Genomic DNA, 57671 nt, shown 5'->3' on the forward strand with positions numbered 1-57671 from the left:
GATCTGGCATGATCGGGAGACCTCCATACTTCGCCGGCGCCCGGCGGCCTGCCCTCCGGTGAGTAAATGCGGAACCATTCCTTGAACTCTTCACCCTTCAATTGATCCACATACCTGTCATAATAGCGCCGCCATTCCCGGGCAAGATCAGGTGCAACCGGATATCCTTCGTCAGCATAGGCAATAGCAGGCTTGAGAAGCTCGGAGAACGGGAGTTTTCCGAACTTTCTCGATAATTCAGCCCATGATGCCGGAATTCCGGGTACGGTTACAGGCAGCCAACCGACAGCGGGCATGCGTTCATGTCCAAGCGCTTTTACCGCGTCGATCGATATTCCTGCAGGCGCAAACCCGCTTGAATTGAGCCCATGCAGCCTGCCATTCATGTATATAATGGCAAACGCATCTCCGCCTAAACCATTGGAGGTCGGTTCCACTACGATCATACAAGCCGCTGTCGCAATCGCTGCATCGACGGCGTTCCCGCCTTTTTTCAATATATCAAGGCCTGCCTGGGCTGCCAGCGATTGTGAGGTTGCTACCATTCCATGCTTTCCGTACAATGTGACCCGCTTAGACGGATAGGGGTGGTGCATCGCATCAAACTTCATTATGGAGCTCTCCCGAGGCTGCAGCCTCCCCTTTTTGCTTCAGCATGCTGACATAGTCATCCATAATGACGGTTTTGCCCGTATTTCTTGACTCTTCCGCCGCAAATACGATGAGATGGCTTCTGGCGGACTCCATACCGGAGGTCATTCCCTCGATTTGTTTATCCTCTACCTGCCGAATGAAGCCTTGCATGATCATCGTATCCGCTCCGCCGTGCCCGCCCTCGACCTCAGCAGGGCGAACCGTTTCCTTTCTGCCGTTAAAATAAATAATTTCAATTTCGTTTTTCCCGGAGTGGCCTCTAAGTTCGCCTTTGGTTCCCATAATTTTGAAAGAGCGGCTGACATCGTGGGTGAATGCCGTCATTGTGAATGCAACCGTCACTTCGTTGTCAAACAACAAATTGACAACCTGGTGGTCAACAACATCGTTATCGCATCTGTACACGCAACGTCCGTAAGGACCTTCCTGGAGCGCTTTCAAGCGCGCTTCCATGCTGTTAGTCAAACTGACGACTCTCGCCGGCCATGTATCCTTATCGGTCAGATACAATTTCAATGCGGAATAATCGCATTCATGTTCAACCCGGCAACCGTCCGTGCATCTCGCCGTGGACCCCTCCGGCGCGTTCTCTTCTTTGAAATAAGAGAGCGATCCGTAAGAGGACACGCTTTTCACATGACCGCCGATCAACCATTGAAGCATATCCATATCATGGCAGCATTTTTGCAGCAGCATCGGACTCGATTCGACCGAATTTCTCCAGTTCCCTCTGACAAAGCTGTGCGCCTGATGCCAGTAGCCTACGTTTTCAGTCCATTGCACCGTCATCGTTCTGCCGATCCTGCCCTCGTCCACCAGCTTCTTGACCGCGCTGAAAAAGGTCGAATATCTTGATATGTGACATACCGTCATGATGCGCTGCCGCCGCTTCGCTTCTTCCGCCATTTGAATCGCCTCCCACGGATCAGGAGACATCGGCTTTTCAAGCAGGATGTGGTATCCGGCTTCAAGCGCTTTCATAGTCGGGTGGAAATGATCTCTGTCCTGCGTGCAAATAAGAAGTGTATCGCAAATTTGCGGTTGGGCCAGCAGAGCTTCCCAGGAAGCGAATTGCATATTTTCAGGAATATTATGTTCGGCGGCAAAACGTTTTCTGCGTTCTTCATTTGGTTCCGCCACCGCCACAAACTGGATTTCCAGTGGTCTTCTGAGCGCGTAGGAAGCATAGGCGAACATACCTCTGCTGCCCGCACCAAGCAAGGCTGCTTTAATCATGCTCTATCATCCTCCATTTTTTGGGATGGTCAATTTTTATTTATGCCGATTTTTTTTGTAAGTTAATTGACTTTTCTGAAAATATTAATGATCTCAATTCCCATGCTTATATACGCCGGCGTTTGACCGATAGACTTCACGGCCGACAACAAACGTCGATACAATATTCAATTCATGGTCCATGACAAGGAAATCGGCGTCTTTCCCGCTTTCCAACGTGCCTTTTCGGTGATCCATACGGATTTGACGGGCGGGGACACGGGTTAAGGAAGGCAATATTTGTTCCATAGGCAAACCGGTGTATGATATGACATTTTTCAACGCTTGAATCATCGTGAGCGAGCTTCCTGCCAGACTCGTGCCGTCTTTTAAATAGATCTGGCCGGCGGTCATGACGACCTCGCCGTATTCGCCATCCGGCAATCCGCAGCAGGTTACCGCATCCGTAATCATACACACGTTCATGGGAGATTTGACGTCAAACAACAATTTTACCGCCGCAGGGTGTACGTGAATACCATCCGCGATCAGCTCGGTTGTCAGCTCCGGACACATCAATCCCGCGCCAGCCAGACCCGGCTCCCGGTGATGGAAAGGTCTCATGCCGTTAAAATGGTGTGTCGTATGGTTCACGCCCTGACCAATGAATGCCACAGTCTGTTCATAAGTCGCATCCGAATGGCCTGCGGATACTGTGACTCCACGCTCCAGAAAATGCCGGACGGCTTCCTTCCCGCCCTCCACTTCAGGCGCCAGCGTGACAAGCCTGATCAGCTGATTGGCGGACCCTATATAATGCTCGATTTCCCAAACGGCAGGATTACGGATTTCATCTTTGCTTTGCGCCCCTCTTCTTTTCACGTTCAGGAAAGGCCCCTCCAGATGAATACCGAGGATTTCGGCTCCCGACACGCCCCTTCGCACCGCTTCGGCAGAACACTGCAGTGCCTTTGTAAGTCTTTCATTCGCTGCCGTTGTGGTCGTCGCAAGGAAGGAAGTCGTTCCATGGCGGGCGTGAAATTTGCTGATCCCGTCCAGATCCTCGTACGTTCCCCCCATCACATGAAAGCCATTGCCTCCATGAATATGCACATCGATAAACCCCGGTACAATCTTTAACCCTTCAGCATCAAAAATACGTACATTTTCTCCGTAACTCAATTCAGGCCCTCCTGTGGCGCTGATCCTCCCTTCCCCATCGATCAGCATTCTCCCCTGCTTAATGACACCCTCGGGTGTGTACAGTTCGGCATTTATCCATACCACAAGCGAATTATCCATTACAGATACTCCTCCTTTCTTTACTCGCCGCTCCGGCTCCGTGCATAATGAACGCCGCCGTACAAACCGGCGGAATCCCCAAGGGCAGCGATAGTGATCGGGGGCTTAATGTTAAACTTATACTTTGCGTTAATCGTTTCTCTTATGGGCCTGAGCAGCAATTCACCAGCCGCAGATGCTCCGCCGCCGATAATAATCGTTTCCGGATTTAACAGATAAATCGCAGTCATTAATTTGTTGCCGAGGGTTGTTCCAACGAACCGAAAGATGTCAACGGCTGCTGAATCTCCGGAGGCTGCGGCCTGGTATACATCAATTGCGGTAATTTTACGATTTAACGAATGAAGCGAGGTATTTCCTTTTTCCGCCGCCTCCGCGCCCAAACGGGCAATTCCCGTGGCCGATGCTATCGTTTCAAGGCATCCGTACCCGCCGCAATTACAGCGTTCGTTTTGACCCGGGACAGGATCATGGCCAAGCTCGCCTGCAAACCAATCGTTTCCTCCCAGCATTTTGCCTTCTACCATAATACCTGCCGCCAATCCTGTGCCAAGTGTCACACCGATGACGCTTCTGCTGCCTTTGGCGGCCCCCGCCATAATTTCTCCCAGCGTGTAGATACGCACGTCATTATCGATCCGCACGGGGGCGCCAAGCCTTTCTGACATTTCCGCAGCGATAGGAACATTGAACCAGGCCAGATTTGACGCAGCCAGGGCGATACCGTTCACCGGATCGACCCTGCCGGGCACTCCCATGCCCGCCCCGGCCAATCTGGCTCCATAATCGGCATCTCGAATCAACCGGAGAATCTCCCCGGCAAGTTCGTCCATGAATGCTTTCGGATTGTCCGTCTTGTTCGGAAAATGCGGCAGCGAGGTCCGAAACGATTTTCTTGCCTGCAATTTCAGATCCTGGTCGAACAAGCCGATGACCGTGTTGGTGCCGCCGATATCTACTCCGATATACACATCCCTCATAACGCCACTGCCTTTCCCGGTAGAATATGGGCGTAACAAGCAGGTCAACATTCCATCATGCGTTTTCATTGCAAGGCCGCAAACGGGAAGCATTTACTCCAATCGATTCAGAAACACACCAGGCCTTCAATGATTATTTAAGATTGGGGATATAAGGCTTATCGGCCTCATACAGCTCATCAAACATGCTCTTGATTTCGGATGGCGAACAAACCGCCGCAGTAAGCGGATCGATCAGCAAAGCATGATAGGCCATTTCCCTGCTGTTCTTCAGTACCGCATCCACCGCCAAATCGAAGAAAGCCATGTTGCTGCGGCATAAAGCAGCCAGATGCTCGGGCAGTCTGCCGAAGACGGCGGGCTGGACGCCGTTCCGGTCGACCAGGCAGGCGACCTCGACGATCCCGTCTGTTGGCAAATTCTCAATAAGCGAACGGTTCAACACGTTTCCGTAAATGACTTTCGGCTCGTGTTTCAGTATCGCTTCGATAATTACAGCTGCATATTCGTGGCTGGAGGTGAGGGACATCTCTTCCTTTCCTTCCACCTTGTTAAAGATCGCTTCGTCGGATTTGCGCCGCCATTCCGGCCAATTATTGGCGTAAAAGCCGGTCTCGCCAAGATAGCGTTCTCCACAATGCCGATCAATCAATTCCTGACGTTTACGGTAATACGGCAAGTATTCGGAGAAATGTCCGCTCGATTCCGAAACAAAGGCCCCTCCGTATTTCATGAAATCCAATCTTACGGGATCCTTGGCCAGAAATTCCGGCTTCTCCGCCCGCTCCTTCAAATCAGGGTACAGGTCCCTTCCGTCCCGGCTTAACTCCACGAACCAGGACATGTGATTGATGCCCCCAGCCCTCCACTTCAGCTCCTCATACGGTACCTCCAGATAATCCGCCAGTTGCCTTGACGTATGCTGGATGGAATGGCACAATCCGACAACCGGAATATTAGCAGCTTTAACAGTGGACAAAGTGACGGCAGACATCGGGTTCGTATAATTTAAAATTAGCGCCTCAGGACAAAGTTCCTCGATATCCTTCAGGATATCGAGCCAGGCCGGAACCGTCCGTAAAATCTTGAACAATCCTCCCGGTCCCATCGTATCTCCGATGCACTGCTTGACACCGTATTTCAACGGAATTTCAAACTCGTTGCGGACGGTCCGCAGACCGGCAACCTCAATCTGGTTAATGACAAATCTGCTGCCGGAAATAACCTCTCTGCGGTTAACGGAAGCAGTCACCTTGAACCTCTTCCCCATTAACTGAACGGCCCTTTCCGTAAGCTTCCGGGCCATCTCCAACCGCTTTGCATCAACATCAACCAGTGCAATTTCACCGTCGTCGAGGCCTTCAATATTCAGAATGTCGATAACCAGCTTTTCTGTAAAAAAACTGCCCGCTCCTATAATCGACAGCTTGACCATATTCCATCACCCTTCCCTGTCTTATTCCATCCATTGACTTGTAATTAACTCCCTGGCTTGCCGGACGTCCAGCATTCCTCCGGTACCTCCGATCCCTTGAGTGGAGAGTGCACCGCATGCATTGCCGAAGATCAACTGCTCGCGAGGCGGCTTTCCCTCCAGAAAACTGAAAATAATTCCGGCATTGAACGAGTCCCCGGCTCCCGTCATATCGACAGCCGCAACATCAAAGCCAGGCACATGGTGCCATTCTCCTTCCGGCGTCAGCATTCGCGCTCCCTGCCTGCCGCACTTGACCACGACGCTCCCGTACCGTATCGGGATCGCTTCATCCAGTTCAGCCAGATCGGAGCAGTCATAGATGTGAAGCACTTCTTCTTTGCTCGGAAGGAACAGATCCGTCACGCACAGCAGCTCGTTGATAAGCGGCCGCTTCCACTGCTCCTGCGGATCCCATCCGGTGTCGAAGCTCGTCGTGATGCCGCGCTCCTTCGCTTTCGCGAATAAGGCTGCCCATTCCCGCTGCATGCCAAGCTGCAGATATAAGGAGCCGAAATGCAGATGATCGGCCTGTTCAAATATGGAATCGGGCACCAGCGTCATCTCCAGCTTGCAGATGGATCCCATGAATGTAAGCAGGGCGCGATCCGTTGGTGTAGAGAGGGAAATGGTCACCCCTGTTTTCTCCTGCGGATCGATTCTCACAAACTCCGTATTTACGCCAAAATACTTCAGACGCTCGATGCAATACATACCGAAATCGTCATTTCCAACTACGGATACGAAATAAACGTTCAATCCCAGCTGGGCCAATCTGCATGCCGTAATGGCCGACGACGAGCCAAGCGTAAGCGAGAAATCATCCACGAATTTTTCCTTGTTCGGCTCCGGCTGAACAGAGCTGCCGGATATAATGGCATCCACATTCAATTCTCCCAATACAAAGACCGTCCTGATCATTTTCCCATCTCCTCGCAAACAGCCCCGCGACACGGATGTTTTCACTTACAACCGGCTGACTGAGACCCTTTCGCAAAGTCTCTCGATATCCTGATAGAGGACATCGCCTGTCGCTTCCGACAATGCGTTGGCCGCTCCGACGGCTGATGCAAAACGCAGCGCATCAGAATCGCTTGCTCCCCTCTGCCAGGCAACGACCAGACCGGCAACGAAGGAGTCGCCGCTGCCGACGGGATTCACGGCTTTGACCTCCGGAGGCATCGCCTTGAATAGGCAGCCGTCGAGCACCGCCGTGCACCCATCCGCACCCAGGGAAACAATCGTATGCCGGACGCCTCTCCTCTGCAGGTCATGTGCCAATGACGCCAGCGCCTCCTTCGAGAAACGTTCCGCTCCGGTAAGCTGCAGAAATTCCTCTTCGTTCGGTTTAATCGCATAAGGACCGGCAAGTATACCCGCTTTCAGTGCCGCTCCGCTCGAATCGAGTACGACCCGCGCACCCCGGGATGCGGCAATGCCAATCAGTTGACCATAATAGTCGGGCGGACACTGGCCGGGGAGGCTTCCCGATACCACCAACCACGTGTCCGGCGTACAAAGCTGCCCGACTCGATCCAGGAGTGCTGACATTTCGTCTTCCGTCACCTCGGGCCCGGGTTCCAGTACTTCTGTAGATGAGCCGTCGGATTGATCGATCATATTCAGGCAGATCCTGGTCTCTCCGGCTATCGGGGTGAAGCAGCAGGAAATACCGTCCTGCTCGAGTCTTCGCCTGATCCATTCGCCGTTCCATCCTCCCAGAAATCCCGTCGCCACGACGTCCTCACCCAATTGACGGATGACCCGGGCCACATTCAGCCCTTTGCCCCCCGCACTGGCATGCGCGGAAACGGCACGCTGGATGCGGCCGTGCGTCAGCTGCGGAACATACAATCTCCTGTCTACCGCCGGGTTTAACGTTACGGTAACTAGCATGCCTGTTCACCTTCCCGCTCTGCCGTCAGATCCGCATAACCGGATTTTTTCCTTTACAAACAGCTTTGTCGCTTCCTTGGCAGGCTTCATGTACTGCCGGGGGTCGTTTTCACCCGGATCTCTGTCCAATACAGCCTTGATCGCTTTGGTAAACACAATCCGAAGCTCGGTTGCAATATTCATTTTAGCCATTCCCAACTGGATGCATCTGCGCACCTGATCGTCCGGGATGCCGGATCCGCCATGAAGAACGAGCGGCGCATCAATGCTTTCGGCAATCGCGCTGATCCGGTTAAAATCGATATTCGGCGTTCCTTTATACAGGCCGTGCGCTGTTCCAATAGCCGGAGCGATCGTATGAACGCTCGTCTGTTCCACGAATCGCACGCATTCCTCGGGGTCTGCCAGCATTGCCTCGTCCTCCCCGACAGAAATATGGTCTTCCACTCCGCCGATTTTGCCGAGCTCCGCCTCCACATTAATGCCGACAGCATCCGCCAATTCCACAACCTTGCGCGTCTGCCGCACATTCTCCTCGAATGGATGCATGGAAGCATCGATCATCACGGAGGTATAACCCGCTCTCACACATCTGGCTATTATGCCGAAGTCGCTGCAGTGATCCAGATGAAGGACGATCGGTACCGCGGAAAGCTCTGCGGCAGTCCTCGCGGCGGCAGCGATATATTCCGCCCCGAGATGCTTGACGGTTCCAGTGGTCGATTGCAGGATGACCGGCGAATTCAGCTCTTCGGCTGCTTCCGTCACGGCCTGGAGCATTTCCAGCGTATGAACGTTAAAGGCCGGTATGCAGTACCCTTCCCCCCGCGCTTTGCGGAGAAGGGCTGTCGATGATACGAGCGGCACGGATCAACTCCCCTTTCGTTTAGAGAATGACAACCTGCGTCAGATTTTTGGGATAATCCGGATTGAGTCCGAGTTTTATGGCTGTAAATGTTCCGTAGTATTGAAGAAAGGGCAGATACAGGATGATGCGGGACTCGTCGGATACATCCGGCAAACCGATCTCCAGCACTTGATCCGCGAATGCCGTATCTGTCCCTGCAGATGCGGTCACAAGGATGATATAGGCACCGTAATCCTTCATTTCAGCGGCAACCTTCAATTCCTGTTCCCGTGCCCGCTCGGACAACAGCAGGATCACGCAGGTTCCTTGATCCACAATCGCCTTCGGTCCGTGCCGGAACTCCAGCGTCCCAAAGCTTTCCGTCCATACGTTTGCCATCTCTTTCAGCTTGAGGCAGCCCTCCTGGGCAATTCCTGACAAGGCTCCCATGCCGAGAATTAACGTTTTATTGAATGTTTGTGATTGAATGATATCTGACGCCAGCCGCTTCGCCTTGTCGACGACACCACTGACCTCACTGACTGTCCGTTCCAATTCTTTCCCATAAAGCGGCTGTCCCGAAGCGGCGGCGATCGCGGATTGCATTGCCATTACCATGCTGCTTAATGATTTGGTCATGACCGTACTCTGCTCCTTGCCTTTATCGGAGACAAGGCAGGATGCCATCCGTGCCATACCGCTGTCCTGATAACAGGTCACACCCGCCGTAACCCAGCCGGCTATCGACTGTGCCTCTTGCAAAGCCTGCAATACCTCTGTCGATTCACCTGAACGGGAAACGCCGAATACAATAGCAGATTTTCCTTCCACCGCCGATTGATCCCTCACTAGCAGCAATTCCGAGGACGGGAGGCTGCTGGCAGGCCGCTTCAGCCATGCCCGATAAACAGCCGCCATCGCTTGGGCCTGATAATACGAGGAACCAGACCCGATGAAAATGGCCTGTTCCACATCTGCTTGAAGATAACGCACCACCCAGTCGCGGGATTGAAGAGCAGCGTGGTATGCCGTTTCGACGGCATCCGACTGCTCGCCGATTTCCTTGTACGTCAAGGTATCCCCTGCCCGCAGCAACGATTCCGTCACCTGCTGGTCTTGCGTTACTTTCTTCGATTCCATGACTTCACCTCCAAGTAATGTCTGATGACAGTAAGTTCAAACGATCATCAAAGTCAATATATCACCTATTTATGAATGTGTAAATCGTTTTATACGTATTTTTTTATCAATTTGATCGTTTTTATTTATATTTTAGATCTTAACGGACAAAAAAAGTTCGTCGCGAAAAAATAAATTTTATAAAACTCTTGCCATTGTGGTAGGATGTATAGTGATGTGTGTTTTGCGTATTTTTCAGATGGGGGTATCATATGGGCAAAATAGATGCAAGACGTAGCTGGATAATGGAACAGTTAAAGGATAAGGGCTCGATCCAGGTCGGCGAAGTCGTGAAGCAATTTTCCGTTTCCGAAGTGACAGTGCGCCGCGACCTCGAGGTGCTGGAAAATGAAAAAAAATGTATCCGCACACTTGGTGGAGCTGTGTTGGAAATTATGAAAATGGAAACTCCATTCTTCAAAAAATTGGAGATCAACACGGAAGAAAAAAAACAAATCGCCGAAAAAGCGCTGAGTCTTATTCGGGATCATGATATCATCGGCTTGACTGGCGGCACGACGAATTACTTCATCGCAAAGCGTCTGGGCCAATTTGAAGGCCTGACCATCGTAACGAACGCGATTAATATCGCCTACGAGCTGATCGGAATTCAGGGGCTGCGGCTAATTGTGACAGGTGGAACAATTAATACACAAAGCTACGAGTTATCGGGACCGTTAGCCGATGGCACGCTGAACCGGCTCATCATTCAAAAAACGTTTGTGGGAGTCGATGGCGTGTCTCTTACAAGAGGGATTACCACATTCAACGAAATGGAGGCGGAAACGAACCGGGTCATGATGCAAAAATCACTGCAAAACTATATCGTGGCCGACCACACCAAATTTAATAACAACTCGATCTTTGTCATCAACGATTTTACCAATGTAAACGGTATAATAACGGACGACGGGGTAGCGCCCGAAATCGCCCGCCACTATCGGGAAGCGGGCATTCACTTTATTTAATCACCTTAACGATTGGACGTCCCTGTCTTACCGGAAATATCGTCCGATTAACCAGAAGCACCGTTAAACTTGCATATTCATGCCTGTTTGATGGTGCCATTTTTTTTATAGGATGGTTATTCCTATCCTGAATTCAGAAACATTATCAAAGACCGGCAGCAATCAAGTGCGTTATAATTACAATTAAAAAGGAGGTGTCAGCCATCATACTCCGGCTTGCCTCGACGGTTGACGATTCCCGTATGCCGCTCGCTATTGTGGATTGCGGAACACAGAAAATAATGCAGACCGAGTCATTTTGCTGGCCATTTCATCAAATCGTGTGCTGTTCCCAGGGAGAAGGCATCGTAAACATTAACAGGCTCCCCTGCCGGCTTATATCTGGCACCGTCTTCTATATAAAGCCGAATGTGGAACACGAATACGTTGCTTCCGAACAGGGATATCATGTTTCCTGGATATCCTTCAACGGTTTCCTGATGGACAGCCTCCCTGCGCTGTACGGGCTTCCGCCTCACAACAGCAATACCGCAATTCAGGACAGGAATTACCCGGATATCCATCTGCGGGTGATGTCCATTCTGGAATATATTGATTCCCCGTTTATATTAGAGCGGTCTTCCGTTGCCCTGTATGGAATCGTTGTGGAGTTCTTCCTGCAGTTCAAGCATAAGCAGCTTCTCAATGACTGCAGTCGGAACCGGTTGATTGACAAGGCAGCAGCAGCGTTCAAAGCAGCCGTATACGACAATGTGGAAATCGCTAAATTCGCCGAAGAACTGGGAGTGTCCAGGCAGCATCTAAGCCGCTTGTTCCGTCGGAGATTCCAGATGACAGCAAAAGAATACTATATGCGGCTCAAGGTGCTTCAGAGCAAAATGGATATTCTTCAATATCCGAATGACAGCATTAAGGATATTGCCCTGCGGCTGGGCTTTGTCAATGCAAGTCACTTTACCAAGGTATTTCACAGTCTGGTCGGCGCTTCGCCGACTGCTTTTCGGCAGACTTACCTTAACCGGCGGCTTCTCGGCGATACGGATCATTACAAGGTGGATGTAATTGGTGATATGGAGGACTGAAAGGCCCCAAGGGACCTCAGCGCTTTATCCTGATTGGCATCGCATTTTCTCCTCAGCTTATAGAACGAAGGGACGGCATAAGGCCGCCCCTTCTCTATCAGACACTGTCGCGTTGTCCAAAAAACTGCGGCAAATACGCACGATGCGCCTCCAGCAGTTCTTCTCCCAATTGATCCGCCATTCTCTCATCCTCCACCGATCCGTCAAGCAGCAAGGCCTGTTTGAAAGCATTAGAGCTGCCCGTCAGTGCCGCCTCAACCGTCATGTCCACTACGGCGATTCGCTTCTGCAGCAAGTCTGCCAGCGCAGCGGGGAAATCCGGCAGAGTTACCGGTAAAAAGCCCCGTCCAGCTGCCAGGGCCGGGAGTTCCAGCACGGCGTGATCAGGCAGACCCGGTACCGCGCCGCAATTGGGCAAATTTACGGAAAACAGCTTGCGCTGGTCCAGGTAAAGGGAACGCAAAATGTCCAGCAGCTGCTCATGCTCGCCTTCAGACCGGTTGAATAGCTTATTGTCTATCGGCACTATTCCCTGTGCCTGTTCCGTCATCTCCCGATAGACTTCGTCGCCCTGAGCGATAACGCCTTCAAAAGAAATAGCATCTACGCCCAGTGTCCCGCCGTAATAGGAGCCTCGGGGAAAGGCAGCCGGAAAAAACTCCGCAATATGGCGGTCCAGAACAGCAGGAACGGCCCCATATTTTAAATACAGAGACCATGTAAAAGGATTGTCGGCGATTTCAGGCACATGATGCTCCTTTCCACCACTCTCCTTTAATGCTTTGCCGCCCGTCTGGCCTTGAGCCAGTTTGTTGAGGCCTTCTTTGCTTTTGGCAGTCAATTCGGGATGCAAATCTTCCCCGCCTGCCCTCAGGTCATATAGAAACGTCAAGTGATTCAGTCCCGCTCCAAGCGAACGGATTGTCCCGGGCTCGCGCCCAAGCAAGCGTCCGATGTGATGCTCCACATGAAGCACACCATGGCATAAACCGATTACGGGAATGTCAAGTTCGCTGCGTATCGCCTGACAAACCGGAGTCATCGGATTGGAATAATTGAAGAAATAAGCATCCGGGCACAATTTCTTGATATCCTCGGCAATTTGTATCATTGCAGGAATCATCCGCAGGGCACGGGAAATGCCTCCGGGCATCGTCGTATCTCCGACCGGCTGATAAATTCCATATTTACGGGGAATAAAGACATCCTTCTCCCATGCTCTTCGGCCGCCAACGGCTATTGTCGTTACAACAACATCGGCTCCCTTAAGCACATCCCGCCGGTCGCTTGCGGAATGAACGGGAATATCAGCCTCTTTGGCCGCTATCATCCGGGATACGAGGCCCGTTATAGCTTTTAGAGCAGCCGGATCCGTATCAACCAAAGCGACCTCCCATGTGCCCATTCCCTCCGTCATAATAAGATCGGCCACAAGGCCCTGAGTGAAGACAGCACTGCCCGCGCCGATCAGCACCATTTTTTTTCTGTTCATCTGCTCGCTCCTATCTTATTCGCAGTATCGCATCATCGTCATTTCATCCCCGTGAGTGTTATGCCTTTAATAAACTGCTTCTGGAAACACAGAAACAGAATGATGATAGGTGCCATAATAATCAGTGCCATAAACATCGTTCCGGCATAATCAGTGGCGTTCATGTTGCCGAAATATTGCAGTCCGAGTGAAAGTGTCATTTTCTTCTGTTTATTTAATATGATCAGTGGCCATAAATAATCATTCCAGTACTGAATGAACAGAAATACAGACAGAGCGGACAGAATCGGTAATATCTGCGGAATAATAATGCGGAAGAAGGTCCGGTATTCGCCTGCTCCGTCGATTCTTGCCGCTTCCATCACTTCCGTGGGAACGACCTCGATGAACTGTCTGCTTAGAAATATACCGAATGGACTGACAATCGCCGGCAAAATCAACGCCCAAATGCTGTTGAGCAAATTGAGCTCCTTCATTAGAAGAAAGACGGGAATCATCGTGACCTGAAAAGGAACCATCATCCCCGACAGGAACAGCAAGAAGATGGCGGTTTTCGCCTTAAATTGAAATTTTGCGAACAAATAACCGGCAATCGCGCTGGTGCTGACGGCAAGAGCAGTAATCGAGACTGTAACGATCAGGCTGTTCCTGAACCAGTACAAGACCATGCTGCCCTTTTCAAGCACGCTTCGGAAACCATCTGAACTCCATTGATGCGGTATAATCGAAAACCCGGATATAATTTCGGTATTGCTCTTGAAGGCCAGCGACAGCATCCAGACGAATGGCAGCAGCATGATGGCGGATAATACCCCCATTACACAAACGGTCAGCGTCCCCCGTGCATTGAATCTTGTATTTTTCCGGTTCATCGTATCACCCTCAATATTCCCAGCGGCTTTTGCCGACTTTTAGTTGGATAATGGTCACGACGAGCATAATCGCAAACAATACGACAGCCATCGCGGAAGCGCTGGACATGTCATAATATTTAAAGGCCGTATCATAAATTTCCAGGGAAATCAGCCTTGTCTTATTCTCCGGTCCGCCTCCGGTCATGATTTGAAATCGCGTAAACTCCTGAAAATAGGAAAACAGCGTCATAATGGTGACGAATAAGGTCGTTCTGCTGAGCAGAGGAAGAGTAATCGTAAAAAAAATACGAATGTTCCCGGCACCTTCCAGTTTCGCCGAGTCGTAGAACATATCCGGAATGGTATTCAGCCCCGCTATGAACAAAATCGTGTTGTAGCCGATGTCCGACCATAATGTCATAATAATCACGGATATCAGAGCTGTTCCCGCACCTGTCAGCCAATACTGTTCATGCCCGCCAAGCAGACCGGCGATTTTGTTGAACAAGCCATTGGGGTAACTGTACATCATCGACCACACGAGCGCCGAACCTACGATTGGAGAAATGACCGGAATAAAAAACACCGAGCGGAACAGTCCCTGGAGACTCCCATTCTTCAGGCTGTTGATTGCCAGCGAAATAAGCAGCGTTATGACAATATTGGCAGGTACGGCAATGGCTACAAACATAAACGTGGTCCCGATCGATTTCAAGAAAAGCGAATCGTGGAATATGCTTCGGAAATTTTCGAGTCCGATAAAATCTGCGGTACCTGCCAGTGGATCGTATTCGCTTAAAGATAAATAAAACCCGTATAGAATAGGAAAAAATGAAAAGACGAGAAACAAGATCAGTATAGGCGTAAGGGTGGTCCACACGAAACGGTTCATTTTTCTTTTCTGCAGACTCGGCCTCTTTTGAAGCTTTACGCCCGGCATCGCATCCGCTCTCAATGGATTCAACTGCTTCCCCCCTGGCAGGTTCATGAAGGAATACGACCGACGAAATGGACATATCCCCTCATCGCCTGTTTATTTTCTTTCCTTGACAATGTTCTTGTTGACGTCGGTTTCCGCTTTTTTCAGTGTGGTTTCCACCGAATCGCCTTTGACGACGGCTACCAATGCGTCGACCAATACCTTTTTGAGATAATCAGTATTCTCGACAGGTCCGATCCATTGCCCGAACTGCATGGCATTCAGGGAAGGCTTGACGAGGGGATTGCTTTGGATGAACTGGTCGGTCAGCTGGTCTTTCGAAGGGGGAAGTGTGCCGGTTTGCGTATTCCAATAATTATTGTTCTCGTTGGTTGTAAGGAATTGAACGAATTTCGAGGCCGCTTCGATATTTTTACTTTTGGCGGAAATCACTTCCCCCCAGCCGGATTCAGCTGCAAAATACGGGGGTTGATCCGTAAATGAAGGCATCGGTACATAATCGAATTTCACAGTATCGCCGTAGGTGGCGATCCCGGATGGTATGACCCATGGACCGTCAAAATCCATAGCTGTCTGGCCTTTAAAAAAATAATCGAAGATCGACAGCTTGCCTCCGAGCAGCTTCGTATCGGTAACCTTGTCTTCCGTGATCAGATTGCGCATTTCGGTAAATGCATGGACTGCCTCCGGGGTGGAAAAATTGATCATATCGTCATCTGTCCAATACGTTGCCCCCTGCTGGAGGATCATGGACAGGAACAGGAACGTGATGGAATCGCTCGATACAAAATCGAAGCCCCGTACCTTAATCTCATTGTTGGCATCATATTCTGTCATTTTCCTGGCGGCATCGACCAGCTCGCTCCAGGTTGCAGGTACCTGAACTCCCGCCTTCTGCATATAGTCTGTATTCACCAGGATTCCGCCGTTTCCGAGGTTAAACTCCTGCGGCACGCCATACAGTTTTCCGTCGACCGTATAGGCTCCGGTTGCCGCCGGATAATAGTTAGCCAACAGATCGCCGCCATTCGGGACTTCAGCCAGTAATCCCGCCTTCGCAAGCGGAGTAACCCATGTGCCGAATACCTGAGCGACATCCGGTGCGGCGTTGCCGATATAGGATGTACGGATTTTTTGAACGTAATCGTCATAGGGGAATACCTCCACTTTGATCGAGATATCGGGATTGGCTTTCTCGAAATCCGCAACAAGCTTCTTGTTCGCGGGTACAAAGGCATCGTTTTGATGCATCCAATAGGTGAGCTGCACGGTTTTTGCCGCAGCTCCCGCGTCGCTCCCTCCCCCGTTAGCCGTCGGGCCGTCATTCGTGCCGGAGCCGGAACCCGCGCATCCCCACACGCACATACAAACCAGCAATACCGTTAAACATCCGCCGATGATACGCTTCATTCTCACAGACCTCCATTTTATAAAAGATGTGAAATAACGCTTACATTTTCAGGAGCATTGCTCGTCATCCTGTCCGCTGCGACTGTCAGTAAATGCTCTAATTGTACATCGGCTTATGGGTCCGCACGCCATCCCGTACAGGGATGATCAAAGCGGAAAAAAAATATCAGATGCTCCGCGCCTCATCGGGATACATGGGCAGACCAATCTCGTTAACCTTTCAGCGAAAAAGTATCCTTACCGCCTCTTGCCGTGACGATGATCAACTATGCACCTCCCCCTTTTTCGATTCGCCAGTCATAATCCAACTCCGCACGTAATTAAAGCTCCAGCTAGTGAATGTGTTTATACGACTAATAATACTCAGTATAATGTTCAAGTCAATTACTTTTTTAATTATTTTTGATCATTTCGATAGTTTTAACGTATCATAATGAACTTTTTGTTATAAAATCAGTTCGGTCAGAGAACGGTTTCTCCGCCCTGGCGTATGAAGTTCCTTTTGGAACAGCAGGCGACAAACAGCTTATTTCCGGATAAGAAGCCGCTTGTTAAAATCAAGCTGAAGATTCGTTTCTATAAGGAGGTTGTACAATGTATGTCTATACGGGAATAAGCGAAGCGCAAAAAATCGGAAAGTATGGTGTGGATGAAAGCGCCCGCCTGATGAAGAGACTGGCCTATATTTATCGACGCTTAATGATGGTTGGGGCTGCGCATATGCCTGCCCGGATGAATTGGCATTTTAAGGCTGGCCTTGCCCGGCACCTGTTCGAGGACTCTCATGCAGCCGGGTTATTTATGAAGCGGGCTTCTGAACTGCGAAGTCCCAATGTTCAGCAGCTGAAGGATCCTGATCCGTGGCTGGCCTTGTTCTTCGACGAGCTGTTAATGGCACGATCCGATTACGAGCTGTGGACAGGCATATACGCCGTCGTAAGGCCGGAGCTCAGCAGGTTGCTGCGGCAGTATGCGCAGGATACCCAACCGCTGGTTGATTATCCTACCCTTCGCGCAATTAAACAGGTGCTTTCTGATCTGGACGAGCAGACGGCATGGGGAGAGGCCATTCGTCCGGCGCTTCTGGAGGATGCCGCCTTTTTCTCCGCGCATCGGGAGACCTATTCCATAATAACGGATGATGAAAGTACGGCTGCGGTGTTCTGCGATGAGCTGCGCAAGCTGCTGGCGCAAGTCGGTGGTTTTGAAGGCCGGGCGTTGAAGCAAGCCGAGAGCGTGCCGGACAGGAAACGTTCGCAGCAGAAGTACAACATGCCCTTGCGGGCTGTCAGAGATCCACGAATGGGCGGGGATACGCTTGGCAGAACAGGCGTGGCGAACCCGCCGACGGAGCCGGAGCTGGCGAGGATCATTGCAAATGTACGCACGCGGCAGGAGGAGCTGGGGGCGGCAGAGCTTTGCGCAGCGACGATGGTGCTGCAAAACAACATGCCATGGTCATTCTATGAGGATCTGGCGCGTCATTGCTGGGATGAAACCAGACACACGTTATTCGGTCAGGCTGTGCTTGACCTGGGAGGATACGACTGGTATTCGATGCCGCAGTTCAAAGGCGACTATGACCCGCATATGATGAAACCGGTAGCCAATTCTTATATTTGGCTGTCGATCGGCATTGAAGGCAGTGCCATGAGAAAAGACGGGATGCCGAAGGAAGCGAGAATGCTGAAAGCGGCAGCGGAGAAAACAGACAACGAAGTCGTGAAGCTTTTTGCGCAATGTGTGGATTTCGACTGGGCCGACGAAGTGACGCATCATCAGTTCGGAAGAAAATGGGCCGAGGAGCTAATGGACGACTATCGCACCTCGGAGCGGATCGCCAACCGTGAAATGGAGCTCAATTTTGCCAGAATGGCCCGCGACACATGCTCGTTCTGGGAAGATAAACCTGACAGTTTCAACAAGCAAATGTTTCTGAGCGATTGGAAAGATCGGCTGCGGCCGGAGCTTTTGAAAGAGTTGGACGAGGAACCCTTCCTTCCATAAATCTCCTGTAAAACGAATAATTTGGCGTTTAAACAAAAACGGACGCCCCGGTAAAATTGGTTTGCGCACGAGGTCGCAGTCGAAATTTCCGATGTCTTACGATAAGAGGATTGGCTTGCCTATACGTACTGACCCGTCAACGCAAAAAGGCTGCCGATATCCGGCAACCTTTTTTTTACTAACCCCACTCTGCTGCGGATTCTATTCCTGCGCGGGAGAGCTGGACTGATCCGCAGCAGCGTTATTCAGCCTGCAGATCTCCACCCCTGCCAGCATCATAATGCCGATGCCATGGTTGTCGTTCACGACCGTACGCAAGTCGTGCATGTAATAGTCAGGGGAGAACGAATACCGCGACCCGCTGCATACCCCGTGCACATTGCCCTGCCGGTCGATCACCCCGCCGGTCAGGCCATTCCAGGCTTTATGGGCGGCAGCCGCATAGACCTCTTTCTCTTCCAGCCAGCCGAAACGCACGCCCCTGGCGAACGCATACGCGAACATCGCGGTACAGGAGGCTTCCTCATAGGCTTCAGGCAAATTAAGCACCTGATGCCATAAGCCCGAATCCGCCTGAAGCGCCGAAATGCCAGCGCACAGCTCGCGGAACATAAGAAGCAGCGCTCCCCGGTCCTGGTGATCGTCGGGAAGCTTCTCCAACAGCTCAGACAGGGAGAACAGGCACCAGCCGTTGCCGCGGCCCCAAGGCACGCGCGTCGCCTTGGCGTATTTAAAGTCGAACACATGCGACATGACGCCTTCCGGCTCCATGAACAGGTAGCTCTTATACAGCAGGAACTGTCTGGCCGCTTCATCCAGCGCTTCGCGCTTGCCGGTTGTTATTGCATAACGCGTCAGGAACGGGGCGCTCATGAACAAGTCGTCCGCCCACATCGTATCGGCCGCGTATTCGCCCGGGCACTGCCGGTAAAACGCTCCATCCGGCCGGCGTTCCAGCTTCCGGAGCATGAAATCGGCGATTACGTCGGCGATGCGGCGGAAGCTGTCCTCTCCCGTCTGCAGATAAGCCTCAAGCATCGACGACCCGAACGAGCCGCAGTTGTCCAGCATTCGGACTAAGACGAGCTGGTGGTTCACGGAAGGAAAACCGTATTCGTCCCTATCCCATATCGAATAGGCATACATTTCCGTACAGCTGCGGATATGGCCAAGTGCGTAATCAGACAAATCCTTCCGGTTAAGCTCGCGGGCGGTCCGCAGCAGCCCATACATCGTTACGCCGAGCGGATAGTCCCAGCGCCCGTAATTGGTGGCGCTGCCCGTCGTCCATTTGTTGCTCAGCATGGCGTTCTCATAATAAGGCCTCACCCTTGTTTGCGGAGCATCGACCAGCCAGTACGAATGACCGGCAGCGCGGCCTTCGGAGTCGACAGCTGGATGAAGACCGGACATCGTGCAAAGCGCCGCCGGATCCGGCTCGACCGCAGGATCGAGCGGTCCGGCATACAGCCATGCGCCTTCGCCTCCGTGGACGACGGCCGGCAGCGCCAGCGGCAGCAGTCTCCCGCCGGCATAAGCGCTGCATTCAAAACCCCAGCCGTCCGGGCCGCTTACGCTGCGCACGAGCAGCCGGTGCGCTCCGGACGCAGCAGACACCTGGACCCGGTAAGTGCCGCCCGACTCCAGCTCGACTACCTTCAAATCGTCCAGCCATATGACGGTCGGCCCCAGGGCATGGCCCTCCAGCATTAGCGACTCCTCCTCAGAAGGCACCTGCAACCGGCTCCAGCCGTAAGCCGCGGCAGGTTGAACGGGAAGTCCGAACAATCGCTCACAGTTCGGCCGCTCCGCTTCCTCCGCTGTCCATCTCGTCCGCGGTTGCCAGCACAGGCCGGTTTCTTCTTCCGCCCGCTTGAAATCAGGAAAACCGTTTTCGCTCCCGAATAACCGGTTTTTCACAGCTTCCGTGAAGACCCAGCCCGCACTCCCGGTCCTGCCCGCAAAGGGAGCCAGCACCTGCATAATGCGCACCTTCGCCTCGTCTGACCCAAAGAGGCAGCCGAAGCCCGCAGCCGTCTTGCGCGCCTCTACCAGGAAGGCGTTCCAGCCCTTGCGCAGCGCAAGCGGCACAATGACCCGCTCGCCCGGCTTCATCTCGTCTACCGCATTGGACCGGTACAGGCGCTCTTCATTGACGTACAGCAGCACAGGACCGAGCGGTTCGATGACACCGTCGAGCGATCGTTCATCGTCACTCCATACCAGCCCGTATGCGTATGCGTAGTCGCCGATAGCCGCTTCGGGCAGCTTGGCGGAAAAATCCATATCGTAAAGCCCATCCTCCGTTTGCAGCATGCCTGATTTGGCAAAAGCGCGCAGCGCGAAGGGCACGGGAGGATTTGCGCCGGCGTAACGGCCTGCCAGCACCTCCAGGATGCGGCGCTCATCGTCGCCGAACCAGTACCGCGCGCTTTCGCGCGCCTCCATATAGGCTGTCATATTCTCATTCCTCTCGTTTGTCGTCATGACTGTTACCGGGCGACAGCCGGATATCGAACGTCTTGTCATACGGCGTCAGCACATTCACGATCAGGGTCTGGCAATCCGTCGGATAACTTGTATTGCTAAGCACCTTGGCCCGGTGCTCGTGCGCCCCTCCATCCACCTCGATCCAATCGTTTCCGGCGGTTAAACGGGACGTACCTTTTTCCCAAAACAGGGTTCCTGTCGCTGCCGACGAAAGACTATCTCCGGATAACACGCCTTCCTTGCCGAACACGAAAGAGATTTGCGTCATTAAAATTTCCGGCTGCTCGCAGTGGATGCGAATGCGCCAGCCTTGTTCAGTTTCCGTTAGCTCAACCTCGACATGATGCTGTTGTTCGTGCGTAACTTCCCGCAAATGATGGGGCAGCAAATACCAGGGACTGACTGGCCCGTGCGCGGTTTCGGGCAAATGCTGCTCCGCAACGGGGCCGTAATACCCCTTCTTCTCGGTCGCCGATAACCGGTAGCCGCGCTCCAGATACTCCATCCGCGTCAGCTTGACGAAGCCCGGCTCAAAGGACGCTGCAATTTGCACGGCAAGCAGCCGAGCCGCCCCATGCCGCAGCGCAAAAAACGAGTTCGTTTCGGTCATGACGGTCGCGCTTGTCGCTCCGCTCCGATGTCTGGCGACGGGAGCGCCGAAGTCGGGATGCAGCCGGCTGTGATAGATTCGGCCGCCGTGTCCTGCCCCCTCCATCCTGCTAAGGTAAAGCTCCCGTGGAAAGCCGCCATTTATGACGACCCGGTAGTTGTCCGGCATCTCTGCAGGCTGGACCGGACAATTGCGAAGAAGCTCCGGGTAACGCAGTAAACCGATCAGTGCGTTATTGGGCAGTCCCCCGGGATGCGTCAGCGCATCGCCCGCAAGCCCGGCTATTGCGGCAAACAACGGATCGCCGTCGCGGTTCGCCATCAGCTTGGCGATTAGAAAATAGGTTCCCATGCTGTATTTGCTGCCAAAATCCTGACGGCCGGAATAATCCGTCACAACTTCGCCGTCGGGATGAATCATATGCGCCATCATCCGTAAATTCTTCCGCACCGGTTCCAGCAGGTCCGGCAGGTTAAATAGCTCCGCCGCATAAAAAAGGACGATATCGCTTACGGCGTTATAAATGCCATTGCTCCGCTCCGTCCACTCCCCGTCTTCCGTGCAGTCGATCCCTTCCGCGAGCCACTGCTCCGCCCTCTCCTTCAGTTCGGGCTGCCCTGTCAGCTTATACATAAATCCGAGAGCAGCGGTAATGACCCAGCGGTGATTCGGAGTGTGGCAGCCTCCCGTAAGCAGGGCCGGAATGGTCCGCTCCAGAAAGGTCCGGATAACCTCCGCCGCTTGGCGTGCAGGCTCCCACGCATGGGCGGCAAGCAGCTCGTAGACCTGTGCCAGGCCGCTCACGACGAATGCGGTATCGGGAGGCGAGTGCATATTCGTCCATGGCGGCGAAATCGTTCCGTCCTCATGCTGGAAACTCAGCATGTACCGGGCACTAAGCTCCAGCCGCAACAACAGCCCGCGATCATGATAGAACCTGGATTGCTCATTAATGAGTGCGGATGCCCAAATAGCCATGACCATCGGCGTTCCGCCGTGACTCGGCCAAGCGATGCCGTTCACGGGATCGGTTACTCCCCCGTAAAACCGGCTTTCGCCGTCGAGCACTTGATGATCCATTCCGTCTTGTACCCAATGGTCATTGATGGAGACCAGCTTATCGTAAATGTTCATTAGTCCTCCCTATCTTTCCTCAGCCATCATTTTCCGCCCTTAGGCGATACTAGAATGCTACAATTTTTAAGAGTATCTGAAATTTCTCCGGACTGCAAGCGCCCCTTGCTTAAGTCCTGCACGCATCCCTGTCTTTACCCCTTCACGGCGCCGAGCATCACGCCGCTTACGAAGTAACGCTGCAGCCACGGGTAAACCAACAGAATCGGCACCGTGGCGAAAATGACGCTGGCCGCCTTCAGACTTTCCGGCACGACGGTCGCCATCTGAGCCCCTTCCATCTGCAGAAGGTCTGATATCATATTGTTCTGGATGAGCTGATAGAGCTTCAGCTGCAGAGGATAAAGCTCCGGGCTGTTGATATACATAAGCGTGTCAGTAAAGCCGTTCCAGCGGCCTACCGCATAGAACAGGCTGAGTGTCGTGATAACCGGGAGCGATAAAGGCAGCATAATACCGAGCAGCGTCCGAAAATGGCTGCTGCCGTCGATTTCAGCGGACTCCTCCAAGCTCTCCGGGATGTTATTGAAGAATGAAACCAGGATGATCAAATAAAAGGGATTGATCAAGCCCGGCAGCACGAGGGCCCAGATCGAATCGAGAAGGTGCAGGTTGCGGACCAGAATATATTCGGGAATGATGCCGCCGCTGAAGAACATCGTGACGACGATGACGAACATGACGGCTTTGCGGCCTCTCAGCTTCTTCTTCGACATCGGATAGCCGATCGCGATCGTCATGAGCATGCACAGCACGGTGGTCAAGCCAGTCAGGAGCACCGTAAATCCCAGCGAGCGAATCATCGTTGCGTCTGAAAACACCTTGGCATAGGCTTCAACGTTGAACTCGACCGGAAGCAGATTCACCTTTCCTGATAGAATCGGCCCTGCCGAGCTCATCGAAATGGCTATTATATGAAGAAATGGAGCCAGACAGATCAAAGTGCTTACGAGTAACACGATAAAGTTGGCGGTGTCGAAAACGCGGTTGGCGGTTTGCTCTCTCATAACGTCCACTCCTTTCAAATTATCGATTGCAGGATGGTTGCTGACTTGCAGTCAATCCTACATTATGCCCTCATCCGTGAGCTTCTTCGAGGTATAGTTAGCCGCAAGCACGAAGATAAGCCCGACGACCGCCTGGAATAAACCGATGACCGTTGCCAGCGTATACTGGCCGGATTGGAGCCCGATCCGGTACACAAACGTGCTGAGCACATCGGAATACTCGCGTACCGCCAAATTGCCGATGACATACGGACGCTCGAAGCCGATGGAAATCATATGGCCCAAATTAATGATGAGCAGCATGACGATCGTCGGCTTCAGGCCGGGGAGCGTAATATGCCAAATGCGCTTCAGCCTGCCTGCGCCATCCATGCCGGCCGCCTCGAACAGCTCCTTATTGATGCCGGTCAGGGCCGCCAGGTAAATAATCGTCCCCCAGCCGGCGCTTTGCCAAACGCCTACGAGCAAATAGGTAATGAGCCAGCTGCTCTTGTCCGTCAGGAACGGAACGGCTTCAAAGCCGATGGATGTAATGACATTATTAATCATGCCGGATTGCGTACCGAACACCTGATATACGATCCCGCCTATAATGACCCAAGAGATAAAATGCGGAATATAGAGAATGGTTTGGGAAAGCTTCTTGAACCACAGCGTGTTCATCTCGTAAAGCATGATGGCCAGAATAAGCGGCGCCGGAAACGATACGAGCAAATCGAGAAAATTGAGCATCAGCGTATTGCGCAGCGTCAAGTAAAAATCGCGCATGCCGAATACTTCCCTGAACGCATCAAAGCCGATCCACTCGCTTCCCGCAATGCCCTGAAAGAAATTAAAGTCCTTAAACGCAATCTGGATTCCGTACATGGGTCCGTATTTGAAAATAATAAAGTAAGTCAGAGGCAAAACAAGCAGTGCGTACAGCTGCCAATATCTGCGGAAATAGGCGTTCCAGCTCACGGCGGACTCCTCCTTATGCAATCGGTTTTGGCAAAGGGATAAAGCGGTGCCTCGTCCCTTTGCCGTCACGAAGCCTGGGCTGCGGATTATTTTGCCTGCATCTCCTTATAAACTGCCGTCCTCTCGTCGAGAATCGCCTGACCGCCGCCAGCCATATAGTCCTTCAGCATCGTTTCGTAAACGCTGTCGAATTGCTCCGGCTTTGCCATCGTTGTCTTTACGATGACTTCGTTAAATTTATCGAGCAGGGTTGTGCCGTATTTCGTCTGCGCCTCAATCGGCCTGTCCATTAACACGGGCGTCAGCACATCGGAATTCGCGATCTTCTGCGCCGCTTCCACCTGATCCAGGAATTTCTGCGGCATCTGCAGCGCCCTGGCTTTCAGGTTTTTCTCCATGCTTCCGAGCTGCTTGCCATTGGAAATGATCACCATGTCACCTACATTGTACAATCGGTTGATCGCTTCCTCCGACGGATTCTCCACGGCAACCGGTATATCGTCGACCATGGTATAATTTTCGCCCTCAATGCCGTTTTGCAGCTTGAATAAATTGTCGCTCATCGCCATCCATTCCAAATACTTGATTGCCTCTGCCGATCGATCGCTTGTTTTCGGGATCATGATGTAAAGACCGTTAGGGGCGTACATCGGCTTGGCGTGCTTGCCTTCCTCATTGGTGTACACGTCTACGGAAGCCAGCACTGCTCCCGGAACGTTTTTCTGGAGCGTATCGTAGGATCCATTCTCGTAAAACGGATTGATGTCGTCCTCGCTGAAGAAGCCGATCTTCCCCGTGGACACGTCTTCATTCAATTTCTTCTTATCCTTGTCAAGACCGAAATCCTTGCTCATCAAGCCTTCGTTGTACAGCTTGTTCATGAATTGAAGCGCTTCCTTAAAGCCTGGCAGCAGAGTCGGGTAGTCATTGGAACCAAGCTGCTGCGTCAGAGTATACTTTTCTTCCTCCGACACCGGCTTAATGAACGACCAGATCAGCGGTTCGTATTGGGCGGAAGCGATCGTCATGCCCAAAGGAATAACCTGACCGTCCGTCCCGCCCGGATCCTTCTCCTTGAAGGCTTTCAACGTTTCGTACAGCTCTTCCGTCGTTTGCGGAACCGGCATATTCAGCTTATCCAGCCAATCCTGCCGGATGAAGGAAGCATACTTGCCCACATTCGACCTCTTGGCCGGAACGGCAAACTGCGTGCCCTGGAACTGACCGTAGTCGAGAACCTCCTCGCCCAGAAACGCTTTCAAGTTCGGCGCGTGCTCGTCGAGCAGCGGCCCGACGTCGGTTAAGCCGTCTTGCTTGGCATAGCGGTTAAACGTATTGGGGTCGTAGGTAAAGACAATGTCCGGGACATTGCTGCCGCTGGCCATCAGAACATTCAGCTTCTCTACCTCTTCCGAACGCGGTACCGGCACGAATTCCATATCGATATTGTTCGGATCGCCGAAGTTTTCTTGAATATAGTTCGTCATGTAGTTATCCGTAATCGTTGTACCTGCCGGCGAGTTGCCTCTGTCGAACACCTCAACCTTAAGCGTAACCCGCTCATTGGAAGCATCGCCATCCGTTCCGCCCGAAGCTCCTGGTTCCGTGTTTGCCGTGCATGCCGTAACTAACAAGGAACAGATCAGGCCGAGCGCCACTACCGCTTTCTTCTTTCCCGGATTTCTCTTCTTGTTTCCAACCATGGTTTCAACCCCTTCTTCGAATGATAAAATGGAGTACCGCGCAGGCTGCCTGGCCGTTTTAGGATAACGCTTTCAGTAAAGCTGCCGCAGCCCGAATCGGAATGAACACAGTATGGCATGACATTCGGCAAGGTAACAATAAACTAGTTTCCAAACGATAAACTCCTGCTTTTATTTCCATATAATGTTTAATTCAACTGTTGTCGGGCAATAAACTATTTTCAAAAATCCCCGGTCTGGCGGGCTTTTCCAGGCTTTTGCTTCAGCTTTCTATAGTCTCCCGACGTCATACCGATGATTCTCTTGAACACGCGCCCGAATGTAATGGAATTCGCGTATCCCACCCGAAGGGCGATATTTTGCACCGACTCATCTGTTTCGGCAAGCAGCTCCTCTGCCCGCTCCATCCGGAGTCGAACGATAAAATCGATGAACTTCATATTGAATTCTTCTTTGAATAAATAGCTGACGTATTTGCCTGAAACATGAAACCGGTCGCTCAGGTGCTGCAGAGACAAATTGGGGTTTTCGAAATTCTCCTCGATATACGCCTTCAGCTCGTTAATCATCGCGTGATGGTTTTTGGTTTCGGTATAGGCGACATAGGTGCGGAATATTTCCGTCAAACGCTCGGAGTATAGCGCCTTTAAATCGTCGAGCGACACCGTTTCGTCCGCTGCCTTCTGCATGGCTTCTGCTCCCGGGCCCTTGAAATGACCGGACAATTCATCGGACATATCCGACAACTCGGTCCCCAGCATATCCATCATCGTCTGCAAAATCATCCGGATATCCTCATCCTTCAAGTAATCCTTCTCCATATGCCCGAACAATTTCTCCAGATGCGCGCGCCATTCGCCGTTTAAAAGTCTGAACTCCTTTACAAGCCCGGAGCCGTACTGCAAGTAGATGAACCATTGCCGCCCCGCATCATCCGGCAGATCCTCGCTCATCACGACGGCTTGCTTCCCCAGAGACATTTTGTGCCGCATCACCTCGACAGCCGCTTTGTATGAAAGTCCAACCCGTTCCCATTCCCGCTCCGCATGACCGACGCCAAACATCAGCGATAGCCGCAAATGCTCGGCTACCCAAATCCGACCCTTGTCTGCAAATATCCGGATTTTCTCCCTCGCGGGCGAATGCTCTCCGCTTAAGCCGACAATCATGCCCATCCTGTTCTCTGCAATCCACTCCGCCCAGCCATACATACCATCCGCTTGAGCCAGCTCCTGCAGGACGTTCGTTAACGCAAACTTCAGCGTATGCTGATCCCGTGCGGGAAAATTAGTGCGGAAATCGCGATATCGTCCGATCTCAACGACAACGAACGTCAATTGCAGAGGCTTCTCCCCCACAGGGAGCAGCTCCAGCTTTGCCAATCTGCCGGAAACGTCGTCAAGTCCGTCGCCCTGCAGCATATCGTGGAACAGCTGGCGCCGGCTCACGAGCAGGTTCTCGCGCTGCTGCTTCTCGAAATCCGCCGTTTGCTGAATAAGGCTTTCCAGCGTACGATCAATCATGGACAGTTCGTCCATCTTTAGCCCGAACGCATCCTCGCGCAGCTGAATCGATTCGACCCGGTTCATCATCACCCGAATCGGCTTGTAATTTTTTCGGGTGATATAAAGGATGTAGAGTATCGCAAAAACAACCGTCAACAGACCGATAACAACCCAAACATAAGAGATGACGGATACCCACATAAACAACTGGCCGGCGACGATTCCGCTCTCGAACATCCAGCCGGTCAGTTCCAAGGGAACGAGGTTCAGCACTTTGCCGCCTGCCGCCTCAACGCCAGTTCGATCTGCCGACCGTGTGGAGAACAGCATCGCCCCGAACGAGTCGCTGACATCCACAAACGAGATATCGCCGTTATTCATCGAGCGGATCATCTGTTCAACCGAATACATATCGACGTTGATGACAACGAGCCCATCGGTTCCGAAGGGAAGCGGTTCTCTTTTATAAATGGTAATAACCCGTTTATCCTTCTCCGTGCTGAATTCATGGTAAAGCCGCACCGTAGACCATCCGTGATTGTCCGGGTGAGCGAGCGCCTGCTCAATGAACCCCCGGTCGGCAAATTTCTCCCACTCCACAAGGCCGCTGCGCGTCAGCACCTGCTTGTCCTCATGCCGGTATACATAAATCGAATCGAGCAGGCTGTCATTGTCGGTAAGCGTACGCATGCTGTCGACGACATCGAAGAGCACCTGGCTGTTCGATCCCGTCAATCCGACGTTCAGGAAATCGCGGTACCGGTCGTTTTTCTCCACCTCCTCGAGCACGTCCATCTCGATCCCCTTCAATGAACGGGTCAGACGATCCGCCATATAGTCGGTCGTAATCCTGTCGGCCTTGACCGTTTCCTTGTGCGAAATGTCATTGACCACGATAAAGGACAAGAAAATCAAAATCGTCACCGTAAACAAAAATATCGGAAAATACGAAAGCAGCATGCGGCGGTACCAGTTCCCCTTCATCCCCATCACTCCTCTTCCATCATCACGAATGCTTTTTCCTTAAAGAAAGCGCTTATCTCGCCTATTCTAAGAGATGTTGGTCAAGGATTCAATGATCAAAAAGAAAATAAAGACAGCTAATCTGATAACGCAGGATAACAACAAATTCTTTTTTGTGATTCTTCCTCACACTGGTTTCGGTCCCCTAGCTTTATAAATCAAGTTCCTGTAATAAAAAAGAGAAAGCCCGGAAAACATGGGCTTTCTCTGCAAGCTGAGAATCACTACACTTAAGTAGTGATATTGTCATCCAGCTTGTGTTCCAATTCTTACGGATTCTCCTGAATCGGCAGATTGATGGGCCGCAAGCGTCACCGCAAGCGTCTTGATGCCTTCCTCGTAAGGAGCCAGAATCAGGCTGCGGTCGCCAGTGATAATCGCATCCAGGAATGCTTCATCCTGTGCCTTATAGAAGTTCATAGTGCTTTTTATTGTCATTGTTTTGCCGTTTTCCATAATCGTGAGCGACGACCAGTCGATACTCACGCGCCAGCCACGGCCAATGACTTCAAGGCTTGAGCGTCCGTCAGGCTGATCAACGAAAGACGTGTCGAGATGGCCTATCGCACCGGATTCCAGAACGAAATTGACGGAATACACGTCAGGTATGCTGATGTTCGCAACGTCATCCATTACGCGCAATGCCATATCGGCTGATACCTTAACGATGTCGCCCGCAATGTAGCGAACCAGGTCAAGGTTATGCGTCGTTTGCTCAACCAGCTGGCCGCCCGACTTCGTTATATCGCTCCACCAAGGCACAGGCACGAGACCGCCGAAACGGTGTGCCCGAACCATCGCGATTTTTTTGTCCTTCAAATATTCCCTTGCTTGGGCCACGGTGTCCAGGTAGCGCAGGCAATAGCCTGTGCCGACGATGATACCGGATTTCTCTAGAACCTGCTGCTTTCTTCTCACGGTATCCAAGTCAAGGCCTACCGGCTTTTCAACAAACAGGTTGATCCCCTTTGCCGCAACCTTCTCTTCCATATCTCCATGCGCAAAAGGAGGAATGCAGAGAAAGACCGCGTCGAGCGGCTCTTTCTCAAGCATTTCGTCAAAATTCGTATATGCCTTTACGCCGTATTTCTCGGCCGCTTTGTCGGCATTGACCTGTACAATGTCGCAAATTGCAACAAGGTCCGCTTTCTCGCTGTCGTACAGATGCTGCAAATGATCCGCTCCGATACCGCCTACGCCTACTACTGCTACTTTAACCGCCATCTTGTAAACATCCTCTCCTATAAAATTCTAGGCTTCCGCCCATAACCGCTTTGCGTTTTCGATGCCGATTCTCGAGCCTTTTCGGCAATCCTCCATACCTTCGAACTCGATGGAGATATAACCGTCATAGCCTGAAGCTTTCACGAGCCTGATCACCTCAAACATATCGATGTCGCCTTGACCAACGATCGCACCCCGGAGATAATTGCCGCTCAATGTCTGGAACCAGCCCTCGCCGGGATTCCTATACGCCGGACGAAGATAAAAATCCTTGAGATGGACAATGGATGCATAAGGAAGATTTTTCTTTACTGCTGCCACGGGGTCCTCGTCCACGCACATAAAGTTCCCGATATCCAGTGTTGTCTTATAATTGGGCCTGTCAACTGCATTTATCAGGCGTTGAACCCGGTCGCTGGACTGGATATAAAAGCCGTGATTCTCAATGCTGGTCGTTATGCCATATTGCACCGCATGATCCGCGACGATTCGGACTGCATTCACCAATTGTTCAAAGTCTTCCGTATATTGGCGCTCGGTGCTTTCCTCTTTAGGCCGGAACGCGACATCATGGCGCATTGTTTTTACACCCAACTGCTCAGCAATGTCAACATGCTTCTTGACTCGTTCGATTTCCTGCGCGTAATTGCCGCCGGCCGGACTGATGAAATTGGCGCTGATGCAGTAGTTGGAAATATCGATGCCGGCATCCTTCGCCTTCTGCACGATGGCGGGGATCAGCTCAGGTGTGTCTGCCAGATCAGAACCGAACGTCGAAATCTCCACGTGCTCCCCGCCGTTGTCGGCGATCCACTGGATGGCATCGAGTACATCCATATCCCCAGCCTTGATTGCCTGGGACAGACTATATGTGCTTAAGCCGATTTTCACCCGCTATCACAGCCTTTGCTATTATTGTTATTTCACTTCTCCGCTAATGATGAATTCGATATGACGCGCCGTATCATAGATCAATTGGTCCGGCGTGGACTTGTAAGCATCCAATTCGGCGGTAAGGGTATCCGTGTATCCGACTTCATTCAATGCCTTCCTGACCGCCGCCCAGTTGATATCTCCTGCAAGAAGCGGAACGAATCCGTTGTAGTTTCCTGCGCCTGTTTTGAATTCCTTCACATGCACCTTCTTAATCCGCTTGTTCAGAATACGAATCCACTGGTCCGGGAATCCCCAAATCATAACGTTGCCCACGTCGAAATATACTGCCGCATACGGAGAATTCAATTCGTCGACGTAACGCGCCATTTCCAGAGGCGAAAGGAGAAACTTGTTCCAAACATTCTCAATTCCCATATAGATCTTAAGCTTTTCCGCAGTCGGCAGGACCTTCGTCAATTCCTCCTGGCTTCGTTTATAAACGATGTCATAAGGCACTTCTTCCGTTACGCGGCCGGGAATGACCAGAATCGTATCGATTCCAAGAATAGCGGCAACTTCAAGCTGTTTGCCCACGGCTTTGTGGGCCATCTCTCTGGTGGATTCATCGTTTGAGGAAAACGGGTATTTGCCCAACAGGCCGGTGGACAAGCTTCGCAATTTCAAATTGTATTTTTCAGCCAGCTTGCCGACATCCTCAACTTGGGAAGCGTTCATATCGATTGTCAAACCAACGCCACCCGGCTCGTACAGATTCAATTCGACAGCATCGTAACCCGCTTTCTGGCAGGTATCGAAAATGGTCTCCAGCGGCGTTCCTTCCGGAAAGCACCATTGATTGATTCCCTTCAACATTATTCAAGTCTCCCTCCGATTCTATTATTCCAATTCTATCGATTCTTTTAGATTGGAGAGTCAGGTAATCCGGTCCCTCCGCCTGCTTCATTACTTCAGGTTTTTGGACCAGTTTTCCGCACGCTTCTGGAGGCCGTCAAGAAACGCCTTGCTGTCAGGCGCATTGCCTTTTGCAGCTTCGGAAATGAAGCCGTTGACAGCCGAGTTTATGTCGGACTGGAAGAATGGATTCACTTCGTCCATAAGCTTGGAATGGGCGAGATCTGCGATTTTCAGCGCTTCTTGAACATACTTGTCTTCAGGCAGGATGAAGTCCGGGCTCTTGAGGGTAGGCGTGTAAGAAAAGTATTGGTAGTTATGCTTTTGCGTCTCATACCCGGCAAGGAACTTCATAACTTCCCAGGAAGCTTCAACGTTCTTTGCATCTTTGGCCATGACGAATGGATCAACAGCCACCCAGCTCTCGCCGTTCGGCCCCATATTCATGGCGGGTACGAACCTGTCCAGATTAGCCTTGTCTTTGGTGGTTCTGAAATCAGACATCGTGGAGCCGGCATTGTTATCAAGTGCAATTGCGATGTTATTCTTGGACAATCCGAAGTTCTCGGCGCCTTGTGCGTTGACGAATCCCGGAGGCGCCAGCGGCGCTGCTTCCTTCAGCCAATCCATAACCTTGACCATCTCCGGGGAGTTTAACTGCCATTTGATATTCTTCATGTCTGAAAGGCTGCCCTCAGCACCGCTGGCGCCGAAAGCAAGCGTCAAGGCTACCATTGTAGAACCGTTGATGGTGTTGCCGCTCCAATAGATACCGTAGTTCTCTTCTCCCGTCTTCGGGTTCTTGCCGGTCATTTTTTTCGCTGCTGTCAGTATTTCCTCCGGTGTGGCTTTGGCAGAAAGTGGTTCTACGCCCCAATCCTCGAACAGCTTTTTATCATAAATCGTCATACGGCGGCCTAATACTGCAGGAATACCGAATTGTTTTGTTCCGTCAAGCGACTTGGTGGAGTAGGAGTTGTTCCACACGCCATTCAGATAAATGCTGGGATCAAAGTCAGTGTCTACGTCGATCAGATCGTCAATATCGCGGAGCAAGCCTTCCTGGTACCATTGAGCGGCATAAGCGCCACCAGTATACATGACATCAACATCTTTGGAGAGCAGCATGGCGGATTGTTTTGCTTTTGCGTTTTCCCAAGGGATTTGATAGATTTCGAGCTTGATATTCGGATATTTGGGTTTGAAATTCTTCTCCAGGAATTCGTTCAAGCCTACGGAGTTGTTTCCTGTCAGCGGGTCAATACCGTTCTCGAGCGTCCAACCTGCCAGAGCAACACGAACGGTTCCTTCCGGTCCCTCGTCGCTAGCCGGAGCGTTGTTGTTTCCCCCGGCGCAAGCAGCCAGAGACAGGGCCATGAAGATCGCAAGAGCAGCAAGCACGATTTTCTTCATTCGTTCAGAAACCCCTTCCGATTTTTGAATTTTGGCGAACTCTTACCTTTTCGAGTCAAAATCGAGTCCAACTACCAGGTATTAAATATACTTCACCTCCTTGAATACCTCCGGTCAAATTACTGCTTGATACCGGAAAGTGCGATGCTCTCGATGATATACCTTTGCAGGAACAGGTACAGCACGAAGACCGGTAGCAGACTGACTGTCGTTGCGGCTAATATAATGGAAGGAAAACGATTGAGTCCGTTGTTGTAAGCGAACATCCCAAGACCGAGCTGGATGGTGAATTTGTCCGCGCTTTTCAGTACAAGCAAAGGCCAGAGCAAGTCGTTCCAGACGCCCAGAAACAGGAGAATGACAAGCGTTGCGACGATCGGCGCACACAAAGGCAAGTAAATCCGCCAGAATACCGTGCCTTCGCCTGCCCCGTCAATAATCGCGGCTTCCCGCAAAGCACCAGGGAGCTGATCCATGAAAGCTTTCGCCAGGAAAGTACCGAATGTGTATCCGATGGCTGGAAGGTAGAACGCCCAGTAGGAATCAAGCAGACCGAATTTGCTGAACATCATGTACTGCGGAATCATGGTCATTTCAAAAGGGATCATCATGGTGCTAAGAGCCAGCACCAGCACAACCGTCGCGCCCCTGAAACGAATCTTGGAAAGCGCATAGCCGGAGAGCAGGGCGGATAATACGCTGATCACGATTGTACCTATACTGACGATGAGAGAGTTAACGATATACCTTAGCATTGGCACGTTGGTGAACGCCGCCTGATAGTTTTTCATAGAGGGCTCAGCCGGAAAGAATCTCGGCGGAAAGCTAAGTTCAAGTCTGGCCGACCAGTCAAAGCTGGTACTGAGCATCCAGATAAACGGTATGATCATGAACAATGAACCGAAAGCCAGCAAAATCATCAGCGTCCACTGTGTTATGGCATCGGCGCGGCGTTTTGAGCCGCTTTTAATAGCTGCAGTCTGAAAAGACATCTCCCTCCATCCCTCCCCAAATTTAATCAAGGCTGTCTTTTTTGGTGTTCAGTCGAAGCAAGAGAACCGTCAAAATGAAGATGACAATGAATAACAGGTAGGAAGCCGCCGTCGCCATTCCCATTTGGTTGGCAAGAAATGCGTTGCGGTAAATGTATAACACCGAGGTAAGCAAGGAACCGCTGGGATTACCGGCTGTACCGCCAATCAACCAGACATCGGTAAATCGTTTCATGCTCTGGATAGTGCCCATGACGAGCATGAACACGAAAATTGAACGCAGGTACGGGATTGTGATATAGAACCAGCGCCTCAGCCCGCTTGCGCCGTCTACTTCGGCCGCTTCATAAAGTTCCCGCGGAACACTCTGCAGACCGGCAATGAAGATGATGGTATTGTAACCGAGCGCTCCCCACATGCTCATGAGCACGATGGTGATCCGGGAGTAATTCGGATCGGTGAACCAGCCGACAGGATCAATGCCTACAAAGCCAAATGCATAGTTGATGATACCCTGATTGGTGGGGAAGAACATGAAGGTGAATAGAAGAGAAGACGCGACTGCGGATATAACGTTTGGCAGGAAGAAGATGCCTTTGAACCAGTTCTTGGCTCCCCCCCACTTCAGGCTGTTGATCATGCTGGCAAGAATGAAGGAAACCATGATACCGAGGATAACGGACAGAAAACCCATATAAAATGTGTTATAAAGTGATTGCCAAAAAATCGGGTCATTGAGAATATAATTATAGTTATTTAAACCAACCCATGTACCGCCAAAGCCTGTTCCCGAGACTTGTTTAAAGCTCATAAGCAAAGCAGCGAGCATCGGGTAAATCGCAAAGATTAATATGCCCAGCACCAGGGGTGAAACGAACAGAAAACCCGTCCAATCATTCTTTTTGAGCCAGTCTTTTCGCTTTATCTGCCGCATTTGCGGCTGTCCGGTGAGAATTTCTGTTTTCTCAGCCATTTATTAGCCCCCTCTCCCAAGCGTCACTGGTGTAAGCTGTTCTTCGGATCGGTAAGCTGCCAAATTCGACAATGAGCCGAGATGGGCCTGGGCAATCCCCCCGATCCCTATCAGGCTTACGCGTACATTCATCTTGCCGCCTCCTATCGGGTCAACGGTAGTGTTATCTTTTTGCCGGTCGCTGCCGACTCGTCGATTGCAAAGCAGACCTCCATCGATTTGAATGCATCGAAGAAATCGCATCGGGTTTGTTTCTTCTGAACGATGGATTCAACGAAATCATTGATTTCATGCACGAACGGGTGGTGGCTGACATCGCCGCTGTCCGGAAGAATCGTAGGCACGGTCGCGTACTCGGTTTGGCCGGGCAGCTTATGCGTGAATACTTGATTGTTCATCACGGAGCCTTTCTCACCCAGCAGATGAATGTTGAAGCGGTAAGGCGTTTTGCACTCGAGCGAAGACGACACTTTGCCGATACCGCCGTTCGCAAGCTTGAAGATCGCCAGTGTGTTCGGATCGAACTCATAACCGGATTCCTTCCTCGTTCCGCAGCTGTAAGCTGTAACCTCTTCAATATCGCCGGAGAAATAACGCACCGCATCTACCGCGTGGCAGCCTGCGGAAAGGATGCTGCTTCCTCCAAGCTCTTTCTTGCTGCTCCATCTGTATTGCCCGTAATGCGGACCGATATCGTGCCAGTAGTCGATCTGCGCCATGAAGACGCGGCCCAATGCATCGTCATTGATCAGCGATTTGATGTTGTCGAATCCGGGATTCCATCGAAGAACAAAGCTGACGACGGTCGTGACGGGGTTTGCCGTGAGTGCATCCGCCATTTTCCAAAGGTTCTCCTTGTTCATCGCCATCGGTTTTTCAATCACCAAATGCTTTCCGCTCTGGGCAGCCAGAATTGTCTGCTCCGTCCTGACATCAGGCGTTGAGCATAAAACAACCGCATCCACATCAGGATCCTGAACCATCTTCTCATAGGAATCAAAAACCTGCGTATCAAAGCCCATTTCGGTCAAGCGTTGTTGTGCGAAAGCGCGGTCCCGGCTGTAGATTCCGGCTAACTCCGCCCCCGGGTTTTGTACGGTCGCTTTCATGTATTCACCGGCAACCCAGCCCGTTCCGGCAACAGCTATTCTGATCGCCATTCTGCAATACCCTCCCTTTGAAATAATGACTATTACTTATACGGGGAACCTTACCGCGTTCGGCCTGGTCCAGACCATGTGCTGGATAAAACCTTCCGCGTAATTGCAGCCTGCCTGAATTCCGCGCAATTTGCCCAATGTAGCCACGAAGTCCACGATATCCACATTGTCGTGTTCCTTCAGCCAAACCAGTTGGCTTTGGTGTTTCTTGAGCATTTCAATCTTCGTTTGAAATGTTTCTTCAACGTCGACATAGATCGTCGGTTGAAAATTGATACCCGATAAATTATCCATGTAATATAGCGTTGGTATTTTACCTGCCACCGGGATGTCGGAGAAGCCGGGCAATGTCGCAAGGAAGGACGTGTCGAACACCAGCTTGCTGACCGCCACATGATCGGGCATGTAATCATTGGGAGCATGGGTGATGATCATATCGGGCCTGACCGTGCGGATCAACTCGATAAACTTCAGCCTGGCTGCTTCGCTCTCGCTGGAAATTTCGCCGTCCTTCAGCCCCAGGGAGATCACTTTGCTTGCGATGACCGCTCCCGCATCCTGTGCTTCTTGCTGCCGGATACGGATCAATTCCTCAGCTGGAATCATGTAGTGGCCTTTATCTCCTGTACTTGCGTGGCACAAAATGACTTCGTGTCCGATCCGTTTCATTTTTGCCAGAGTGCCGGCACATAAAATTTCAGTATCATCAGGGTGGGCGCCAATGGCCAGAACAATCATGCTATTTGCTCCTTCCACTAGTTCAAATCAGCTGTAAGCGGTCCGGCAAGTTCTTTCAGGAAGAAAAGCTTTCCGGGCATAGTCGGCATGTAGGAGGATGGAATCCATGGTGATTTCTCATGCCTCAAGGTCGTCCAAAGCGATAAACCCTGCCACATCATGCCGCGTCCCATGGCGCCGTCTGCGCCGCCGATCGTATAATCCGCCTGCATGAACAAGCCCGGGCCAATCGTGTTGGCAAAGCAAGGAACCAGGGTGGTCCGGCTCTTAAAGCTCGTGATCGCATTCTGCTCGATCGTCATCGGATGCAGCTTCGCGCCAATGCGGTGCGTTTGCAGCGCCCATTCCTGCTCACTGGCAAATTCGCCTGCAAAGTGCGGCTCCCAGAAAGCGATATGGAAGCAGCGGCCTATGCCGTACACCACAATCAGCCTGGCACCCTTTGCCTTCAATTCGCCGATCTTGCCGGCATAGGTCGGCAGATTGTCTTTGGTTGCAAAATTCCGTTGGCTCACAGGAACCGTCAGCTCCCCGAGCGGATTATAAAATGCCTGCTCCATGCCGTGTTGAAAAGAAGCGGAATTGCTGGAGGGCAGCGTATTGCCATGTTCATCGCTCCACTCATCCATATTAAAAGCATGTACATGTTTGGCGTCGATGCTCCAGCTTTTCAGGAAAAACACCGCCCAGCGGTATAACCCCATCGGACCTACCGGAAGAATCAGCGCAAGCTGTTCGCCACGTTCTTTCGCAAGCTTGATTTGCAGAGCCAGTTCATGGCCCATGAACGTGTCGAAATCATAGATCGAGTCGCACGGTGCAGGCTGAAAGCCTAAATGCCATTTGGGTTGCCTTTCCAGAACCTGCCCAGGACTATTTGCAGCGCATTTGTCGATAGCTTCCATATCCCATCCTGCGGGGAAGAAACCCTCCATCATGGAGCCCTTAAGCGTATTCAACAGATTCAATAATGACCCTCCTCCTGAATTGAGTTTAATTAATCCAGTGACTTTATTAATTCATTTTATTTATATCTAGAATATTCTGAAAAGTCAATCGATTCTTTTAAAATAAATTAATTAATGGGATTAAACGATTAAACATTATAATAGCTGGGAATATCTTAATTTCATGAAATTAATGTCATCAAATATAAAAAGTGCCGCCACCTCGTCATGAGGCAGCGGCACCAGGAATACCATTGTTATACAGCTAAATTTGTTCTTCAAGCACCTTGTTCAGCACATACAGCGACGCACCGGCAGATACGTTATTCACGTTAAGCCGGGACAGGAAGATGCTGCATGCCTGCGAGAACGGCGCAAGCGCACGCTCATGGACAATATCGACAACCGAAGCAAGCAGAACCTCTCCCAGATGTGACAATCTGCCGCCAATCACAATGACCTCGGGATTGAAAATATTAATCAGATTAACGATACCGTAGGCCAGATTCCTGGAGATCTCCTGTACGACCGCAAGCGCAAGCGGATCGTTCAATTTAACCGCTTGTGCAATAACCAGCTCATTGATCTTTTCGGGATCACTTCCGGTGAGCTTGTGGAGGACCGAGTCCTTGTACTCCGGCATCAGCATTAAGGTGCGTTCGGTCAAGGCGGTAAGGGATACCATCGTTTCAAAACAGCCTCTGTTGCCGCACGGGCAGAGTGGGCCATTCACGTCAAGAGACATATGTCCGATCTCGGGGAATACCTTACTGACGCCAAGCATAGGCTTATCGTTAATCATTATGCTCACGCCAAGACCCTTGTTGACATTAAGATAAATAAACGGACCTGTCGTCGTCTTGAAATGCTCCTTCTCTGCAATGGCAGCCAGAAGGGATTCATTCTCCATATAAACCGGATATGGGAGCTCCAAGCTTAGCTTGTTGATTATTTCCATATCCTTGATGAGCAGCGGCGTAGAGACGACGATCGAGCGCCTTTCACTGTCCAGCATGCCCGGAACGCCTATGCAGATGCCCAGCAGCTCCTTCGTCTTGTCCGGTACGGCATCGACCAGCATCCGAACCAGATCAACGATAAGCCGCAAGAACTCATCCTTGTCGTGATTTTTTTTGTTATACAGGAGTGTCTTGGTAATGAACGGATCATTTTTCAAGTTGTAAATCGTCCCGGCTACACCAAGTTCATTTAGCTCCATGCCGATCAGATATTTACTCCCATTATTGATTTCCAGTGTGATCGCTTTGCGCCCTGCGCCGGGATTGTCAATCAGAGCACTTTCAACGACGATGCTTTTCTTGATAAGATCGTCGACGATCGTCGATATGGTTGTCGGGCTCAATTGGGTTACCTTCGACAGGCTCGCACGCGAGGCCCCCTTACTTGTCTGTATCAACCGGAATACAGTCTCCATGTTCGCTTGTTTGATCTGCTGTTGAGTGACCTTCTTCATGCTGCGCTCTATCCTCCTCTCCTTCGAAGGCTGGCTGGCAAATATCCCCCTAATAAGAATCTAATCCACAACCGCTGGTGTCCAATCGATTCGACGTTTGCTGCAGGAGGACACTCTACTGTGAAGTTTAAATCCCAAGACCGACAAAATCAACTCATGACAGAGACAGCGAATGACTTCCTGGTCGTCGGGATCGTTATCCTTTTACGGAACCGGCTGTAATTCCTTCGATGAACTTGCGCTGGAAAATAACGAATACGACAATAATAGGCACGATCGCAATTGTGACGCCGGCCGCAACAAGGGACTGATTGGTCGTATATTCGCCTGAAAAATACATCAGCCCCAGCGGCAGCGTCCGGTAAGCATCGTCATACACGAACAGCAGCGGAAGCAGAAAATCGTTCCAGGATGAGCTGAATTCAAACACGATCAGCGAAGTGACTGCCGGCATAATAAGCGGCAGCATGATATATAAAAAGGTTTTGAAATCGCCGCAGCCGTCGATTTTCGCAGAATCCATCATATCATCCGGTATGTCGCGAAAGAACGCCCTCATCATAAAGATGGCAAACGGCATCGATAACCCAAGGCTCGGAATGATCAACGCCCAGTAGGTATTGATAAATCCCAGGTTTTGCATGGTGTAATACAGCGGGATCAGCATGGCCTGGATCGGTACCATCATCCCCACCAATATAAAGTAAAACAGCAGGTCTCTGCCCGGAAAAGCCAATTTGCCGAATGCGAATCCGGCAAGCGTGGATAACGCCAGAATGGCGAACACGCGCGGCACCGCTACAATGACGCTGTTGAGAAAATAATCGTTCATCCTGCCGACCGTCCAGGCTTCGGATATATTTGCGAAGGTAATCGACTTAGGCAGCGAAAAGGGATTGCTGTTCAGCTCCGCAGAGTCCTTCAGCGCAGCCATGACAACCCAGAAAATCGGCAAAACGGAAATGAACAAAAAGACAATAAGAACGAAATAAATGATTGCCGTCTTTAATACTTGCCCGTTCCTCAATTGCCTCCCCTCCTTATCCCTGGCGCTCGGCCAAACGAATATATATGATCGAACAGAGCGCAATGATTGTTGCCAGAGCGATCGAAATAGCCGAGCCGTAGCCGATATCGTTTAATTGAAACGCTTGGGCGTACATATAAGTCGAAATGACTTCGGAGGAATGAAAAGGTCCTCCCTTGGTCATCAGATATATAATATCGAACACCTTAAATGAACCGATCAGCGAATTCAATACGAGCAGCGTGATTGTGTTTTTCAGCAGCGGTACCGTGATTCTGAAAAAAATTTGCAGCATTCCCGCCCCTTCTATTTTGGCAACCTCGTAATAGCTTTTGTCTATCGCCTGGATTGCAGCGATAAAGATAACCATACAGAACCCGTAATAAGTCCAGCTTCCCGCCACAATCAGGGAAGGCAGCACCGTATGCTCGTTGCCAAGCCACGGCATCGCCAGCGAATCCAGTCCGATGCTTCTGAAAAAAGCGTTAATGACCCCGAAAGCAGGATGGTAAATCCAGTTCCAGACAATACCGACCGCGACCAGCGATAAAATATGGGGCATAAAATAGGTAACACGGAATAACACCTTGCGTTTCACCAGATGAGATGCAAGCAATATAGCCAGAATAAAGCCGACTCCTACAGGCAGCACGACTGTCGAAACAATCCAGAACAAATTATGGCCAAGCGCCCGCCAGAACGTTTCATCCTCCAGCATGCGCGCATAATTGTCTAATCCGACGAACAGCATCTCCGGGCTTGCCCCGTCCCAACTGAAGAAGCTGAATTGTACGGTGCGAACAATCGGAATAACCAGAAATACAATATAAAAGAACAACGCGGGCGCAATAAAGAGCAGCGGCTTGAAGCGAACCGCTTTTTTGATTAAGGGCATTTTTGAATCCCGCCTCCTTCCCTGGCATAAGAAAAAAAGGCAGCGGCTTGACCATAGGCCGTCGCCACCGCCGGCATAACGGGTTAATAATTGCCTGCCGCTATTTCTTCCTGGAATGCCTTCTGCTTCTCTTTGACCACGTCAGAGCCTGTTTTTTTTCCGGCGATCAGCTCCTGCATGATGTTTTGCGTAACGTTGTTTACTTTCTGCGGCATCAGCACGTCGATATTATAAGAGAGTCCGGCCGGCGTATTGACCATCTCGACTACTTCTTTAAATAGCGGACTGGCATCAAGACTTTCGACATCGATGTCAAGCGGCGGTATTTTGCTATTCTGATACCAATGAACCGCATTTTCCCGGGTAAAGAGGAAGTTGAGAAATTTGACGGTTGCTTCCGGCTGCTTTGTCTTGGCGGAGACGACCATCGCGCCGCCAATGCCGCCGGGTGCCGATAGCGGAAGCTCCGGATTGACGGACGGCATAATGAAGAAGCCGACGTTGTCCTTCATATTTTCTACCATTTCGCTGACCATCCAAGATCCCGTTATCCTCATGGCCGCTTTGCCCGCATAAAATTCTTTATTGCCGTCATCGAAAGAAACGGAAAGGGGATTGGGGGAAATATAGCCGTCCTTAATCAATTGGCCAAAAGTATCCAATGCCTCGGCAAACACAGGCTGGTCGAAGCTTGCCTGCTTATCCAGAACCTCCCGGATTTTGTCCTTACCCGCCGTTGCCGTGTAGAATACACTCTCAAGGTGGAAAGCCGGCCACTGGTCCTTGTCGTCGAAGGAAACGGCGACCAGATCCTTTTCTTTCGCTTTTTTGCATATCTCCAAAAATTGCTCGTACGTTTTGGGCACTTCCACGCCCAGTTCCTCAAATATTTTCTTATTGTAATAGACACCAATCAGTTCGATTTCATTGCCGATTCCGTACACTTTATTGTCGAAGGTAACCCGTTCGTTAACCCATGCCGGGAAGCGCTCAGACCATCCCATCGTATCAACGTATTGGGTCAGATCCATCGCCAGTCCGGATTTGGCGAGCACGCCCAGGTATCCGGGGCCGGCGTCGTAATTGAAAATATCCGGTCCTTTGCCGCTCGTCAAAGCCGGCTTGATCGTGTTGCGGAGATCCTCGTTTTTCAAAGTGGTGCGCTTGATGCTGATTGAAGGATTTGCTTCCTCGAAGCTTGTTATAAGCTCATCCAGCGCCTTTGAGGGCGCCTCGTCCGTGAAATTATCCCAGATGGTGACGGTAACAGCCCCCTCGGAAGGGGTTTCCGCAACATTGGCATTCGAATTTGCGTTCGCCTCCCCCGCATCGGCGGCAGATTCGCTGCTTGCGGTCGAGCTGCTTGGGGCTTTCGCTGAACACCCCGTCAACAGCACAAGTGCGATCAAAACCATTGAAATAACAGCCTTCGGTTTATTTACCATTCTTCTTCCCCCTGTTCCATCGAATTTGCCTGACGGCACGGCAAGCCATGCCTTAATGGGACAGAAAACCTTTCAAATGCAGCAGCCTTCACCGGCTGATGCCGATTGCAGCCGGACAGAGGACAGTAAGACGATATTCGAATAATGCTCTTCCACCGCGCACAACCTTCGGAGGAACAGCCAGCGCATTGTAATCCCATTGTAATCCTGTACCCTGTCCGCAGCCAAGCAGACAGTCAGATCATCGTCATGCCTCTCATACACTTCGTTACACACGCTGCATTTTCTTGTACACAGCGCGATATTCCAGCGGTGAAACATGGATGTAGGTTTTAAACAAACGTGAAAAATTTTGGATCTCGCTAAATCCGAGCATTTGCGATATTTCGGTAACCGACAGTTCCGTCGTCTGAAGCAGCGTCTGTGCTTTTTGAATTTTCAATTCTTTTTGCGCCTGAATCGGGGATTTGCCGAACAACTCCTTGAAGCGGTTACAAATATAGGTTGGGTGCATATGAAGTTCATCCGCTAATTGCTGCAGCGAAATGGGACGTTCAGGGTGCTGTACGATTTTCGCCAAAATACCCAAGAAATTTACTGCGGGCGGATCCGCAAAAACTTCATCCCCGGACACTGCATTGTCCAGCAAAAGGTACAACAGCTCCATCGCTTTGGCTTGCTTGAGAATAGTGGAAGGCAGTATGCCGGAATGATCGGTCAAGTCCCGAAACTGGCGGAATACGTTCTCGAACCGTTCGCTGTCCCTCAGCTTGAACGTATGCGGGATTTGAAACAGCTTGAGCACGTCGACAATATTCGCGATTTCGTAATTGAAATGCCACCAGAGGAATACCGTCTCCTCATGGGATGTCTTGTAATGGTCATGCCTGACATGGGGAGGAATATAGACGACGGTCCCGGGAACGATGTCGTATGTGCTGCCGTTTACACTCAGTCTGGCTTCGCCTTTCTTGTGGTAAGACATCATCGTGCAAGGCAGGGAACGGCCGAACGTCTTCATTTCGGTACGGGTATGAATATTAAAATCGAGCACCTTCAGTTCGGCATGCCCAAGCAAATATTTCAACTGGTTCATTCCGTTTGTTCCCCCTTATCATGCGGTGTGCAGGCTCCTCCTATTTGAAAGAGACACCCAGCTTGATACTCAGCTCGGGGTGTTGATCAACGAATTTTTCATAACCTTCTGCAGACTGCTCGAAGGAAATAACCGGATACACGATATGCTCACAGTTGATCCTCCCCTTCTTCAGTAAATCCCAGCATGTGTCTTCGATACGGCGCCAGGACCAGCGCGGATGATCGGGATTCGGATTGCTGCAGGCCCGCGAGAAGACGATTTTGGCGTTATTGAAATGAGCTTCCTTGCCCCAATCCATGCCGCCCTTAAACATTCTGGCCCAGCCGACATAGGCGATCGTACCCCCGTATGCGAGACCGCGCAGCGCATGCTGCAAAGCGAACTCGTTCGCGCTCGTCTCCAGGACCACGTCGACGCCCCGCTTCTCGGTCGCTTTCTTGAGCTCCAGCCCGACATCATCCTTCGTCGGATCGAATGCTGCATCCGCTCCCGCCTCAAGCGCGGCCGTCCTCCTGCGCTCGATCGGATCGACGACCGCAACGTAGCTCGCTCCAGCCAGCTTCGCCAATTGAGCCGCAATTTGTCCGATCGCCCCAAGCCCGAATACGACCGCCGTATCGCCTGCGCGCAGATGGCTGTCGCGGATGCCGCCTAATGCGAATTGCGCCGGATCGAAGCAGACGGCGTTCTGCCATGGCATCCCTTCCGGCATTTTCATCAAATAATAATTATCGACGGCGCTTACGATTTGCTCCTCACGAATGCCGCCGTAGCCGCATACCTGATCTCCTATAGCATAATCGCGCACCTGGCTACCCGTTTCGACGATAACGCCAGCCCATTGATTGCCGAGATTCCATTGGCCGAAATTGCCGTGGCCTTCCACCTCTGTTTTCCGCGGCATGAACGCATGCCACTCTTCATCGTAATACTCGTGAATATGCGGGCCTTCGTTACGGAAGGCTGCGAGCTCCGAGCCGTGCTTCGGCGAAGCGTATTTGATGCGCACCCTGACTTCATGCGGCTCCACCGCTCTCGTATTCATATCCAACAATGCGGCTTTCCTGGGCGCAACTGCTATAAGCTGTTTCATTCCTCGTATCCTCCTTTTCGATAGCGAAGATTTTTTTAAAGCGCTTTCATCATTATATACTGAAAAAACCCGATTGAGATTAGCGCTGTTACATTGATATTTATCACTTTTACAGGTTTGCAGCATCCGAAATCAATGTCCGCGAATGCGATCGTGAAGAAACAGCCTGGCTGTAGCAGTCTTCTCATATGAATCTGTCTTGCGCTTCAAGCGATTTTCATAGGCATATGCCCTGCTTTTCCCTATAATGAAATTAAGTCACAAGTATCCACTACGCGATATTTCCCTGAACAAATTCTACAAAATGGAGGAAGATTCTTATGCCACAGAATGTTTGCATCACCGGTACCGACCGCGGGATCGGGCTCGAATTGGTGAAGGCTCTGCTTCAAGCCGGCTGCACCGTTTATGCGGGCGGCATCGCCGATCCGAATCCTGAGCTGGTCCAGCTGACAGAGCAATTCCCGGGACGGCTGCATTCTTTCCGACTGGACGTAGGAAGCGACGCCAGCGTGAGAGAAGCTGCGGAACGGATTCGCGGTCTTACGCCTGCGCTCGACATGCTGATCAATAACGCCGCCCTGCTCGGGGACACGGGCAAAACCGTAGCGGATGACCTCGATTTTGATGACATGCAGCGGGTGTACAACGTATCGGCGCTCGGCGCGATCCGCATGGCCAATGCCCTGCTTGAACCCATCATGAACGGCGGCAAGCTGATCGTGAATATTACTTCCGAGGCCGGAAGCATCGGGAACAGCTACCGCGAGGCCTGGTTCGGCTATTGCATGTCCAAAGCCGCGCTCAATATGGGATCGACCATCATCCATAACCGGATTCGCAAGGATGGCGGACGCGTCCTGCTGCTCCACCCCGGCTGGGTGAAAACGTTCATGAGCGGCAGCTGGAACGAAGCGGGCACGCATACGCCCGAAGAGGCGGCAGCCCATATCCTGGGACGAATCGAAGCGCGCGGCAGCGAGCTTCATGATTTGCCCTTGTACCTGGAAGCGGATACAGGCAAGGAACTGCCCTGGTAAAGAGAGGAGAGATGACAATGAACGAACCCATCCAAGCGCTGATTCTCGGCGACTTCACTGCAGCCCCTTGGCATCCGCTGGAGCCGGCGCGCGCGGAGCTGCAAGCCATTCTTGATCCCGCTTTCAACTTGACTGCTACGGAAAACTACGACGCTCTCAGCCTGCTGGACCAGACGGAGTTCCCTATGTGCATCTCGTACACGGACTGCTGGGATCGCACGTTGAAGCCGGAACAGACGGCGGGTCTGCTTCGGTACGTTGCGGGCGGCGGCGGACTGCTTGTTCTGCACAACGGCATTTCGCTGCAAAGCAGCCATGAGCTTGGGCAACTGATCGGCGCCCGTTTCACCGGGCATCCGCCCTACCAGCCTCTCCGATATCATCCCCTTGCCGGACATCCCCTGCTGGAGGGAGTCGATGGGTTCAGTCTGGATGAGGAGCCATATATGTTCGAGTTTGACTCCTTCTCCAAACGAGAGGTTTTCCTGGAATACGAATTCGAAGGCAAACGTTATCCCGCAGGATGGGAGCATGCCTACGGTCTTGGCAAAGTCGTCTATCTGCAGCCGGGGCATCACGCCCCCTCGTTCAGGCCCGCGTCCTATCGGCGGCTTGTGCTTAACGGAGCCTGGTGGGTCTGCAGCCGGTAATCCGCTAGTCCGCATTATCGCAAAAAGGCTTTTCCTCCGGTTTCCGCCGAGGAATCGCCCCCCGGTATGCGCCTCTTACATCTGCAACGCCAAAGAGGGGAAGGAACAGCACGATGGCTGCTCCCTCCCCTCTTTGGAAACGATGATTATCCACATGACTCGAAGACGACCGGCGGCGCACCGCTCTTCATTCGCAGTGTGTAGTACGCGCGGCCAAGCGGCGAAGGCTGAACCTCTCCGCTGGCTATGCTGCATGCTCCCACCCAATCAGGCAGCTTGACAATCGTGTCGGTATCCCTATCTGCCGTCAATTGTGCTCGGAATAAACCTGTATCCCTGTTCCAAGACAACGACACTTTGCCCGTATGAAACCTCCAATCGGCCAGACTCCCCCTCTTCCAACGACCCGGCAGCGCAGGCAGCAATTTAACCAGATTGGCCGATACCTGAAGCAGCTGCTCCTGAACGGCGTTGACCCAGCCCATATTAGCGTCCAATTGCACCGGAGCCGCGGGCATCTGCAGGGAGACGCCCATTCCCCGCCAGTCATTATGGAGCGTAAACAGATTCGGCAGCAGACTCGATCTGGAGAGGATATCCAGACAATTCAAAGAGGCGTCTCCATCGCCCAGCCGCGCATACAGAGCTGCCATATGGGCAAGCGACCAGCCGCTTTGTGCCCCCATCTCTCGCCTGTGCACCGCCGTTTCGAATGCACCGAACATGTTCGGATCGCTCTCTCTCGTCACTTCCTGCCCCGGGAATACAGGGTACAGATGAGAGAGATGACGGTGTGCGTAACGGTCCTCGAAAGCAGGATGAATCCATTCACTGATTGCGCCGTCCTTATTCAGCTTATACGCCGGCAAATGCGTCAGCATGCGGTTCCATTCCTTCTCCGCCTCCGGATCTTCGCTGCCCGCTTTCTGATTCGCTTCTATCAAACTCTTCAGAAGCTCTTTCAGAATGGCGATATCCATCGTCGCATTGATCGCCGTAGGCATAGGATGCGCAAGCGGTTTGCCATCCGCCGGCATGTAGTTGAGAGGCGTATTCTCAGGCGAAACGGAGGGATACATCTTGTAAAGCCCATCCGCATCCGTAACCAGGAAGTCCTCGTAAAACCGCAGCGCCTCGAGCATGAACGGCAGGGCCGTCTCCCGCAGAAATTGCAGATCTCCGGTATAACGGAAATGTTCATAGTAGTGGCGGGACAGCCACCCGGCCGCACCGGTCCAATTCAGAATAACGGGCACGATCTGATTCGGAACGCCAATGCCCGGCGTAGAGCCTGCCGGAATATAGATGCCCCGACAGCCGTACAGCTTACGCGCATTTTCACGAAAATCATCCATCAATCCCTCATAATAACGGAATAACGGATGGACCAATTCGCCCAGACCGCCAACATGCGCATGCCAGTACATCATCTGAATGTTCTCATTGGCCATGTTGTGGCTCCATACCAGCCTATAATCTCCTCCCCACAGCCCATATAGCCCGAAAGGCTCCGCATCTTCCGCCGCTGCAGTACCGCTCATGAACAAATAGCGGCCATAAGACCACATTTTACGCACAAGCGCAGGCGGCGCCTCCCCCTCATATGCATCCAGCAGCAGCCGCTCATTGGTTCGCGGATCATTATCCGCATCCTCCAATTCCAGCGAAACCGAGCGGTACAACGGCCGGTGCAGGGCGAGATGGCGCTTGAGCAGCTTATCGTAAGAGGCATCAACAACAAGCTCGGCCAATTCCTGCTTCAACCGTTCCCAATCCCCGGACCGCGCGCCAAGGACGAACAGCTTCACCAGCACCAGCATTCGTCTTGCCCCTTCGAAGCGGATTACGCTTCCCTCCGCTTCGATGCGGCCTCCCTCCGGAATGACCCGCATGACCGCTCCGAAATCCGTCCCATCGTCATTTGTTCCGGCGAACCATGCATAAGCGCCGCTGGCTCCGGCCTCAACAGACTGTTCGAGCTCCTTGAATTCCGGCGTATCCGCCCAGCGGTCGCTCGGGTGAAGAATAAGACCAATCTCTCCGGATACACGGGATTTCTCGTCCCCTTCGAGCTCGTAGACAACCGTATCGTCGGCACGCGAGACGAACAGCCTCCGCGTGTACGAGCCCGGTCCGTCCGTCCAGCCGACCGTAACTTCTCCGCTGTCCATAGCAAGCGTCCGGCTGTACCCGCGAAAGGCGCTGCCGCAGGGCATGACAAGCTTTATCGCCGCCAGCGGAAATCTGGACGCGAGCTTCGTCGCGTAACCGCGTTCCTTTAATGCATTCGCGAGCTGCCAGCTTGCCTCGGCATATTGCTCTTCATCCATCAGCCCGCGGGTCTGAGCGAGCGTGCCACTTACATCCGGCAGCTCATCCTTGCTCCCCCAATGCCAGAGGCGCGCATGATTAAGAATTACCGTCTCCTCCTGAACGCCGCCGAATACGGATGCGCCAATAACGCCATTGCCAGAGGGAAGCGCTTCGCGCCACATATTCCTCCACCATGAGGCCGGATAACTCATTACGAGCTTATCCGGGCTTCGGTTGTCTTCTTGCACCTGCATCCGGATCACCTCTCCTTCATTCACTTCCCATCTTGCCGTCCATCTAATTACCGCCTGAATCCGCCAGTTCGCCAGTCTGCTCGCGCAGCCGTTCCAGCTCGATGCTTGCAAGCAGCAGCGGAGCAACGCCCATCAGCACATCGCTGACAACCTTCTCGCTCATATAATAGGCGTAGGAGCCATCGCGGTATTTGCGCCCGCCCAAGCCTGCCCCGTTACAAATGCTATGGAGATGAACGCCTTGTTCGTCCTCGGTTACGAAGCGGTCAAGAATGCCATCATAGGCGTTCTCTACGGCCTGTCTGTCTATCTCGGCCAAATAGCCGAGCCGGATGCCCTTGGCCAGCGCATACGCCAGCATGCAGGAGCCGGACGCTTCCAAATAGTTATCCCGGCGGCCATTGCAGTCCATTAGCTGATACCATACCCCGCTATCTTCATCCTTCACCCGAAGCACAGCATTCGCCATCCGTTCAAAAATCCCCATCAACTGTCCGCGCTTCGGATGATGAACGGGAAAATGCTCGAGCGAGTCCGCGAGCGCCATTGCATACCAGCCCATCGCCCGTCCCCAGACATGCCGGGAGCGGCCTGTGCTGCCATCGCACCATCGCTGCTCCCTGCTCTCATCCCAGGCATGATGCAGCAATCCCGTTTGCGGGTCGCGCGTGCGCTTTTCGATCAGCAGCAGTTGATGCGCAGCTTCATCGAACCAGACGCTTTCGCCAAAGGTCCGGGCGAATTCGGCCATGAACGGAGAAGACATGTACAGGCCATCCAGCCACATTTGACAGGGGTATATTTTCTTGTGCCAGTATCCGCCTTCCTCCGTACGGGGCTGGCCGGTCAATTGGGTGATTAAACGCCTGGCCGCCTGCTCATACTTGGATTCACCAGTCTCTCTCCATAACCTCAATAGATTTTTTCCTTTGTTGATATGGTCGAGATTATATTCCTCCAGCGTATAGCCGCGGATGGAACCGTCCTCCCGGATGAAGACGTCCATATGCCGTTTAACGGTCGCCTGGTATTCGGGTTCTCCCGTCCAATCGGCAAGCTGACTGATCGCCGTCAGCGCCATTCCGGCCACATAACCCCACTTGTTGGCAATATTCGGGTGATAACCGTCCTGGCAGCGGGAAAGGATCGTTCCCGCTACCCTAACGGATATGCGCTGGGCACCAGGAATTTGCGTTTCCAATTTGTTCATCTGCCTGCTCCTCCTCGTTACGTTGCCATTAGCGGCAAAGAAGTGAAATCCTCTGGAATTTCCACTATATACAGATTTCCATAGCCGTTCTTATCGCTTGTAAACAGCAGACGCTTCCCGTCCGCGTTAAAGCGCGGGTGGGCATGCACCTTCTGTGAGTGAAAGCTGCAGCGCAGCTCGCACAGGATGCGCGGACCTTCATATACACCGTCGATTTTGCGCCAAAGACTCAGCGTCTTGACCGCTCCCTTGCCGTCCACGACCACCTGGCCCAATCCATCCGCATATCCATGCCAGGTATCGAACCCGAACTCCGTCTCTTCCATGCCCGTATTGTCATAACGGATGCTGCCGAAAAAGTTGGTGCCGTCCGCTCGGAATCCGTGATAGCCAATCGTCACTCCGTCCGGGTAGAAAAATTCATGACCGACCTTCTCGCCGCTTTCCAGCCGCTCCCTGATTTTCCAAACCGCACCGGTGCGCAGGTCAAGCCCCCAAATACGATGATCGACCAGATGCCATGGGCCCTCATGACAAAAGGTCATCAGCCATGACTCCTTCGGCGATGTATTGATATGGGTAATGAACTGGTTTTCTTCATATACTTTTTCTCCGCCGCCCGCCTGAGCATCGATGCGGACGATCATACTATGGGGCGCAGCCTCCATCAGCTCCCTGTGGCCGACGTAACCGTTACCCAGATCAAGCCGAATGCGGTGCGACAGATCCTCCTGCACGCAGGTCATTACGAACCGCCCGTCAGCGGTCGCGTTCGCATTGCCCAAATGATAGCCCTCCGGCGCTTCGTAGCACAGCTTCTCTTCAAGCGAATTCAGATCCAGACGGATCAGGCGCCGGCCAATCTTGACAAACGCCGAGCTTCCATCCGGCAACAGGCAAGCATCCAATTTATCAACATCCTTGTAATCCGTCAGCTGTGTGATCAATCCGCTTTCCACATGCAGGCTGTACAAATTCGTGCTATTCCCTCTATCCGAGATCATCAGAAGCCGCTGTTCTCCGTCATACCAACCGTTTTCGGTAAAATATAAATGATGGCTATGCGCTTTATAATGGGTCAATTGCGTCACTTCAAGCCCTGTCAGCCGATCGATCTCCGTCTTGCGCTCCGAGGGCCATACCGTTCCTTTTGCAGACATGCTCCCGCCTCCTATGTGAACTTTAGAAATCTCTACAGCCAGGGCTTCAGCCCTTCCCATTTCACCGACCAGCTTCCATCCTGCGGGAAGCCGGGATTGCGGACAGCTGGCTCCGCCGCCGATTCTCCGCCTTCGCCATCCCTCCAGCCAGATGCCATCATCGCAACCGCAGCCAGCAGACCGCCGTTGCCCGGCAGATAAGCGGACAAGCCAGGGCGCTGATAATTATGCCCGTTGGTTAAATACGTATTCTTGGATGCATCCATCAGCAGGAAATCCACCGCGAGATCCGGCTCACCGAGTCTTGCCGCCGTCATGGCGCACATCGGGAAATCCCAGCCCCATGCCGACTCCCAGTTCCAAACTTCCTTCACCTTCAGCAGCGTGTCCAGCATGACCTTTCGGTCGATTAGCGTGCCCGGCAGAATGCCCAATGCCCCCAGCATGGACGGATGGTCGCGGTTTTTCGTCAGAAAGGTCTCCGGGCAGAGCTCATGGGCAAGATATACACCCTCCTCCTGTGGAGGCCCGGCTAACGATCCGGCTACTTTTGCCCATAGCGGATTGATCTTCTGCTCCATGCGCTGCGCCCAGCGAATCGCAATTTCCAAGCCATACTTCCAATATTCCAGCTCGTAAGGAGGGTTTTTGCTGCCTTCTAAAGGATGACATTCCTGTGCCGGAATCAGGGGCGGTCCCAGATCATAGACCCGCTTCTCTTCATTCCAGTGAGCGAATGATACCATGAAGTCAGCCGCTTCGAATACGATGTTGCGGAACCTCGCAAGAGTCTCGCTCGACGGATCAGCCAGATAGCACAGCTCAGCGAGCGCCATCGGATGCGGCTGCTGCCAGATCAGCCCGTTCGCCACCGGCGACGGACAAGGCTCGCCGTCAAAGCCAACCATCTTCGGCCAGCGCGCCCCCGCATACCCTTGAGACTGCGCCAATTTACGCGCCACCGGCAGGATCTGTTCATACCAATCCATACTGCTCAGCAGATAGTTTTCTCTCCCCCACAATGGGAAATGCGCCGCATGCCACCAATGCATCTCCAGATGGGACTTGCCAAACCAGCTGTTATACATCAGGCCTGTCTCTTGGGGAGGCATCGACCCGCCGCTATGTATGGCCAGCAAGAATTGGGACAGTACGACACGTCTCTCCAGCTCATAGGCTCTTGGATCAGCGCTTCCGGACAAGTCGATTGCCGCGCCGCTCATCCAGAACGACTCCCAGTGACGCATGCTCGCGGCCTCGATAGCCTCGACTTCCGCCGTCTGCGGGGACTCCTGCGCGAAGCCGACCGAGAATTCCAGTGAATCGCCTTGAGCCTCCGGCAGCAGCGTGAACTCATGCACCCCGGTCCGCTCCAGACTCCCAGCGTTCCAGGTCCAGCAAAGCTCATAACGGTCCTCGTCCATGCTTCTGACGATTCTTGCCCCGTTAGCGCCCGACTCGCCCAGCTCCGTCCGATGCCTGTCATCATTGTCCAGATCCGGGAACACGGCCTTGGCCCATGTGGCAGACGTCATATCCGGCGCCGGAAAACGAATGAACACCTGCAGCCTTCCCTGCCCGATTAAGGGCGAAACGACTCTCACGCCTATAGCGTCAATTGCCGGATGGCAAGCCGTCACTACATGAACCGGCACATCTTGTACGGCAAATTCACTTGTCAGAATGCCTGTCCATAGATTCAATTTCTGGCTGATATTCGTGATATCCTCCGCTTGCGCATCGTCACCCGATTCACTCAGGAACCGGAACGAAATGCGGCCAAGCTGAAGGCGATGCGGATTCTGACGAAGCCAGTGGTAAGCCTCAACTTTGTCGCCGGGCTTCACCGCATACCCGACCGGCCTGCCGTACGTATCGTAGCTTTGGTATGCGGCATCACGCATGGTGAAGCGTCCGGGACCGCCTGTATAATGCCACCCCCAATTGGACTGCGTGCCAAGCGGCACCTCATATTGATCCGGGAATGTCTGCAGGCCGGTAATATCGGCGCTGAAGGCAAACTCTCCGTTGCCTACGGAAAACGGGGACACAGGGTCCCATTTATTCAACTCCGGTTGATGACGTTCCACGATCTGTCGTCTGTCCATTGAATCCTCCTGTGCTTGAACCCGGGGCCGCCTGATCCATATCTATTCAAGCGGGAATTCCATCCGGGTTCTCATCATGTCCCGGTACTTACCCGGGGTAATATCTTTTATTTTGCGGAAACTGCGAATAAAGCTATTCTCATGCTGATAACCGACCATCAGCGCGATATCCGATATGCGGTCGCCCGTCTTCAGCAGCAGCTCGCTTGCCCGATCTATGCGAAGCCGTGTCAAATAGTTATAAATCGTCTCGCCTGTTTCCTGTTTGAACAACTGGCTGGCAAGGCTGCTGCTTATGCCAATCGATTCAGATATTTCGGGTATGCCGATCGGCTGGTTAAGATGCTGCTTCAAAAAATCAATCATGCGTTGGCACATGATGAAATCCTTGCTCTGGGCCAGCCGGCAGAATCGTTGTGCCAGCAGGATAACGCGGCTCTCCAGCACACCTTTGCTATCCTCCAAATCAAGCGTGTCAAACCGGAAATCGTTTTGGCACAAAGCCCCGTTTGCGGCAGGAACGATCTGTTCGATTCTTTCTGTGACGGATTGCAGGAAAGATACAGCCGCCGATGGATACCCGTATTGACTGCGGATATTATCGAATAATCGTCCGAGCGCCTCCAGGGACTCCGGCTCATTGCCCGCTTCTATGGCGCTTATCAGCTCGTTAAGAGCGCTTTCATACTGAGGCGGCTCAATCACTTCATGTCCGGACACCTCTTGGAACGTAATCACCTGTCCATAGCCTTGGTAGAGCCGGTATGTGAGCGCATTCTCCGCTTCCAGCATCACTTGCTTCAGTCTTGCAATTTCCGTCTGCGGGTTGCCGATCCCCGCCGATACGCTGAATTTCAACAGGCGCGACACGACCTCCAGCGATTCCGCGAGCATTCTCTCGCATCGCAGCCCTTCTATACGCGGCTGCAGCAGAATGGCCGTCTTGTCCTTCCCGAAATCGGCGCATACAATTCGCCATTGCGGCTCGAACAGCTCTGCCACGATATTGGCCATCGCGAATTTCAACAGAGAATGATCGCTGCCGCTGAAGGTCCGGGACCATTCCTCGTACCGGTCGATCGAAAGAACGGCCACCGTCACCGGCGCTGCCGACCATTCTCCGAAGTAACGTCTCCATTTCTCTTCAATATCCCGCTTCCCGCTCAGATTGCCGGAATAAATATCAGTGAGCAGCTTGGATGCAACCTCGGACATCGACTCCCGGACAAGCTGTGACAGATGCACTTGATTGGTGAGCAGTTCCCCGGCAAGCCTCTCCAGATTGATGCCATCGGGGCCGTTAGTCTTGCGGTCATATTTGCTGAACAACTGCTTCAGCCGGCGGACAGGGCGGAAAGCCGCCGCATTAATATAGAATATCGTAGCCCCGCCGAGCACGAGAGCTGCAATAGACACCAGCAGAACCACCTTGGCCACCCGTTTGGACTTGGCCAGCAGACTATCCTGCTCAATAATGGACACATACCTCCATCCCGTTACAGGCGAGGCGAGCTGGTTAATGAGCAGCTGGCGGTTCTGGATCGTGATATCCGCACCGTCGTCCTTCCCTAGGGTATCCATCGCATGACTCACCGAATCCTGATCGAAGTCATAGTTCGAGACGGAGTAAAGCAGCTCGTCATGCTCGTCAATAATATAGCGCATCCGGTTCAAATTGTTCATAATTGGCGGATTCAGCTTGGCGAACAGCTCCTCGGTTTTAAGATTGACGGCGACGATTCCCTTGAACTCCCCTTGAATCATAATCTTGCGAAACAGCGTAACGCTCGATCCCTTGGCCCCTGCCCCTTCAGGCACCATTCGCTTCTTAATGAGCGTAGTCCTTTCACCGAATTCAGAAACGACACTGGTCCAGTCGGAATCGGTGAAGGTCAGCTTGCTGGAGCTGAAGCCTTGCGGTATTGCCAGGAAGCTTTCCCGGTTCAGATCATAGACATAGATACTTTTGATATACTTGGAGTTGCTGATTAGTGTCGACAGAAACTGATATGTCCCCGTAATATTCATATAAGAGCTCTGTACTTTGTTGGTCAAAAATTGGTAGACATTATCATTCAAGGCGACTTGAATCGCGACCTTGTCGCTTTCGCTAACCAACTCGTCGATCACGTTCATTTCGAGCTTCAGCATCTGACGCTGCAATTCGCCCAGCTCTTCTTGCATCACCGACTTCGACGTATAGTACGAGGTCAGACTTACAGCCAGAATAATGAGAAAGACTGAAACGGTCAAAATAAGCACGAGTCTGACCTGGGTGTGAGCCAGATTGTATTTCAACCATTTCTTGATAGACTGTGTCATGGTAAATTCCACCTTATACCGAGGATCCTTCCATTATATCTTGGTGATCCTGCCCTCGTAAAATACGACGCCTGTTCTCCTGTTCAGCTTATGTTTTCTCTATCAGCCATTCTTTCATCAGCTGAGTTTCAATACCTGCAAGCAGCACGATGCCGATACCGTGTGTATCGTTCAAATTCCAGCCCAGATCATGCTTATAGTAAGCATGAGAATATGACCAGCTGGAGCCTTTGCATACGCCGTACAGATTCCCCCGTTTGTCGATAGTCCGCTCGCATAATCCCTGCCACCCATCCAGCGCCGCCCGGACATAAGGATCCGGGTTCTCCAGCCAGCTGCTGCGAACGCCAAGCGCGAAGCCGTATATGAACATCGAGGAGCATGAGGCTTCCTCGTACGACTCCGGATCGGTCAATACTTGATGCCACAGACCATGCTTGCCCTGCAGTCTGCGGTACCCTTCCGCCAACTCCCGATAGAAAGCCAGTATAGACGGATGGCTCGCATGCGTCTTCGGCAGTAATTCGAGCAGTACGGCCAGTGAGAAAAACACCCAGCCATTGCCCCTGCCCCAGGCCGTACGCGATGGCTTTCCATTGCGCACATCATACACATGAGACATAATCTGCTGCTCCGCCATATACAAATATTTCTTATAAAGCAGAAGCTGCCTTGCAGCTTCGTCCATGTAACGCAGATCGCCGGTAATCCCGGAATACCTGCACAGGAATGGAACGCTCATGTACATATCGTCGCACCACATCGTGTTATGCATACTTGGCGATACGCCGACCTTGCGGTACAGAGCTCCGTCCTCCATTCGATCCTGTACGTTCATGATATAGTGAGCAATATCGTCAGCCACCGCACGCGCTCCTTCAAGCGGACGGAGCCGTTCAGCCATAATGGTAAGCGTCCCGAAGGAGCCGCAGTCGTCGAGGCTGTCGATATGCGACAGCTGATTGTTCAAGCCCGCTGCTCCGAAGCGCCCGCGGTCCCATAGCGAGTATGCATAAGTCGAGGTCGCGAATTCGACATGGTCTGCGACGTAATTTGCCAGATCTTCGCGCTGCAGCAGCCGGCTCGTCCCCAGCAGTCCGGACAGCGTGACCCCAAGCGGATAATTCCAACGGCCGTACAACTCATTTTCGAGGAATGGACGCACATGCGCTCCCGGCTGATCCGTCATCCAGAAGACGTTCTTGTGCCGGCCGGCCGCCAGCTTATCGAGCTTCGGATAATCGTCCGGATCGATATTCGCTTCCGCCGGGAGCGGGCCCAGATGCAGCCACTGACCTTTGTAGCCATGCACGCGCCGCCCGGCAGCAAGTTCAACCTCCGTACCAGCAAGGTCCCGAAGCCGGAAGCCCCATCCATGATGTTCACAATAACAATGAGCAATCAGGTCGCCCCGCCCCGGGGCTGCGTCGAGGGCGAAGGAGAAGTCACCCGGCTTCCGAGCTTCATACAGCAGCTTCCCCTGCCATATGAACCGTACAGGACCATAGGCAGTTCCAGTGAGCATAACGCTCTTATTCGAAGCGGAGCGGTTGACAATCGTCGTCCATGCAAAGGAGGAACAGCCCGAATGCATGCCATAGATAAGATCCAGAT

General features: G+C 52.2%; 47 protein-coding genes (2 of these 47 cut by a window edge). 5 read left to right on the top strand and 42 right to left on the bottom strand.

Features of this window, described 5'->3' with window-relative positions; all coding sequences use genetic code 11:
• The 9 genes from AC0YOA_RS22870 to AC0YOA_RS22910 all read right to left on the bottom strand — a co-directional run.
• Window positions 1-611 carry the beginning of a gamma-glutamyltransferase family protein gene (locus tag AC0YOA_RS22870; RefSeq protein WP_475788580.1) on the bottom strand. 997 nt of this gene lie to the left of the window's left edge, so 611 of the gene's 1608 nt are visible here — the first part of the coding sequence; it begins with the start codon at window positions 609-611; its stop codon lies off the left edge, out of view.
• Window positions 601-1890 (bottom strand): Gfo/Idh/MocA family protein, encoded by a 1290-nt coding sequence (locus AC0YOA_RS22875; protein ID WP_475788581.1) that lies wholly within the window; start codon window positions 1888-1890, stop codon window positions 601-603. Before AC0YOA_RS22875 ends, AC0YOA_RS22870 begins: the two co-directional genes overlap by 11 nt.
• A gap of 93 nt (window positions 1891-1983) precedes the next feature.
• Window positions 1984-3171: an N-acetylglucosamine-6-phosphate deacetylase gene (nagA, locus tag AC0YOA_RS22880; protein ID WP_475788582.1), complete on the bottom strand. Its 1188-nt coding sequence runs from the start codon at window positions 3169-3171 to the stop codon at window positions 1984-1986.
• Between the two features lie 20 nt (window positions 3172-3191).
• Complete coding sequence (locus AC0YOA_RS22885; protein WP_475788583.1) at window positions 3192-4151, bottom strand: ROK family protein; 960 nt, start codon at window positions 4149-4151, stop codon at window positions 3192-3194.
• Window positions 4152-4284: 133 nt separating this feature from the next.
• On the bottom strand, window positions 4285-5586 hold the full coding sequence (gene melA / locus AC0YOA_RS22890; RefSeq protein ID WP_475788584.1) for an alpha-galactosidase: 1302 nt from the start codon (window positions 5584-5586) through the stop codon (window positions 4285-4287).
• A gap of 21 nt (window positions 5587-5607) precedes the next feature.
• Window positions 5608-6546, bottom strand: coding sequence for a carbohydrate kinase family protein (locus AC0YOA_RS22895; RefSeq protein ID WP_475788585.1), 939 nt, complete (start codon window positions 6544-6546; stop codon window positions 5608-5610).
• 45 nt (window positions 6547-6591) lie between these two features.
• A complete protein-coding gene (gene pfkB, locus AC0YOA_RS22900; RefSeq protein ID WP_475788586.1) occupies window positions 6592-7521 on the bottom strand; it encodes a 1-phosphofructokinase in 930 nt (309 codons plus the stop codon).
• A gap of 6 nt (window positions 7522-7527) precedes the next feature.
• Window positions 7528-8388: a class II fructose-bisphosphate aldolase gene (locus AC0YOA_RS22905; protein WP_475788587.1), complete on the bottom strand. Its 861-nt coding sequence runs from the start codon at window positions 8386-8388 to the stop codon at window positions 7528-7530.
• A gap of 19 nt (window positions 8389-8407) precedes the next feature.
• Entirely contained in the window at window positions 8408-9508 is a 1101-nt protein-coding gene (locus tag AC0YOA_RS22910; RefSeq protein ID WP_475788588.1) for an SIS domain-containing protein, read from the bottom strand.
• A 251-nt stretch (window positions 9509-9759) separates the two neighbouring features.
• Here AC0YOA_RS22910 and AC0YOA_RS22915 point away from each other — a divergent pair, with 251 nt between their 5' ends.
• A complete protein-coding gene (locus AC0YOA_RS22915; protein WP_475788589.1) occupies window positions 9760-10515 on the top strand; it encodes a DeoR/GlpR family DNA-binding transcription regulator in 756 nt (251 codons plus the stop codon).
• A gap of 281 nt (window positions 10516-10796) precedes the next feature.
• Window positions 10797-11597: an AraC family transcriptional regulator gene (locus tag AC0YOA_RS22920; RefSeq protein ID WP_475788703.1), complete on the top strand. Its 801-nt coding sequence runs from the start codon at window positions 10797-10799 to the stop codon at window positions 11595-11597.
• Between the two features lie 97 nt (window positions 11598-11694).
• Here the strand turns inward: AC0YOA_RS22920 and AC0YOA_RS22925 are convergent, their stop codons facing one another.
• The 4 genes from AC0YOA_RS22925 to AC0YOA_RS22940 form a co-directional block, all read right to left on the bottom strand.
• On the bottom strand, window positions 11695-13089 hold the full coding sequence (locus tag AC0YOA_RS22925) for a family 4 glycosyl hydrolase (protein WP_475788590.1): 1395 nt from the start codon (window positions 13087-13089) through the stop codon (window positions 11695-11697).
• Window positions 13090-13127: 38 nt separating this feature from the next.
• On the bottom strand, window positions 13128-13961 hold the full coding sequence (locus AC0YOA_RS22930; protein ID WP_475788591.1) for a carbohydrate ABC transporter permease: 834 nt from the start codon (window positions 13959-13961) through the stop codon (window positions 13128-13130).
• A gap of 10 nt (window positions 13962-13971) precedes the next feature.
• The gene (locus tag AC0YOA_RS22935) at window positions 13972-14907 is read right to left on the bottom strand and encodes a carbohydrate ABC transporter permease (protein WP_475788592.1); all 936 of its coding nucleotides are present in this window, start codon (window positions 14905-14907) and stop codon (window positions 13972-13974) included.
• Window positions 14908-14976: 69 nt separating this feature from the next.
• Window positions 14977-16293: an ABC transporter substrate-binding protein gene (locus tag AC0YOA_RS22940; RefSeq protein WP_475788593.1), complete on the bottom strand. Its 1317-nt coding sequence runs from the start codon at window positions 16291-16293 to the stop codon at window positions 14977-14979.
• A 594-nt stretch (window positions 16294-16887) separates the two neighbouring features.
• Between AC0YOA_RS22940 and AC0YOA_RS22945 the strand changes: the two genes are divergently transcribed.
• Complete coding sequence (locus AC0YOA_RS22945) at window positions 16888-18300, top strand: hypothetical protein (RefSeq protein ID WP_475788594.1); 1413 nt, start codon at window positions 16888-16890, stop codon at window positions 18298-18300.
• A gap of 201 nt (window positions 18301-18501) precedes the next feature.
• Here the strand turns inward: AC0YOA_RS22945 and AC0YOA_RS22950 are convergent, their stop codons facing one another.
• The 23 genes from AC0YOA_RS22950 to AC0YOA_RS23060 form a co-directional block, all read right to left on the bottom strand.
• On the bottom strand, window positions 18502-20760 hold the full coding sequence (locus AC0YOA_RS22950) for a glycoside hydrolase family 88/105 protein (protein WP_475788595.1): 2259 nt from the start codon (window positions 20758-20760) through the stop codon (window positions 18502-18504).
• A 4-nt stretch (window positions 20761-20764) separates the two neighbouring features.
• A complete protein-coding gene (locus AC0YOA_RS22955; protein WP_475788596.1) occupies window positions 20765-22534 on the bottom strand; it encodes a hypothetical protein in 1770 nt (589 codons plus the stop codon).
• A 134-nt stretch (window positions 22535-22668) separates the two neighbouring features.
• Window positions 22669-23541, bottom strand: coding sequence for a carbohydrate ABC transporter permease (locus AC0YOA_RS22960; RefSeq protein WP_475788597.1), 873 nt, complete (start codon window positions 23539-23541; stop codon window positions 22669-22671).
• Window positions 23542-23598: 57 nt separating this feature from the next.
• Window positions 23599-24501 (bottom strand): ABC transporter permease, encoded by a 903-nt coding sequence (locus AC0YOA_RS22965; RefSeq protein WP_475788598.1) that lies wholly within the window; start codon window positions 24499-24501, stop codon window positions 23599-23601.
• A gap of 86 nt (window positions 24502-24587) precedes the next feature.
• On the bottom strand, window positions 24588-26204 hold the full coding sequence (locus AC0YOA_RS22970) for an extracellular solute-binding protein (protein WP_475788599.1): 1617 nt from the start codon (window positions 26202-26204) through the stop codon (window positions 24588-24590).
• Between the two features lie 221 nt (window positions 26205-26425).
• Window positions 26426-28693, bottom strand: coding sequence for a helix-turn-helix domain-containing protein (locus AC0YOA_RS22975; protein WP_475788600.1), 2268 nt, complete (start codon window positions 28691-28693; stop codon window positions 26426-26428).
• Window positions 28694-28978: 285 nt separating this feature from the next.
• Window positions 28979-29956 carry a Gfo/Idh/MocA family protein gene (locus AC0YOA_RS22980; RefSeq protein ID WP_475788601.1) on the bottom strand — a complete coding sequence of 326 codons (978 nt, stop codon included), beginning with the start codon at window positions 29954-29956 and terminating at the stop codon, window positions 28979-28981.
• A 27-nt stretch (window positions 29957-29983) separates the two neighbouring features.
• Window positions 29984-30847: a sugar phosphate isomerase/epimerase family protein gene (locus AC0YOA_RS22985; protein ID WP_475788602.1), complete on the bottom strand. Its 864-nt coding sequence runs from the start codon at window positions 30845-30847 to the stop codon at window positions 29984-29986.
• A 27-nt stretch (window positions 30848-30874) separates the two neighbouring features.
• The gene (locus tag AC0YOA_RS22990; protein ID WP_475788603.1) at window positions 30875-31705 is read right to left on the bottom strand and encodes a sugar phosphate isomerase/epimerase family protein; all 831 of its coding nucleotides are present in this window, start codon (window positions 31703-31705) and stop codon (window positions 30875-30877) included.
• Between the two features lie 90 nt (window positions 31706-31795).
• The gene (locus tag AC0YOA_RS22995; protein ID WP_475788604.1) at window positions 31796-33157 is read right to left on the bottom strand and encodes an ABC transporter substrate-binding protein; all 1362 of its coding nucleotides are present in this window, start codon (window positions 33155-33157) and stop codon (window positions 31796-31798) included.
• 119 nt (window positions 33158-33276) lie between these two features.
• The gene (locus AC0YOA_RS23000) at window positions 33277-34149 is read right to left on the bottom strand and encodes a carbohydrate ABC transporter permease (RefSeq protein ID WP_210045890.1); all 873 of its coding nucleotides are present in this window, start codon (window positions 34147-34149) and stop codon (window positions 33277-33279) included.
• A 22-nt stretch (window positions 34150-34171) separates the two neighbouring features.
• Window positions 34172-35122 carry a carbohydrate ABC transporter permease gene (locus AC0YOA_RS23005; protein ID WP_475788605.1) on the bottom strand — a complete coding sequence of 317 codons (951 nt, stop codon included), beginning with the start codon at window positions 35120-35122 and terminating at the stop codon, window positions 34172-34174.
• Window positions 35123-35125: 3 nt separating this feature from the next.
• Complete coding sequence (locus AC0YOA_RS23010; RefSeq protein WP_475788606.1) at window positions 35126-35254, bottom strand: hypothetical protein; 129 nt, start codon at window positions 35252-35254, stop codon at window positions 35126-35128.
• 11 nt (window positions 35255-35265) lie between these two features.
• Window positions 35266-36282 (bottom strand): Gfo/Idh/MocA family protein, encoded by a 1017-nt coding sequence (locus tag AC0YOA_RS23015; protein WP_475788607.1) that lies wholly within the window; start codon window positions 36280-36282, stop codon window positions 35266-35268.
• A gap of 36 nt (window positions 36283-36318) precedes the next feature.
• The gene (locus AC0YOA_RS23020) at window positions 36319-37020 is read right to left on the bottom strand and encodes a PIG-L deacetylase family protein (RefSeq protein ID WP_475788608.1); all 702 of its coding nucleotides are present in this window, start codon (window positions 37018-37020) and stop codon (window positions 36319-36321) included.
• 17 nt (window positions 37021-37037) lie between these two features.
• Window positions 37038-37988, bottom strand: a complete 951-nt coding sequence (locus AC0YOA_RS23025) for a 6-phosphogluconolactonase (RefSeq protein WP_475788609.1) — start codon at window positions 37986-37988, stop codon at window positions 37038-37040.
• Between the two features lie 244 nt (window positions 37989-38232).
• Window positions 38233-39441 carry an ROK family protein gene (locus tag AC0YOA_RS23030; RefSeq protein WP_475788610.1) on the bottom strand — a complete coding sequence of 403 codons (1209 nt, stop codon included), beginning with the start codon at window positions 39439-39441 and terminating at the stop codon, window positions 38233-38235.
• Window positions 39442-39637: 196 nt separating this feature from the next.
• On the bottom strand, window positions 39638-40468 hold the full coding sequence (locus AC0YOA_RS23035) for a carbohydrate ABC transporter permease (RefSeq protein ID WP_475788611.1): 831 nt from the start codon (window positions 40466-40468) through the stop codon (window positions 39638-39640).
• Between the two features lie 13 nt (window positions 40469-40481).
• Entirely contained in the window at window positions 40482-41363 is an 882-nt protein-coding gene (locus AC0YOA_RS23040) for a carbohydrate ABC transporter permease (protein WP_475788612.1), read from the bottom strand.
• Window positions 41364-41446: 83 nt separating this feature from the next.
• Entirely contained in the window at window positions 41447-42808 is a 1362-nt protein-coding gene (locus AC0YOA_RS23045; RefSeq protein ID WP_475788613.1) for an extracellular solute-binding protein, read from the bottom strand.
• A 72-nt stretch (window positions 42809-42880) separates the two neighbouring features.
• Window positions 42881-43084 (bottom strand): hypothetical protein, encoded by a 204-nt coding sequence (locus AC0YOA_RS23050; RefSeq protein WP_475788614.1) that lies wholly within the window; start codon window positions 43082-43084, stop codon window positions 42881-42883.
• The gene (locus AC0YOA_RS23055) at window positions 43077-43904 is read right to left on the bottom strand and encodes a helix-turn-helix transcriptional regulator (protein ID WP_475788615.1); all 828 of its coding nucleotides are present in this window, start codon (window positions 43902-43904) and stop codon (window positions 43077-43079) included. The genes AC0YOA_RS23050 and AC0YOA_RS23055 overlap by 8 nt, the downstream gene beginning before the upstream one ends.
• Window positions 43905-43944: 40 nt before the next feature.
• Window positions 43945-45000, bottom strand: coding sequence for a zinc-binding dehydrogenase (locus AC0YOA_RS23060; protein ID WP_475788616.1), 1056 nt, complete (start codon window positions 44998-45000; stop codon window positions 43945-43947).
• A 320-nt stretch (window positions 45001-45320) separates the two neighbouring features.
• On the opposite strand from AC0YOA_RS23060, the gene AC0YOA_RS23065 reads away from it, so the two are divergent.
• Window positions 45321-46040, top strand: coding sequence for an SDR family NAD(P)-dependent oxidoreductase (locus AC0YOA_RS23065; protein ID WP_475788617.1), 720 nt, complete (start codon window positions 45321-45323; stop codon window positions 46038-46040).
• A gap of 17 nt (window positions 46041-46057) precedes the next feature.
• Complete coding sequence (locus tag AC0YOA_RS23070; protein WP_475788618.1) at window positions 46058-46690, top strand: ThuA domain-containing protein; 633 nt, start codon at window positions 46058-46060, stop codon at window positions 46688-46690.
• Between the two features lie 146 nt (window positions 46691-46836).
• On the opposite strand, the gene AC0YOA_RS23075 is transcribed toward AC0YOA_RS23070, so the two are convergent.
• From AC0YOA_RS23075 to AC0YOA_RS23100, 6 genes are all read right to left on the bottom strand, one after another.
• Window positions 46837-49257, bottom strand: a complete 2421-nt coding sequence (locus tag AC0YOA_RS23075; RefSeq protein ID WP_475788619.1) for a glycosyl hydrolase family 95 catalytic domain-containing protein — start codon at window positions 49255-49257, stop codon at window positions 46837-46839.
• 43 nt (window positions 49258-49300) lie between these two features.
• Window positions 49301-50467, bottom strand: coding sequence for a glycoside hydrolase family 88/105 protein (locus AC0YOA_RS23080; protein WP_475788620.1), 1167 nt, complete (start codon window positions 50465-50467; stop codon window positions 49301-49303).
• A gap of 17 nt (window positions 50468-50484) precedes the next feature.
• The gene (locus AC0YOA_RS23085; protein ID WP_475788621.1) at window positions 50485-51627 is read right to left on the bottom strand and encodes an oligogalacturonate lyase family protein; all 1143 of its coding nucleotides are present in this window, start codon (window positions 51625-51627) and stop codon (window positions 50485-50487) included.
• A 32-nt stretch (window positions 51628-51659) separates the two neighbouring features.
• Window positions 51660-53735, bottom strand: coding sequence for a glycoside hydrolase family 65 (locus AC0YOA_RS23090; protein WP_475788622.1), 2076 nt, complete (start codon window positions 53733-53735; stop codon window positions 51660-51662).
• Between the two features lie 42 nt (window positions 53736-53777).
• Window positions 53778-56057, bottom strand: a complete 2280-nt coding sequence (locus tag AC0YOA_RS23095; RefSeq protein WP_475788623.1) for a helix-turn-helix domain-containing protein — start codon at window positions 56055-56057, stop codon at window positions 53778-53780.
• 88 nt (window positions 56058-56145) lie between these two features.
• Window positions 56146-57671, bottom strand: partial view of a glycoside hydrolase family 88/105 protein gene (locus AC0YOA_RS23100; protein WP_475788624.1) — the 3' portion only. Its footprint extends 667 nt past the window's final position; 1526 of the gene's 2193 nt are visible here — the last part of the coding sequence; its start codon lies off the right edge, out of view; it ends in the stop codon at window positions 56146-56148.

This window comes from Paenibacillus sp. JT22N12, from assembly GCF_056269365.1.

What these genes read in the sequence shown, in the direction of transcription:
- AC0YOA_RS23010 (WP_475788606.1), bottom strand. Translation starts at nt 35,254, where the DNA reads ATGAATGTACGCGTAAGCCTGATAGGGATCGGGGGGATTGCCCAGGCC.
- AC0YOA_RS23070 (WP_475788618.1), top strand. Translation starts at nt 46,058, where the DNA reads ATGAACGAACCCATCCAAGCGCTGATTCTCGGCGACTTCACTGCAGCC.
- AC0YOA_RS22895 (WP_475788585.1), bottom strand. Translation starts at nt 6,546, where the DNA reads ATGATCAGGACGGTCTTTGTATTGGGAGAATTGAATGTGGATGCCATT.
- AC0YOA_RS22945 (WP_475788594.1), top strand. Translation starts at nt 16,888, where the DNA reads ATGTATGTCTATACGGGAATAAGCGAAGCGCAAAAAATCGGAAAGTAT.
- AC0YOA_RS23045 (WP_475788613.1), bottom strand. Translation starts at nt 42,808, where the DNA reads ATGGTAAATAAACCGAAGGCTGTTATTTCAATGGTTTTGATCGCACTT.
- AC0YOA_RS22950 (WP_475788595.1), bottom strand. Translation starts at nt 20,760, where the DNA reads ATGACAGCCTATATGGAGGCGCGCGAAAGCGCGCGGTACTGGTTCGGC.
- AC0YOA_RS23095 (WP_475788623.1), bottom strand. Translation starts at nt 56,057, where the DNA reads ATGACACAGTCTATCAAGAAATGGTTGAAATACAATCTGGCTCACACC.
- AC0YOA_RS22930 (WP_475788591.1), bottom strand. Translation starts at nt 13,961, where the DNA reads ATGAACCGGAAAAATACAAGATTCAATGCACGGGGGACGCTGACCGTT.
- AC0YOA_RS23040 (WP_475788612.1), bottom strand. Translation starts at nt 41,363, where the DNA reads ATGCCCTTAATCAAAAAAGCGGTTCGCTTCAAGCCGCTGCTCTTTATT.
- AC0YOA_RS22925 (WP_475788590.1), bottom strand. Translation starts at nt 13,089, where the DNA reads ATGAACAGAAAAAAAATGGTGCTGATCGGCGCGGGCAGTGCTGTCTTC.
- AC0YOA_RS22995 (WP_475788604.1), bottom strand. Translation starts at nt 33,157, where the DNA reads ATGAAGAAAATCGTGCTTGCTGCTCTTGCGATCTTCATGGCCCTGTCT.
- AC0YOA_RS23060 (WP_475788616.1), bottom strand. Translation starts at nt 45,000, where the DNA reads ATGAAACAGCTTATAGCAGTTGCGCCCAGGAAAGCCGCATTGTTGGAT.
- AC0YOA_RS23065 (WP_475788617.1), top strand. Translation starts at nt 45,321, where the DNA reads ATGCCACAGAATGTTTGCATCACCGGTACCGACCGCGGGATCGGGCTC.
- pfkB (WP_475788586.1), bottom strand. Translation starts at nt 7,521, where the DNA reads ATGCTAGTTACCGTAACGTTAAACCCGGCGGTAGACAGGAGATTGTAT.
- AC0YOA_RS22980 (WP_475788601.1), bottom strand. Translation starts at nt 29,956, where the DNA reads ATGGCGGTTAAAGTAGCAGTAGTAGGCGTAGGCGGTATCGGAGCGGAT.
- AC0YOA_RS23075 (WP_475788619.1), bottom strand. Translation starts at nt 49,257, where the DNA reads ATGCAGGTGCAAGAAGACAACCGAAGCCCGGATAAGCTCGTAATGAGT.
- AC0YOA_RS22975 (WP_475788600.1), bottom strand. Translation starts at nt 28,693, where the DNA reads ATGAAGGGGAACTGGTACCGCCGCATGCTGCTTTCGTATTTTCCGATA.
- AC0YOA_RS23020 (WP_475788608.1), bottom strand. Translation starts at nt 37,020, where the DNA reads ATGATTGTTCTGGCCATTGGCGCCCACCCTGATGATACTGAAATTTTA.
- AC0YOA_RS23015 (WP_475788607.1), bottom strand. Translation starts at nt 36,282, where the DNA reads ATGGCGATCAGAATAGCTGTTGCCGGAACGGGCTGGGTTGCCGGTGAA.
- AC0YOA_RS22955 (WP_475788596.1), bottom strand. Translation starts at nt 22,534, where the DNA reads ATGAACATTTACGATAAGCTGGTCTCCATCAATGACCATTGGGTACAA.
- AC0YOA_RS23080 (WP_475788620.1), bottom strand. Translation starts at nt 50,467, where the DNA reads ATGAACAAATTGGAAACGCAAATTCCTGGTGCCCAGCGCATATCCGTT.
- AC0YOA_RS23055 (WP_475788615.1), bottom strand. Translation starts at nt 43,904, where the DNA reads ATGAACCAGTTGAAATATTTGCTTGGGCATGCCGAACTGAAGGTGCTC.
- AC0YOA_RS23030 (WP_475788610.1), bottom strand. Translation starts at nt 39,441, where the DNA reads ATGAAGAAGGTCACTCAACAGCAGATCAAACAAGCGAACATGGAGACT.
- AC0YOA_RS23005 (WP_475788605.1), bottom strand. Translation starts at nt 35,122, where the DNA reads ATGGCTGAGAAAACAGAAATTCTCACCGGACAGCCGCAAATGCGGCAG.
- AC0YOA_RS22915 (WP_475788589.1), top strand. Translation starts at nt 9,760, where the DNA reads ATGGGCAAAATAGATGCAAGACGTAGCTGGATAATGGAACAGTTAAAG.
- AC0YOA_RS22940 (WP_475788593.1), bottom strand. Translation starts at nt 16,293, where the DNA reads ATGAAGCGTATCATCGGCGGATGTTTAACGGTATTGCTGGTTTGTATG.
- AC0YOA_RS22920 (WP_475788703.1), top strand. Translation starts at nt 10,797, where the DNA reads ATGCAGACCGAGTCATTTTGCTGGCCATTTCATCAAATCGTGTGCTGT.
- AC0YOA_RS23090 (WP_475788622.1), bottom strand. Translation starts at nt 53,735, where the DNA reads ATGGACAGACGACAGATCGTGGAACGTCATCAACCGGAGTTGAATAAA.
- AC0YOA_RS22990 (WP_475788603.1), bottom strand. Translation starts at nt 31,705, where the DNA reads ATGTTGAAGGGAATCAATCAATGGTGCTTTCCGGAAGGAACGCCGCTG.
- AC0YOA_RS22885 (WP_475788583.1), bottom strand. Translation starts at nt 4,151, where the DNA reads ATGAGGGATGTGTATATCGGAGTAGATATCGGCGGCACCAACACGGTC.
- AC0YOA_RS22875 (WP_475788581.1), bottom strand. Translation starts at nt 1,890, where the DNA reads ATGATTAAAGCAGCCTTGCTTGGTGCGGGCAGCAGAGGTATGTTCGCC.
- nagA (WP_475788582.1), bottom strand. Translation starts at nt 3,171, where the DNA reads ATGGATAATTCGCTTGTGGTATGGATAAATGCCGAACTGTACACACCC.
- AC0YOA_RS22970 (WP_475788599.1), bottom strand. Translation starts at nt 26,204, where the DNA reads ATGGTTGGAAACAAGAAGAGAAATCCGGGAAAGAAGAAAGCGGTAGTG.
- AC0YOA_RS22960 (WP_475788597.1), bottom strand. Translation starts at nt 23,541, where the DNA reads ATGAGAGAGCAAACCGCCAACCGCGTTTTCGACACCGCCAACTTTATC.
- AC0YOA_RS22910 (WP_475788588.1), bottom strand. Translation starts at nt 9,508, where the DNA reads ATGGAATCGAAGAAAGTAACGCAAGACCAGCAGGTGACGGAATCGTTG.
- melA (WP_475788584.1), bottom strand. Translation starts at nt 5,586, where the DNA reads ATGGTCAAGCTGTCGATTATAGGAGCGGGCAGTTTTTTTACAGAAAAG.
- AC0YOA_RS23085 (WP_475788621.1), bottom strand. Translation starts at nt 51,627, where the DNA reads ATGTCTGCAAAAGGAACGGTATGGCCCTCGGAGCGCAAGACGGAGATC.
- AC0YOA_RS23000 (WP_210045890.1), bottom strand. Translation starts at nt 34,149, where the DNA reads ATGTCTTTTCAGACTGCAGCTATTAAAAGCGGCTCAAAACGCCGCGCC.